Here is a 57,671-nt window from a genome sequence, read left to right as displayed (position 1 = left end):
TACGCACCACAGACCATGGTGGATGAGAAAGACCGGCGCATCATGGTAGGCTGGATGGGTTTGCCTGAGGTCGTTTATCCAACCGACTCGCATGGCTGGGCGCATTGTTTGACGCTTCCGCGTACGCTCTCGTTCCGTGAGGGTAAGCTGATTCAGCAGCCCGTCTCCGAGTTGGAACTTCTTCGTGAGACGACAGCTATGGAAGCAGCGGATACGCTTTACAGCGAAGTGAAGAGTTATGCAGGGGTTGAGGGAACCGTATTCGAGATGATATGCGAGTTCCACTCGATCGAAGCGGACGTTGTTGGCATTGAATTTCGAGCCGGCGAAACGGAGCGGACCGTCATCCGGTATGAAGCCGTCAGGCAAAAGATTACGCTGGATCGCTCATCATCGGGTGCAACGATTGTGAGTGATTACGGAACGACACGTACCTGTATGCTGCATGCCAAAGTAAACTCAATCAAATTCCATCTCTTTGTGGATATTTCTTCGGCAGAAGTGTTCGTCAATGATGGCGAAGAGGTGTTTACGAGTCGGATATTTCCAAAGCAGGACAGCCGCCATATTCGATTTTTCGCAAAAAACGGCAGCGCCGGCTTGAAGGTCACGAAGTGGGATCTTGCCCAAGCCGTAAAAGATATAGAAGGGGATGAATGAACATGGCAGCGGATAATCGGAAAATTGCAAAGCAGGTAGTGGAAGCCATCGGTGGCAGGGAGAACATCGCTTCCTTTGCCCACTGTGCTACGAGACTCCGAATTATGGTTCACGATCAGAAGAAGATTGACCAGAAGAAGGTCGAGAATATCGATAAGGTCAAAGGCGCTTTTTTCAACTCCGGCCAATATCAGATTATTTTTGGGACGGGAACCGTTAATCAGATTTTTGAAGCGGTAGAATCGCTTGGGCTGGAGAGCACAAGCAAGGATGAGTTGAAATCCGAGGCGAAAAAATCAGGAAATCCGTTTCAGCGGGCGATTCGCACGTTCGGTGACGTCTTTGTACCGATTATCCCGATATTAGTCGCCACAGGTTTGTTCATGGGATTACGGGGATTATTGACGCAAGAAACCGTCCTCGCATGGTTTGGAGCGACGCCCGACGATATTTCGCCTAATTTTCTGCTTTTCACCCAGGTACTAACGGATACGGCTTTTGCTTTCTTGCCGGCATTGGTGGCATGGTCCGCATTCCGGGTGTTCGGAGGGAGCCCCGTGCTTGGTATCGTGCTGGGTTTGATGCTGGTTAACCCGGCTCTTCCCAACGCATATAGCGTGGCGAACGGTTCGGCCGAAGCGCTCATGCTCTTCGATTTCATTCCGGTTGTCGGATATCAGGGTTCGGTCCTGCCAGCCTTCTTCATCGGACTGCTGGGCGCGAAATTCGAGAGATTTTTGAGAAAGCGTATTCCTGAAGCGATTGATTTGATCGTTACGCCATTTTTAACCCTGCTCGTTATGATCATCCTTGGTCTGTTCGCAATTGGGCCCGTGTTCCACTCTCTGGAAGAGGTAGTCATGAACGTGACCACCTTCTTGCTGGAGCTGCCGTTTGGCATTGCGGGTCTTGTGATCGGTTTCTTCAACCAGATCATTGTAGTCACCGGCGTGCATCATATTTTCAACTTCCTTGAAATTCAGCTTCTTGAGAAGACGGGAAGCAATCCGTTTAATGCAATCGTGACTAGCGCCATGGCAGCGCAGGGGGCAGCTTGTCTGGCTGTTGGTCTCAAGACAAGAAACAAGAAACTAAAGGCGTTATCCCTGCCATCCGCATTCTCGGCCATGCTGGGAATATCGGAGCCGGCGATCTTCGGGGTCAACCTCCGTTACGTCAGACCGTTCGTTATCGCCCTGATCGGCGGTGGCGTGGGCGGTTTCATGGCTTCCCTCTTCCAGCTTGAGGCTACGGGTATGGCGATTACCGTTATACCCGGTACGCTCCTATACTTGAACAGTCAGCTTCCACTTTACATTTTGTGCAACTTAACAGCGATGGCTATAACGTTTGTACTGACTTGGTTGTTCGGATTCAATGATAAAATGCTCGATGAGGTTCGCTCGGAAGCGAAATAATTATTTTTATTTTTTCGATTTTTGATATCGTGAAAACCGCGCTCCGGCGCGGTTTTTATGCATTGTCGGGAAGCGCCGGATCCGACCTTGCTGAAATTGTGGCTTGCTCTGAAATGCTTTTCATCATTTACAATAGGGTTACTGGCTAGAATATACGGAAGAGAGGCGAGTTTCATTGAATAGGAAAATCATATTTTTTGATATTGACGGGACGCTGCTGGATCATGAAAAAAAGGTTCCGGCTACAACGAAGGAGTCCATACAAGAGTTAAAGGATGCCGGGCACATCGTCGCCATAGCGACAGGGCGCGCTCCTTATCATTTTGAAGAACTGCGGGAGGAGCTCGGTATCAATTCCTATGTTTGTTTGAACGGACAGTATGTGGTTCACGAAGGCCAACCGATCTATGGAAATCCATTGGCGATAGATGCCTTGCAGCAGCTGACGGAGCAGGCCGTGGAGCTTGATCATCCGATCATCTATGCCGGCAGTGAAGCCATGAAGATGAACGTAACCGAGCATGTTCATATCGATTCCAGCTGGGGCGAGCTGAAACTTACGATCCCGGAATATGATCCCGAATATTACTTGGGCAGAGACATTTATCAGGCTATTGTATTCTGCACGGAGGAAGAGGAAGCGGCTTACGTGAACAGATTCGAAGGTCGGTTCGATTTCGTTCGATGGGGTCCTTATGGAATCGATGTGTTACCGTCGGGCGGATCCAAAGCGGAAGGGATCAAACAATTAATTCAGCTGCTGCACATCGATCTCGAGGATACTATCGCTTTTGGTGACTATCTGAATGATCTGGAGATGCTGTCACTTGTAGGCCACGGTGTGGCTATGGGCAATGCGCCGGAGATCGTTAAGCAGGCGGCCAGATATATAACCCGGGATGTTGATCAAGATGGTATACAGTACGGTCTTCGTATGTTGGGTCTACTGGGCAAGGAAGCGCAGGAGATCGTATAGTTTTATTGTGATAAAAAGTTATGCAGCGTGTCAGTCTTCGTTCCTACGGAACGATAAGGACTGGCATGTTTTCGGTTTGAAGCGTATTTTAGTATTTTAGGTAAGGACCAAACCGAAGTAAAGAATGCCTTTGGATCACGCTTAAGAAGGGGAATACCTGTTAAACCAGATGAAAAGGCTTTCAAGGCTTGGTTTGATCAATCATATTTAAGACTAAGGTCTAGCTGGAAAGTAGACCTCAGTCTATTTTCGGGAAAGAAATGTTTCTGTAAAATTATTGAAAACTGAGTTCGAAATGAAAACTGAAGGAGCTGTTCCCAACGATGTCTTCAAATAATCAAAATCAGATTGGAGAAACAATGATTAAGAGGATGGTGCTCAGATTATGAGATTAGTTGATAAAGATCCGACCATACAATCTTATTTTAAAGTTTGGGCTGCACTCGGGGCCTGTGCCATAACTCTGATAATCGTTATATTGAAGCCTTTTTTTCCAGACGGGCCAGAATATACAAAGGGATTTGCTCCCCTGTGGGTTACGGCATTCGCCGCAATAATTGGAGTGATCGCTTTGCTGCTGTCAACGGGTTGGACACGAGTAAGATTTGTACCACGGCTACTCGTACTAACCAGTGCATGGAGTGCTTCTATTCTATTAACTTGGTCATCAGCTGGTATTGTCTTTGACGCACTCCGAACGGCCGCTGTGCTTGGAATACCTGGTTTGCCCCCTGTCGTGGACTGGTTAGGCTTTGCGTCTCGGGCTATAAGCCTCACAGGGGCAATATTACTGGCGATGGTTACCATCTCTTATCAGCGCGTATCCCGCGGTGCATGTGTTTCGTGTGGCCAAGGGCTCTTGATCAAGGGGAAGATTCGCTCGAATGCGTGGCTTGGCTATACCGCCTTCATCCTTTCTTTTCCATACCCTTTACTGAAAATCTACTGGTCAATTGGCGGGGCCTTAGGGGGCGGTCAAAATTTCGGTCATCATACTGCGTTTGGGGAAATTCTGGTTTTCGGCGCTAGTGCATTGCTTTCCCTTGCTCTTGTCCAAAGGTGGGGGCGCATATTCCCACGTTGGGTCCCGTTTTTTGCTGGCAAAAAAGTTCCTCGCTGGATTTTAATCACTGGAGGTTGGATCGCCGCCTGCATGACAGCTCCTATGGGACTACTGGCGATATTTGGGGCTTTAATGCAAGCACTAGGTCTGGCTGATGGTCCAGTGCGTTTTGATGGCAACGGATTGATGGTATCGATGGTGTACGGAGGATGGTTGTTGTTAGGCATCGCACTTGGCGGAGCCACCTGGGGCTATCAGCAGCAAACTAGAGCCAGTTGCGTACAATGTGGCCAATAACTTTATTTATAAGGGGGCCATTTTGAGAATGTTTCACTATATTGCAGAGGGAACTGATTCGTTCGGCAATCGTGAAACGTTAACCCATCCGGCGGTGGCTGTCTAAATGAGATGAGAGTATTTTAAGAAGGTTATCTTATGGTCTGGGACTGTCCCGGTCGTAGGATAACCTTTTTTACATGAAAGGAGAGGCTTTAATGTGGCCTGCTGTCTGGTTCAGTAGCCTTGCAACAAGTATTAATCGAAAAATATTTGTGGATAATAATCATTAGACTATATACATTAGTGTGTGTCATACAGTATAATGACTTCCAGGAGTTGATGATATGTCAGAGGATCAAGATATTCTGCACAGTTTGGTGCAGGAGCTTCGGCGAGGAACCATCATTCTTGGTGTCCTTAGCCAATTGTCGGAACCTCAGTATGGATATTCATTGGTGACCATATTGCAGGAGAAGGGAATCAGCGTGGAAGCGGGTACCCTGTACCCCTTGCTGCGGCGGTTGGAGAAACAAGGCTTGCTGAATAGCGAGTGGGATACGAATGAGGCTCGTCCGAGGAAATATTACATCATAAGTCAGTCAGGCAAGGCTATATATCGGCAGCTGTACCATGAATGGAAGGATATGATGACAAGTCTGGAAGGGCTTGTTGATGACAAGGGGGACTTTTAGTTATGGATCTGATAAACAGGTATATTTATGCGGTGACCCAGAAGCTGCCCGAATCCCAAAGGGCCGATATTGAAAAGGAACTTCATGGACTCGTCGAAGACATGCTGGAAGACCGGGGAGTCGGCGGGGAGACCGCAAGTTTGGAAGAGGTGGAGCAGGTGCTGCTTGAGCTCGGGCCGCCCGGGGAAATGGCAGCCAGATACAGAGGAAGGGAAAGGTATCTCATTGGCCCTGGTTTGATTGACAGTTATTGGTCCGTCCAGAGGATTGTTCTGTATTCGATAGTCGTTGCTCTTGGCATCGTCTACATCGTTGATTTCTTTACAAGCACGGAACCCACTGCCGAGAAGCCTCTGGAATATCTTGTCTCCCTGCTTAGCGTGGGAATCCACGGGTTTGCATGGGTTACCGTTATTTTTGCCTTTATCGAATACCGCGGGGCTCGCCAAGTCTCCAATGATCCATGGAAACCCTCGGAATTGCCTGCAATTCCGGAACCAGGCGTTCGGATTAAACCGATCGAGCCGGTGCTCGGCATCCTGTTTTCCGTGCTGTTCTTCGTCCTGTTCACGTTTTCCATTAACCTGATCGGTGTTCATCGATTCAATGAAAACTCGATCGCCATTCCGGTGTTTGAACAGGCTGCCTTTGCCAAGTATTTGCCGCTCATATGGTTTCTTACCGCCTTCAGCATATTCAATGAAGCCAGGAAATTGATCACAAAAAAGTGGACGCCGCAGATTGCCGTCATGCATGTCATATTTAACGTTGCTTCCGTTATCGTTGCGGTGATGCTGTTCTCCGATATGACGATTTGGAATCCGACATTCATGGATCAGCTCGTTCAATCAGGCCTCGTAACACCGGGAGATGAAGCGTATGATACCGTAAAATCAATTTGGGATCGATCCAGGGACGGCCTCATTTACGTCATTGTGGTCATTGCCCTTGTTGATACCGTATCTGTCGGGATGAAACGGTTTCGAGGAAAGGAAGGAAATACGGCGTTAACCAAGTAAAGACAAAAGTGTTGAAGCAAAGGGTGTCCCAACAGATCTTGGATCTGGCGGGATGCTCTTTTTTGTTGTTAGGAGACACCATAGGCATTACGCACGAATCGCTCCTCCCCCACTTTTGCCGCCATTCACGAGCCAACTTTCCTCCGCGTCACCGTGTATTTAGTTGGTTGGCTAGACCATGAACGACACGCGACCCATCGGATAAGCATAGGATATGGAACGACGCAAATAATTTTTTGACATAAATGTGAATGATATGTGTCAAAATTATGTACAATGGTGTTATAATAGGGTAAGAGTTAAATGAAAACCCTTACAGAATGAACGGAGCTGATTATGATGAAATACGCAATCCATTACTCTACGAGAATGAAAGACATTATTTTGTTTTCCTTTGTTATTAGCATTATTCTGTTTCAAGTAGCTACCTTGACCGAATATTCTTATCCTGTCCTATTCTATATGCAGATGGCGGTGAACGTCGTTGTTGTTGCGGCACTGGCGATTGAAGGGTATGCCCGATTGGTGAAACGGGAAGTGAACATTCAGGAGAATTCAGATACGATTACCATCAATGGCGTAGAGATTCATGCCGACCAGATTCGTGAGATCAAGGTTTCCGGATGCCATAAAGCCGCATTCCAAATTAACCTCAAGGACAAGAACGTGAATCCGATGTATTGCTGCTTTAAATTTGAAGAGAAGAATTGTGAAGGGATTCGGAGTCTTACGCGTTGGGCCGAGCGGAACCAGGTTTCCGTGCGTAAGGTCGGACCGCAAACCCGCTCCGGTTTGGTTCTCTCATCTAACAATTAATCTGCCGAATTTATATCATGAATAGAAGCGCCTGAACCATCGATAAATGGGTTCAGGTGCTTCTTTGTTTTGGTTAGAGATGTATCCAATGACCGTTTGTATTGTTATCCCGGCCTATTCGTCATGGACCTAATGTACCTAGGGGAGCCGAAAGTTTAACCAATGTTAAGTTCCTGTTTCGATGCAGGTTAATTTCGTCAGATATACTATGGATAATATTGGATTGGCATACATGAGGAGGTTTGAATATGGTAGATGTTTCAAGATTCTTGTTAAATGGGGAATATCGCAAGCTGTACGAGCTGTTTGGGGAGGAATTGCGTTCACTCGTAACGGTCGAACAATTTGAAGCGATGGCAGAGGAATACACAGCAGGGGTAAACGCGTTCCATATCACGATGGACGACACGCTCAACAGGATCCGAATGATAAACTGGATGGATGATAGCGGACAAAAAGGCATTCAAGCGATGATCGATGAAAAGGGGACGATTGGAGGGCTTATGTTATCGCCTATTGAGAGATTTCCTGAATCAGATGCCAAGCAAACAGACTCCGTTTTCCGACTTCCTTTTAACGGACAATGGTATGTGTTCTGGGGCGGGGAGAATGTTGTGGATAATTACCATTACGTAGAGGAAAGCCAGCGGTATGCCATAGACGTCATAAAAACTGAAAACGCGATGTCCTATAAAGGAGATCCCTCCAAGAATGAAAGTTACTTCGCGTTTGGAGAAGAGATTCTTGCCGGTGCCCGTGGGAAGGTGGTTGGTATCGAGAATAACATCATGGACAATGAGCCAGTGGGTATGACAAACGAAACTGAACCCGTCGGTAACTATGTCATCATCGATCATGGAAATTCAGAATATAGTCTATATGCACATTTAAAGCAGGGATCGGTATGCGTGAAGGAAGGCGCTGAGGTCGAAGCAGGCGATCTGATAGGTCTATGCGGCAATTCCGGCAATTCAACCGAAGCTCATTTGCATTTTCAAGTGTCGGATCATCCGGATCTGTTTAGGGTCAATACGAAGTCTCTTAACATCAACTGGTTTGGCGATATCAAGGTGAAACGAGGCCAAATGGTATATGGCGGGGTTTGAATATTAGATCAAACAAAAAGCATGGGCCTGCAATCTCAGCCCATGCTTTTTGTTCTATTCATTATAAGTAGGCGCTCATGTTCATGTTAAGTTTGCAACTTAGCTGCTGCAGCCGCCGCCACAGCCACTCCCGCAAGAGGACCCGCTGCTGCAGGATGAACCGCTACTGCAAGAGGATCCAGATCCATCGCCTGATGACCCATCGCCCGAATCCGATCCGCCAGACCCGCATGCCGAAGCGTACGTGCAGGAGGAGCTGCTGCTGTTTTTGTGAAGCTCGCGTTCATCAGGGATCATGTGGTCACCAAATTGTTCCGGTGCGTTCCAGGCAAAATAGACGGCCGCTGCCAGGAGCACATCGCTATTCCGGAAATTGACCAGCTTCTCATGACGCGCCGGCTCCTCTTGGGCGGTTCGAACCCGATCCTGCAGATCCAGGATGATTGCATCGATGGCCGTACGCGCTGCAGGGATCTTCTCGTAGGTCCAGGCATTAAAGCGCTTCTGGCCATGATTCACGGTGAAATGGCGAGAAGTGTAGACCTCCAGCTCTTCGCGCGGCAGCGGGACACGAAAGAAAGCTCCCCATAACTTGGCGCTGTATTCATGCCAACCGAATAATTGTACATATACCGTATCAAACCACGCGCGTTCATTCGGAATAGGCACATGCTCGCTTCCGGTATTTGGAGCGTGGTGAAGCATTTTGCCAAGAAAGCGTTCCGAGAATTGGTGGTACTCGTATGTATACATCAACATTTCATGCCATACTTCATCCACGTCTTTGCTGAACATTGGGACGCGATCCAGCACGGAGCACATGATGAAGAACCGCTTAAGCTCCTGCCATCTCCATTCATACTCCTGTTCAGACAGATTCGGATGCTCACTCATTACTCGTTGCTTCAGCATGCTCTGATAGGTGTAGGGCAGCGCAGCCTCCAGTTTGCCGACAAGCTCACTCGCCGGGCTTCCTGCCTTGACGATTGGCGGCAGTTCAGGTATTTTCCCGCGTCGAAGCTTATTGCCATTAGGGAGTGACTGGCTGCTGTGTTTGCGCAACGAGCGTTTCACGAAAAAAGAAATAATCCATGCATCCACCGCAACGAATAGAATAATCAGTATCCAGGTTGTTGAGTTCATACCGTGTTCCTCCTGTCTTTTTGGTGTTTGGAGGTGGGCCTATTCATTCTCTCCTGAGTAAATTATTGCAAATGTCACGAGGGTTGGCAATTGAAATTGAAAATCGATTATAACTTGAATATAAGGGCTTCTTTATGATACATTCCGTGTGTGTCTAACGTTTTTTGATCATGCAGCTGTGATCTTGATGGGTGGCTATTACGTTTACTTTAGGAGCATACATATGTTAACAGGTTGGAAACTATCCGTAATAGGTATTATTATTGTAGGCATTACCGGCATCGTTGCGTCTATTACCGGTCTGATCGAACCTGGCCGGGCGATTGCACTCTTCGTTGTATTCGTACTATTTATCGGGGCGCTGGAGCTGCTGGAACGAATCAGGAGCCGCAGAAAGAAGAAGGGGGAAGTGCAATCTTCCAAATAAAAATGTAAAGACAGCAAGGAGGGAACTTGTGAATTGGGTAGCCGTACAGCCGTACTACAAAATCAACCGAGTCGTGGATGGCATCGAACAACGAACGGAAGAGCAGGGGCGGGAGATGTTCCTGTACGAGGATCGCATCGTAACGAAATACCGGGAGTTCCCCATCAAGCAGGTCTTTGACCTGTCGTATCGGCCGATGGGGGATGGCGGTGGTTTCTTATACTTGCACACCCAGCAAGGAGTGTATTCGTACACGGTGAAGGATGATCCGGGTTCTTTCATATCGGCATTTAAAAATCTCTAATGGCATGATCCATAATAAAACTGGTCTCAGGTCCAGTTCATATCCTCGCCTGCAGCACGTTTGCGAAAACTACGTTGTCATATAAGCTGATACTATTCTAGGGACGGATTAGGGGGGCAGGGGTGGATACGCTATTCAATTTTATAGAACAGATCGGGCACTACGCATTATTCGTCGTATTGTGCCTTGGATTGGTCGGTCTTCCTGTGCCTAATGAAGTCGTGGCAATGACAGGCGGAGCGTTAGCGGCATCCGAGATTTTAACGCCGTTTCCGTCTTTTATCATGACGTTTCTTGGTGTGTGCTCGGGATCGACGGTAGGTTACATGCTTAGTCGCTTTACCGCGAGCAAGCTGTTAAACCGCGCTCAGGAAAAGTCCAAAATCCGCCAGTTTCTTGATGTATCCGAACGGTTGACCCGCCAATACGGCAATTACGCTATATGTATTAGCGCTTTTTTGCCCATCTTGCGCAACGTGACGCCCTATGCGGTAGGCATGAAAGGGATGCCGTATCGCAGATTTGCGATGTATTCGTATTCTGCGTCCTTGGTATGGACCATCGGTTATTTCTCTTTAGGCATGTTTGTCGGAGATCAGGTCGTCGATCATATCGGAGCCTTGATTAACCGGTACGGTTATTATGCAGCAGGAATCGTCGTGGTGCTGGCCATCATTCTGATCATTTCGTGGGTGATTCGAAGAAATAAACGAAACAAGGAGAATAATGAAATTCAGTTTCACGGATAAATGCCGCATGTCTGTGAATTAGGGCTCATCCGGCAGGGGCTCGGGTGATGTTCGAATGATTTTTATGTATTCTCGGGGTAAAAACCATGGGGTTTCTTGAATTTGATAAACTCTGGTTGACGTGTTTTCTTGTGGATAACTGGGATGAGTACGAGTATTTGTTACGATGGCGGCTGCTAAAATAGCGAGAAAGATGAAAGCGCAAACAACCGCTTTTTTGATCATCATGGGAACCACTCCTTTATATACAGTGATTTCCTGATTGTCCCTTTTTCATTCCAACATACCCTTTGACAAAGTTTTGATCTCAAGATATACTGTTTTTCAGTGTGATTCGAAAAAATACCATATGGTTTTACCTGGAGGAGCCTGCCAACAGCGGGCTCTTTTTGTGTTTTTTTGGACTTATGCCTAAATAATGGGGAAATACTACTAATGAAGGAAAAATCGGACTATAGGAGGAGTAGACTTTGTCTTTGCTGCACATCGCCGTTATGGCACCTTTTATCGTAGCGCTTGTGGTTATGTTGACTTACAAGCTCATCGGCCGTGTTCACACCGGATGGGTGATTTTGCCGGTACCGGTTGTCCTGTTCGCCTATTTTTTGGGACTTATCCCAACCATTCAGGGAGGTGAACAGCTTCAAGCTGTCCTGGAATGGATTCCAAGCATGGGAATAAACTTCACCGTTTATTTGGATGGATTAAGTTTAATTTTTGCACTATTAATATCTGGTATTGGTTCACTCGTTGTACTGTACTCCATCTTCTACATGGACAAGAACAAGGAAGCCGTCCATAGATTTTACATCTATCTGCTTCTGTTCATGGGCGCCATGCTTGGTGTTGTGCTTTCGGATAACCTGATGGTGCTGTACGGCTTCTGGGAACTGACAAGCATCTCGTCATTCCTGCTGATTGCATTCTGGCATCATCGCGACCGCTCCAGATACGGAGCTTTAAAATCCATGCTGATTACCGTATTCGGCGGACTTGCCATGTTTGCAGGGTTTATTCTTCTTTATATCATGACAGGCACCTTTAGCGTGCGGGAGATTGTAGCGAATGTGGGTAGCATTGCGGGAGACGCGCTGTTTATTCCGGCCATGATTCTGATCCTGCTGGGAGCATTCACCAAATCCGCGCAGTTCCCGTTCCATATCTGGCTGCCGGATGCGATGGAAGCACCGACTCCAGTTAGTGCTTATCTGCACTCCGCTACGATGGTCAAGGCCGGAATCTATCTGGTGGCCCGTTTTAGTCCGGTGTTTGCCGGGCAAGCTTCCTGGTTCTGGATCATTGCGATTACGGGCTTGACCACGCTGATATACGCTTCGATCCGTGCGATCAAGCAGACGGACCTGAAAGCACTGCTGGCATTCTCTACCATCAGCCAACTGGGGCTGATCATGAGCTTGCTCGGTCTTGGATCTGCTGCAGCTTATTATGGAGGTGGCGTGGACACGCTGCTCTATACGAAAGCAACGACAGCCGCTATCTTTCATCTGATGAACCATGCGATATTTAAGGGCGCTTTGTTTATGGTTGTCGGTATCGTGGACCATGAAACGGGCACCCGTGATCTGCGGAAACTCGGAGGTCTGATGTCGCTCATGCCAATCACGTTTACCGTGGCTGTCATTGGTGCATTTTCCATGGCCGGTCTGCCTCCGTTTAACGGATTCCTGAGTAAAGAAATGTTCTTTACGGCGGTCCTTCAAGCGTCTCAGATGAATTTCTGGAATGCCGAGACCTGGGGCGTGCTAATACCGGTCGTTGCCTGGATCGCCAGCGTGTTTACGTTCCTGTACAGCATGATCCTGGTCTTCAAAACCTTTACCGGACGCTTTCAGCCTGAAAAACTGGAGAAGAAGCCGCACGAAGCACCGCTGGGGATGCTGATTCCCCCGGTTATTCTGGCATCGCTCGCCATCGTGTTCGGGCTGTTTCCGAACCTGCTGTCTCATGCACTCATTGAACCGGCGATGGCCGCCATTCATCCGGGGCTGCTAGCGGGAGAGGATCGTTTTCACGTCCATATTGAGATGTGGCACGGCTGGACAACAGAAATTTTCATGACCATCGGAATCATTGTTCTCGGCATCGTTCTGTATAAGCTTCACGGCAGAGCGCGTATCTTGAACACAACGCTTACGAAGCGATGGACATTGAACAATCTGTATGATGGGGGATTGCGCGTCCTCGAAAGAGGCGGCAAATCGTTGACCTCAACCTACATGACAGGTTCGTTACGTCACTATGTGATCTATATCTTTGTGTTTTTTATAGTCGTGCTTGGCGGGGGGCTCCTGCTAGTTGATCATATCGGATTCGATATGACGGACTACGCACCGATGTCCTTCTATGAGGCCGTTGCCATACTCGGTCTGGTCATCCCGGTCATTGTGCTTCCGTTCGTACGAACACGATTGATGGCGATTATATTAACCGGGGCTGCCGGCTATATGGTGACCTTGTTCTTCGTTCTGTTCCGGGCTCCGGATCTGGCGCTGACCCAGATGGTCGTCGAGACGGTTTCGGTCATGCTGTTCCTGCTCTGTTTCTATCATCTGCCGAAGCTGAAGCGGGAGAAGGTACCGATGAGCCTGAAGTGGAGAAATTTGCTCATTTCGGTTGGCGTCGGTGCTGTCGTGACCTTGATCGCATTGGCTGCGAGCAGCGGCAGAACCTTTGACTCCATTGCGGATTACTTCATTAAAGAGAGCTACCATTTGGCCGGCGGTAAAAATATCGTCAACGTCATTCTGGTGGACTTCCGCGGATTTGATACCTTGCTTGAAATTACGGTTCTCGGCATAGCATCCCTTGGGATTTATGCCTTGATTAAAATCGATTTGGGTGAAGGCATTTTGGGCGAACGGGATCGTTATGAAGGGGCATATCTCCCTAACAGCAATGATGTCATTCTGCGCACCATATCCAAGGTGGTTATCTTTATCGTTGTAACCTTCTCATGGTTCCTGTTCAACTCGGGACACCATGAGCCGGGCGGAGGATTTATCGGGGGGCTGATGACTTCAGCCGCACTGGTTCTGTTGTCGATGGCTTTCGGCATGGACATGACCCGGAGGATCATACCTTTCGAATTTCGAAAGGTTACGGCTACTGGACTTGCGATTGCACTCCTTACAGGGATCGGCTCCTTTGCTTTTGACGCACCGTTCTTAAGTCATTCCTTCGGTTACTTCAACCTGCCGTTGCTCGGGGAAACCGAGCTGGCTACTGCGGTTCTCTTCGACCTCGGCGTCTATTTAGCCGTCGTTGGCGTAACGATGACCATCATCAATTCGATTGGGAGGGATAACTGACCATGGAACTTTATATGTCACTTGCCATCGGGATTATTTTTGCGGTTGGGATATACCAGATCTTATCCAAAAGCTTGCTGCGGATTATTCTCGGTACGTCACTGTTAACCCATGGTGTCCACCTGCTGCTGCTCACCATGTCGCGATTGAAGACAGGTGCTGCTCCGCTGCTTGGCGAGAAGGCTTCATCCTACGTTGATCCCGTTCCGCAAGCGTTGATTCTGACATCCATTGTCATCAGCTTTGGCGTCACATCGTTCTTCTTCGTACTGGCGTATAAAGCGTATCAACGCTTGGGCACGGACAACATGGAAGAGCTAAGGGGGATGGATGATGAATAATGTAATTGTCCTTCCTCTCCTTATTCCGCTGGTTACAGCTGTTATTCTTATTTTCTGTTCCAAATACGTTCGTGTTCAGCGCTGGATTAGTGCGGTTAGTATCGCAGTAAACCTGCTTGTGGCTTTGTTCATTGTAAGTCAGGTAAACAATGAGGGCATCCAGACGCTTCACATGGGTGGGTGGCAGCCGCCGTATGGAATCGTATTTGTAGCCGACATGCTCGCGGCACTGCTGGTGCTTACGACGTTGATTGTCGCGGCTGCCTGTCTGTTCTATTCTTTTCGGAGCATCGGGGAAGAGAGAGAGAAGCATTACTTCTATGCTTTTTTCCAATTCTTGCTGGCTGGCGTGATCGGATCGTTCCTGACAGGGGATTTGTTTAACCTGTTTGTCTGTTTTGAGGTTATGCTGATCGCTTCCTACGCCTTGATTGTACTGGGCGGCACCAAGCGCCAGCTGAGGGAAACCTTAAAGTACATGCTGATTAATATTATTTCATCCACCTTGTTTGTTGCAGCTGTTGCTTATTTATACGGCACAGTCGGAACGCTGAATATGGCGCATCTGTCTCTGCGCGTGGCCGAAGTTCAGCAGGATGGAATCTTATCGGTCATCGGCCTTCTGTTCCTGATTGTATTTGCCTTGAAGGCGGGTTTGTTCCTGTTCTTCTGGTTGCCCGGTTCCTACAGCGCACCTCCGGCGGCAGTTACGGCTTTGTTCGGCGCGCTGCTTACGAAGGTTGGGTTATATGCGATTATCCGTACCTTTACGTTGATCTTCTATCACGATACCGGCGGCATCCACGCCGTCATCGGCTGGATGGCTGCGGCGACGATGATTCTGGGCAGTTTGGGCGCGGTTGCGTATAAGGATCTTGGACGAATCCTGAACTATAACATTATTATTAGCGTTGGCTTTATCGCCTTCGGCATAGCGACGGCATCCTCTGACTCCTTGAACGGAGCCGTATTCTACTTGATGCATGACATGATAGCAAAGGCGCTGCTCTTTATCCTGGGCGGTATCATCATCGCCAGTGCAGGAGCGAACAAGCTGAGCGATATGGGCGGGCTGATGAAGCGCCATCCTTTGGTGGGATGGATGTTCTTTATCGTTGCACTGGCTCTGGTCGGCATCCCGCCCCTTAGCGGCTTTCTTGGCAAAGTCCTCATCGTTCGCGGCGGATTGAGCGGAGGCCATTATGTGCTAACAGGACTGGCATTGGCATCAAGTTTGGCGGTATTGTATTCCTTGATCAAAGTGTTTATGGGGGCATTCTGGGGCGAATCACCTCGACTTCAAGAATCAAAACCGGTCAGAATCCACAAGACAGCTTATGCGGCAGCTATTGGGCTAACGGTTATGGTGATTGTCCTTGGGGTGGGTTCGGAGTGGATATATTCCTACACCTCTCAAGCAGGCGCCGTATTATCCGATCCATCACTATATATTAACGCTGTATTAAAGGAGTAGTGGATATGGGCCATCAAATACTGTTAAATATCATCATTGCCGTTGTCTGGATGTTCCTGAACAATAATTGGTCCCCCCAGCAATTGATCATCGGCTATCTGATCGGAATCTTGCTGATTTATCTGTTGCGACGCTTCTGGCCGAACGATTTCTATTTGCGCAAGCTGTGGTCCATCATTCTGCTGCTGCTCTTGTTCCTAAGGGAGCTGTTAAAATCGAGCATCACGGTAATTGGACAGATCCTAAGACCGAAGCTGAATGTTCGCCCAGGCATCTTCGCCTACTCAACCGAGCTGAAATCCGACTGGGAGATTACGGTGTTATCGTGCCTGATCTGCTTGACGCCAGGAACGCTTACCCTGGAAGTGTCTCGCGATGGTCAGACGCTATATATTCATGCGATGGATATTGAAGATGTCGAAGAGCTGTCGAATCAGATCCGCGATACCTTCGAACGCGCGATCAAGGAGGTGACCCGCACATGATTCATAGCATCCTGATTGCCTCTCTGGTGATTTTGTCGCTGGCTATACTGGGCTGCTTGTACCGATTAATCAAGGGACCTTCCATGAACGACCGGATCATGTCGCTGGATACGATTGGAATTATACTGTTGTCCATGATCGCTGTTCTGTGCATGCTGTTCCGGACAACCGTCTATTTCGATATCATTCTGCTGATCGGGATACTGACGTTTATCGGAACGACTGCGCTTGCCAGATATATCGAGAGGGGTGATGTCATTGAACGCACAAACGATGAGTCAGATCGGTGAGTTTCTGATCGCGCTTATGGTGCTGCTTGGAGCTTTACTTGGTGCCTTGAGTGCATTTGGCCTTATCCGTCTGCCGGATGTTTATATGAGGTCTCATGCAGCAACGAAAAGTGCTACGCTAGGCGTCCTCTTGATTCTTGCAGGCGCATTTCTGTATTTCACCTTCTACCTGGAGCATGTCAGTGCAAAACTGCTGCTGGGAATTGTATTCGTATTTATTACGGGGCCGGTAGCGGGTCACTTGAATGGGAGGGCGGCGTATCGATCAGGCGTATCCATGTGGGAGAACAGCGTCCACGATGATCTCAAGCCTGAACTCAAGCGCGAACGTGAGCGGATGCGCGCTTCCCAGAAAGGGGAGCGCTCCGAGAAGGGATGACCGAACAGGGAGTCCCAGACTGACATATTGACGAATGTCAATATGGGCTTTCCATGAACTTGGGAGGCCCATTTTTTTGTTAAAGCTTGGTCAGTGGGCATTCCCATATGGTAGAATTGACCAAAACATATTCGAGAGATGCTTGGCAATGAACGTTAGCTGTAACACATCCAGTAAAATATGAACAAGGAGCACTTATTCAGATGATTTTAGAGCAAGCTGATATGAAACTTAGAGAGTTATCTTCCTTTCTTGCAAGATTAAATGGGATTCGTCATCATCATGTCGGATATTGCGGTGAACAGGAAGGCGAGATTTACAGCACGATTCAGGCGGAGTTCACGGAGAATGGCGAACTGAGCAGTCAAAAATTCACCGTCATATATGATCAAGATCAGATTGTGGGGGCATTGGGATTCGATGTTGATGAAGAAGAACGGTCCGCTGAATTATGGGGACCTTTTATCAACGCGGAAGGTGAGCAATGGAATCGATTGGCGGAGCAGCTATGGGATGCAGGGACATCGAAGCTGGAAGGCTGCGTAAATCGTTATTACGGTTTTTATAATGTGGATCATCAATCCGCTGCACGCTTTATGGAAGACAAAGGGGGGAGAAAGTCAGGAGAGCATCATGTTCTACGAATCCGAAAATCGGCCCTTTTAACGGATGGCCTTTCTAGACTCCAGGATTTCACATCCGAGTATGCGGATGAATTTGTGAAGCTGCATGGTACGAATTTCCCTAATACCTATCTCAGCGCTCAGGATATTATGCAGCAGCTGGATGAGGATCACCGACTCTTTATGCTTACGGAACAAGGACAGCTCGTTGGCTATGTTTATGTGGAAGGTGAACCCGAATTCAAGGAAGGCAGCATTGAATACATCGCAGTATCCGAAAATTTCCGGGGGAAGGGCTATGGCCGGGCACTTCTTGACCAAGCGCTTCATTATCTGTTCCATATCGTACAGCTGGAAGACATCTCGTTATGCGTGGACCAGAGAAATGAAGGCGCGATCCAGCTGTATCAACGTGCGGGGTTCGACGCGGTACATAAACTGGCGGCTTACGTATTGGAGTAAGATGGGTTTATCCCGCATCTAAACATGTGTCTACTATAACAAGACCCGCCAGTCCCGGTTGCAACGGATGGGCGGGTCTTGTTATGGATTTAACGCTTTGTCTTTTTGTTGCTTATCACGATACTTCCCGGCTGATCTTCATGATGGTAACGTTTTTCCATCTTTTTGCCGGTTAACCACAGCAGCCATAGGACAAGAACTGCGATTAGAATACGCCAGGGCTGTGTTATAAACGCTTGCCAGTCATGTCCGATAAAAGCGACCATGAAGATCATTACGGATTTACCCGCCATAACGGCTATCGTAAATGTCGTTGCCGATACCGTACTGATGCCGGATGCAATATTGATCAGCGAGGAAGGTGTGAAGGGGAAGCAGTACAGGATGAAGATCGGCGTAAAGCCTTTTTCTTCGATCCAATGGAAAAAACGCTGGGATCCCGGCATTCTTTTTTGAATAAGCAATCCCAGCTTGCCGCCCAGCTTGCGAACGATCCAAAACACGGTAATAGATCCAAGGCAAACGCCGATCCAGGACAGTAAGAATCCCCACCATAAACCGTAGGCAGCGGAGTTCCCCATTACAAGGACGATAAGGGGCAGTATGGGCAGAAACGCCTCTATAAATGGAAGCAAAATACCCGGAATGGGACCTAGCTGTGAATACTGCTCAAGCCATCCCTGTACTTGATCCATGTCAATTTCCTTTATATGGGTCCATAAATTCTGAAGCCATTCCAACATGATGAGTAAGTCCTCTCCCTGCCTAGGGTAAAATTATGTATTTTCTGGTCGATCTCGGATGGAATATATTATAGCATAACGGAAACCAATATTATAAATTGCAGGTATTGGACCGGATGGATGAACACAAATAAAGCTCAAACTCCCCGTAAGCAGCGGTGAGTTTGAGCTTTAACCGTTAACGGTTGTTATCCAGAATGGGTGGGCAACGCAGCTTTCTTGGTTTCTGGATATGAATTCGGAGGAAGATCCGGCTCGACCCCATTCCAATCGATTCGATTCTTGCTCCGCAGTGACCACACGACCAAGAGAATAATTCCGATGATGACCGAACCGATCGTGACCATATAATTGCCCCATATAGAAAGGTATTCAATCTCGATGAGTGCATAATTCGAAGGCACCACGACATACCGGACCATCTCCAGCCAGGCCAGGTGAAAGCCAATATTCATCCATAGATTGTTGGATACGATACGGCACAGCTGCAATACCGTACCAAATGCAATTAAATTGATGATATACTCCACCGTAATCAGATCCCATGTACCTATTCCTATGGCTATCATGAATCCCGTTACGGCGATAGGTGCAAGTACGAATAACACAACCTGAAGGATCAGCGCAAGCCAGCGCGGAAAACGGGTGTTCAGGTTTCGAAACACATAACCGCGGAAGGTTAATTCTTCAGGAAAGGCTTCATAGAAAAAAGCAATGGGAACGTTGATGAGGATAACGAGCATCGTAGCAACAGGGAAGTGGAATGCCACGATTCGGAGCCACCCGGCGGCACTGCCAATCAGCAAGGCTGCTGTTGTGACCAGGGCAAGGAGACCAATGCCGAGAAGGAAATAACGAAAACCGGAAGGAGGAGAGCTAAGACCAAGTCCGCTCCAGGGACGCTGGTCGACATAACGCCTAAGCAGATAAATCAGCGGTACGGATACACTTGTCGTTACGACTGCCAGGAGGATTTGCAGCCCGAGCGTGGGGATCTCGTAGGAACTCGCTGTCGTGGCTATCACAACAGCTAGTCCGAGCCCTGTTACAAAAGCCAGCCACCCAAGGACGACACGCCAGAACAGGTTTAAACGGCCCTCCCGATCACGGAATGCCCGAGAGACACCATGCCTAGCCTTCGATTCAGTTAATGTGCGAATGGCAAACTCGCTCCTCTTCTAAAACACGCTGCGCGTGTTCACTATTCTTTTTGACATTAATATATATAGTATTGGTTCTACCAAGGTGTTCCATAAAGAGAACCTATTTTTACGAGGGTAGGCATCGTAGAAGCAAACCGAGGAAACTGAAATGTTGTTTATCGTACGTTGTATTAAAAAAAACAGGAAGTGTATAATGGGGTTATGCCGAAAATCGTAGATCATGATAAACAAAGACAATGGGTCGCTGAGGCTGCCCTGCGGGTGATTCAGAGGGGTGGACTCGAAAAAGCGACGGTACGTAATATCGCGGAAGAGGCGGGTTTATCCGTAGGTTCGTTGAGGCACTATTTTACCAGCCAGGCTGAGCTGTTAGCTTTCTGTATGAACCTGATTATCGAACGGATTGAAGAACGTTTTTCTTCTCTAGCCTTAAACGGACCCGTCCTTGAGGATGTAAAGAAAGTGTTGATGCAATTTCTGCCGATGGATGAGGATAGGACGATGGAAATGGAGGTGTGGATGTCGTTTGTTGCCAAAGCGCTAGTCTATCCCGAGTTAAGAATAATGACCGATCATATGTACGATGGTTTAACCAAGGCGTGCCATTATGTGGTGGATACCCTGGTTGCCCATAAGCTGGCTAAACCGGAGCTGGATCTTGAATATGAGAAGGAGCGAATATACGCATTGGTGGATGGGTTAGCGATTCATCATATCATGAGGCCGCAGCAGCTCGCCACAGAAAAGATCGAGAGGATTATCGATCAGCATCTGCGTTCCTTATGTCTGGATGACGATACAATGGCCTAAAAGACCCATGTTACTTTGCGTGTCAACATTGACATGTCATTCCTTTTTTTAATACAATGGTTCTTCGACAGGCACTTCGTGTGAAAAAAGATACAAAAGGAGAATGGCATGGTCAAAAAACACAAAAATCTGACAGTCGGCGAAATTCTGAAACGGTTCATCTTTATCACCATCGGTGCAATTCTGATGGCCGTGGCGCTTGAAATATTCCTGGTGCCCAACGAAATTATCGACGGTGGTATTACTGGTATTTCCATCGTATTATCATCGATTACGCCCATCAATCTGGGTGTGTTCCTATTTATTATCAACTTACCGTTTCTGTTCATCGGTTACAAGCAGATCGGTAAAACGTTCGCATTTTCCACATTATACGGGATTGTGGTATTGTCGGTGGCGACAACCTTCCTGCATCATGTAGACCCGTTTACGAACGAGAAAATTTTAGCGGTGCTGTTCGGTGGTTTGGTTCTGGGGCTGGGGGTAGGTCTTGTCATCCGTTATGGCGGAGCGCTCGACGGTACGGAGATCGTTGCTATCCTGCTGTCCAAAAAGCTGCGGATGCCGGTCGGACAAATCATCATGATTATCAACGTGTTTATTTTTATTACGGCAGGGTTTGTATTTGGTGCAGATTCGGCCATGTATTCGATCTTCTCATACTACATAGCGGCAAAAGTGATGGATATAGTGGTAGAGGGCTTGGACGAGTCCAAATCCGTTACGATTATATCCAATGAATACGAAGAAATTTCAAATGCTATCATGCAGCGTCTGGGCCGCAGCACGACCATGATCTATGCCAAGGGCGGGTATTCCAAAGAGGATACGCAGATGATTTATTGCGTCATTACCCGGCTGGAAATTGCGAAGTTGAAGACGGTTGTGCAGGAAATTGATAAGAACGCATTTATTTCGATTCAAAATGTCGCGGATGTGCTGGGCGGGAGCATGGCGAAGTCTGATATTCACTAGGGTACAAGCGTACGCTTTTAGTGTAATAGGTTGATTAACGAACAGCGGTTTTTTGCAGATCGTTCTGCAGAAGGCCGCTGTTTTTTGTGGCCGCTATATGCGATCTATCCCTGAGATAAAGAAGGATTGCCCGAGGCTCTGACAGATCTTCGTAGAAGAGGTCTATCATGAAAGCACTCAGGCAATCCATCTATCATTTCTCATTTTCGTACTTCAAAAAATTCGCATTCATCCCGCTTATGATAGCCGAGCGAACTGACGCTGGATTGTGTAATGACGGTTTCGTCAGTGAAGCGGATGAGGAGACTGCCGGAATCAATCAGATGATTATCCTTGAAGATGCGTATACGGATCTGCTGCTCCATAACTTCCTGAAAGTCCTGGTCGGTTAATAGCGGTCTGACTATCGGCATGGATCATCCTACTCCTTACGTTTGAATGGTGGATTGTTCGTGAAAACGTCCTAAGATAAAGGGGGATTGGTATGACATTTGCGGCAAACAGGGAAGTAGGTATCATTCCCACCAATCAGGATCTGCTCGCCGGCATACACGGGCTTACCGTCAATGACGCGAAGGTTCATGATCGCTTTGCGCTCGCAGAACCAGCAGATCGTCTTCATTTCCTCGATTTTATCAGCGTAAATCAGCATCCAGCGGCTGCCTTCAAACAGCTCGTTCCGGAAATCATTCTTCAACCCGAAGCCCATGACAGGCACATTAAGCTCATCTACAATCCGTACTAGCTGCAGGATGCTGTCCTTGGACAGGAACTGGCATTCATCAACAAGAACGCAGTAAGGCTTAGGCTGATGATCCTTCACAATCCCATAGATGTCGGTCGTATCGGTTACAGGTATCGCTTCTCGGCGAAGGCCGATTCGTGAGGATACATACCCAACGGCATCCCGGTCATCAAGAGCGGACGTAAAGAGAAGCACCGGTTTGTTCTGTTCTTCGTAGTTATGGGCAACTTTCAAAATTTCGATGGATTTACCACTGTTCATGGAGCCGTATTTGAAAAATAATTGAGCCATGCTTTCGTTCCCTTCCTATAAATGCAATGTTGCTTCTTCGCGTTTAGTGGTGCAAAAATCTTACAATATAATATATGACATGCAGATTATATTGTCGCATTATTGGGCATCTTTTGTCCATTGCCTGTAAGGACTATATTCTGACATATATGACTTGGGCGCGGAATGAAAAAAAGGTTTGACAACCTTTACCAGTGGTTGTAATATAACGGCATATCAAATGAATCACGAGATAATCGACCGGATAACTGGAGATATCGCGCATATGAATAAGTACGATGATGGATGGACGTACTTAGACAAGCGCTATATCTCTTTTTTTATGAGATAAGAAAGCATAAACTTCAGAGGTTTATCATCCTTATCTTGCAAGAAAGAACTTCCGCTATATGCGGTCTGTCTTCTGAGAAAGTACGTCGTTAGTGGGTTTTGTTGTCTCTATAACCAAGTAAACAGGTGTGAATAATTATAATATGGGATGGTGAAACGAATGTCAGCAGACACCTTGATTATTCAACAGGTAAATAAAATTTTTCAAGCCCCGACGGGGAATGTTACCGCGCTGAAAGGCATTGATTTGCGGGTTCGAAAGGGAGAATTCATTACGTTAATCGGACCGAGCGGCTGCGGCAAGAGCACCCTGCTGAAAATCGTTGCCGGTCTGGACACATCGTACGAAGGGAATGTCTTGTTGAATGACAAGCCGATATCCGGCCCAAGCATCGAGAAAGGGTTTATCTTTCAAGAGCCGCGGTTGTTTCCATGGCTGACCGTGGAGAAGAATATCGCAGGTAATTTGTCGCTGAAGCAGAAGGACATCCGCAAGAAGGTGGATGAGTTCATCGAGCTGGTACGGCTCAAAGGCTTCGAGAAAGCATATCCCAGGGAGCTGTCAGGGGGGATGGCTCAGCGGGTAGCAATCGCCCGGGCGCTGCTGCGGAATCCGGACGTGCTGCTGCTGGATGAGCCGTTTGGCGCGTTGGATGCATTTACGCGTTCCCATATGCAAGAGGTGCTGCTCGATATTTGGCAAAATAACCGCACGACCATGCTCTTTGTCACCCACGATCTGGATGAAGCCGTGTTCCTCGGCGAGCGTGTTGTTATTATGAACCCGAGACCGGGCCACATCCGTTCCATTCTGCCGATTGATCTGCCGTTCCCTCGCAAACGGACCGGCTCCTCCTTTCAGGAGCTGCGGACCAAAGTACTGCGCGAGTTTGAGAAAGTGGAAGAACCGGAGTTTGATACCGGTGCGGGCATTTAAACACGCAGGATGATGCTGAACGTCTAGCAGGATAGATGAACGATAGAAAACAGGGGAGAGAGTTTGAGCATGAAACTGAAGAAAAAAAGTGTAGTCATTATGGTATTCCTCATCATGTCTGTCTTGGCATCCGGCTGCGCGGGCGCAAACAGCCAGCCCAAGGTTAGCGCTGTAGAGAAAGGAGCGGACGGCAAATACAAAGATCTGACCGTAAGACTCGGGGTACAGGGCAGCGGCGGTTTGTTTGGCAAGGCCCGCGAAGAGAAGTGGTTTGAGGAGGAGTTTGGCAAGTTGGGCGTCAAGGTGGAGTGGTCGGAGTTTCAGAGCGGCCCCCCGATGACCGAAGCGATGGCTTCGAAGCGCCTGGATTTTGCGGGGCTCGGCAATATGCCGATTATCGCTGCCCAGGCAGCAGATATCCAGTTTAAGGTCATTTCCCAGAGCCTGCACGGTCAGAAGAATGTGGCTATCATCGTGCCGCCGGGCAGTACCGCGCAGACCTTGAGTGATTTGAAGGGCAAGAAGGTAGCGGTGACCAAAGGGAGCAACGCCTTTAACTTCCTGTACCGGGGATTGGTGGATCAAGGAGTCAAGGTGTCCGATATTGAAATCATCCAGCTTCAGCCCGACGAAGCCCAGCCCGCATTCGAATCGGGCAGCGTCGATGCATGGGCAACCTGGGATCCGTATATCACCTTGAACACGCTGACAGGCAAAGGCAAAGTGCTGGCGGACGGCGAGCAGCTTGGCGTTCTGTCACCATCGTTCAATATCGTGCGGAAGGATTTTGCCGATCAATATCCGGATTTGGTCACGCTCTATCTTACAGTGCTGAACAAAACGCTCGCTTGGGAGAAAGAGAACGAGGCCGAGGCGCTAAAGCGGTATGCCGATGAGCGCGGCATTCCACAGGAAGTCATTCAAGGCATCTTTGACCGTTCGAGGTCGATCAACATTCCGGTGACGGATGCCATTATTGCCGAACAGCAGAAAACGGCCGATTTCCAATTCGAGCAGAAAACAATCCGCAAAAAAATCCAGGTTAAAGACGTGTTTGATAATCAGTACATTGAGGCTGCGTCTAAATAAGTGCAAATCATCTGAATCGGAAAGGGGGTAATCGTATATGCTCCAAGAAGGGATCAGCAAAGGGGCCGTGGTTGTGCCCGCCGAGTCCATTCGAAGTCAAAATCGGCTAAAACGCAGGTTCCGGCTAAAGCTTACAAACGCACTGATCGGCTGGCTTGTTCCGCTCTCTATTATCATCGCATGGCAGACCGCGGGAGCTCTGGGCTGGCTCAACCCGATTCTGCTTCCGACTCCGCTCAGCATCTGGAATGAGTTCGTTCATCTAACAAGCACAGGCGAGCTGATCAGGCATCTTGGCATATCATCCTGGCGAGCACTGCTCGGATTCCTGCTTGGCGGCAGCCTGGGTTTGGCCGCGGGCATATGGGTAGGATTTTCGTACAAAGCCGAACGGCTTGTCGATCCTTCCTTGCAAATGCTGCGGACGCTTCCCCATCTGGCGATCGCCCCGCTATTCATCCTTTGGTTCGGTTTTGGGGAAACCTCGAAAATACTTCTTATTGCCAAAGGCTCGTTCTTTCCGCTTTACGTGAACACCTTCCTCGGCATCCGGTCCGTGGACAACAGGCTGTTTGACGTAGCACGCGTTCTGCAGTTCAGCCGCTGGGACCAGATTCGCAGGCTGATCGTTCCCGCCGCGCTGCCCCATATTTTCCTTGGCATCCGTCTCTCTATCGGCGTTGCATGGCTTGGACTTGTAGTGGCGGAGCTGATGGGCGCAAGCTCCGGCATCGGGTATATCATCAATGACGCGCGATCCTTCTCGTGGACCACCGTCGTCTTCGTCGGAATTATGGTCTTTGCACTCGTCGGAAAGCTCTCGGATACGCTGGTTAAACGGCTCGAAGGCAGACTGCTGCGTTGGCAGAACAGCTACAAGGGGGATGACAAGTCATGAAAAGTCCAAGTGCCACCCGTGAATTTACGGAGAAGGATTGGTTGAAGGTCATACCAAGGCCGCTTCATGCCTGGCTTGTGCCTATCGCGATTCTGGCTTTATGGCAGGCAGCGGGTGGTTTCGGATGGATTTCAGCAACCCTGCTGCCTACGCCGCTAACGATTGCCAAGCAATTCGCGAGTTTGGGGGCCAGCGGTGAACTGTGGGAGCATTTTCGGATCAGCATCCTTCGAGCGCTCTCGGGCTTTTTACTGGGCGGTTTGACCGGTCTTGCCTTGGGGGTGTCCACGGGTCTAGGCAAAATGGCGGAGCGAACGCTGGATCCCTCATTGCAAATGCTGCGTACCGTACCGCTCTTATCGCTGATTCCGCTGTTTATTCTCTGGTTCGGCATCGGGGAATTCTCAAAAATTCTGATGATTTCCCTGGGGGCTTTCTTCCCGATGTATGTGAACACCTTCCTCGGCATTCGAAACGTGGATACGAAGCTGTATGAAGTATCAAGGATCTTTCAATATTCCAAGCCGCAGCTGCTGATCCGATTGATCGTACCGGCCGCCTTGCCGAACATTTTGCTTGGCATCCGCCTGTCGCTCGGCGTCTCCTGGCTTGTTCTGGTCGTCGCGGAGATGATGGGGACCAGCGCGGGCATTGGCTATATGATTCAAGACGCCAGAGCCTATTCGCAGACGGATATCGTGTTTGTAGGCATTATTATTTTCGCGATCGTGGGCAAGCTGTCCGATTCCGTGGTGCGTCTGCTGGAGTCCAGGCTGCTGAGCTGGAGAGAGACCTATAAGGGCTTCTTCTAGGAGGTTAAGTCGACAATTTATTAAAAGGAGTGTTAACGAAGATGGGAACAACCAACCGCAGAGATCACCAGATGCATCTGGGTGCGTTTATCTATTATGCCGGACATCATCATGCCGGGTGGCGTCATCCAGCATCCGATGTAGAAGGAATGTTTGGAATTGAGCTGTATAAGCAGCTTGCCGCCACAGCGGAGCGGGGGAAGTTCGACATGATGTTTTTTGCCGATTTGCTGTATGTGACCCAGGTCGAGAATTCCGCCTCCGGCATGCTGGACCCGTTGACGCTCTTATCCGCTCTCTCTACCGTTACGGACAAGCTGGGACTGACCGCCACGGTCTCCACAACGTACAACGAGCCCTACAACGTGGCAAGGAAGTTCGCTTCTCTCGATTGGATCAGCGGAGGTAGAGCGGGCTGGAATATCGTAACGTCCCAGCTGGATATCGAAGCCCACAATTACGGGAAGAACAAGCATCCGGAGCATGGCCTGCGTTATGAAATGGCACGTGAGTTTGTTGAAGTGGTTACCCGTTTATGGGACAGCTGGGAAGACGATGCGCTTGTGCTTGACCGGAAGTCTGGTAGATTTGCGGATGGAGCGAAGGTACGGCCTGTGGATTTTACCGGACAATGGTACTCCACGAAAGGCCCGCTGAACGTACCGAGGCCGCCGCAAGGCTACCCCGTGCTGATACAGGCTGGTTCTTCCGGTCGGGGACAGGACTTTGCCGCGCAATATGGCGAGGTTATCTTCACGGCACAGCAGTCCAAACAGGCAGCGCAGGAGTTTTATGCAAGCGTCCATTCGAAGCTGTCTCATTATGGGAGAGGAAGAGGAAGCCTTAAAATCATGCCGGGCTTGTCGCCTGTCATCGGGTCTACTGAAGAGGAGGCACGGCGCAAGGCGCAGGAGCTGCTGGAATTGATTCCGCCAGCGTCGGCAATCACCGTTCTATCCGGGTTCCTGAATTACGACCTGAGCGGTTATCCGCTGGACCAGCCGCTACCAAGAAACATCCCGGACCCCGTGGCAGCTTCTAACGGCATGAAGAGTCGGGTCCAGTTATACATGGATATGGCTTACCAAGGAAATCTGTCGATCCTGGAGTTAGGCAGAAAGATACTGACCTCAAGGGGACATATGCAGTTTGTTGGGACGCCCGAGCAATTAGCGGACATGATGCAGGATTGGTTTGAAGGTTATGCCTGCGACGGATTTAATATCATGCCGCCGGTTCTGCCCGGTGATCTGGACGATTTCGTGAATACGGTTATACCGGTGCTGCAAGAACGAGGCTTGTTCCGTACTGAATACAGCGGAACGACGCTGCGGGAGCACCTGGGCCTAACACGTCCTGAACCCGGGCATTTTCGCCGGGAGGCTCACCAAGCAGCCGCGGATGTAATCTAAGCGAGCCATGTTGTTAAAAAAACGTTTCGAGTGACCGAGGTTTAGGGGTCATCTTGGAATGTTTTTTATGTACTATAAAATTCAAGTGGCGGCTGGTTGGATTTGATTTCGCTTGCGTTCTTAGCATAATGCACCAGGGTTAAACAAAAAAAGGTATAATATTTCTCAATCACTTTGTCAGAAATAACGAACTTCTCTGGTCATATAAGTAGTCAACGATACGAAAGAGGGTTTGAGCAATTGGAAACGACAGCAGACAGCAGGGTCCAGTGGGATGAGATGGAAGATCAGGAGTTGGTGAAATATGCGCAGGCAGGGGAGCGGGAAGCATTCGGGGAGCTTGTTCGGCGTCATCGGTCCAAGGTTTATGGCTATGCCAGAGCTATAACCCGGGAGTCCTACCTGGCAGAGGACGTTGTACAGGATGCGCTAATCCGTGCGTTCATGCATCTGGGGAAACTAGTCGATGCCCGGCGGTTCTTGCCGTGGGTGCAGCGGATCGTCCGGAATCAGGCCTATACCCGCCTTAAGGGAAGCCCTGCGATGAAAGAGCAGACATTCACCGAGCTTGAAGGCAGGGGAAGAGCTGATGGTGCCGGGAGTTCAGATCAGTGGAACAATCTGGACAGTATTCTGGGCAGGCTCCGTCATTCTGCAACCGAAGCTGCCGCTGGATTCCACGTTCCGGAGGAACGGATCGTCCAGCGAGAGACGCTGCGCTTTTTAACGGACATCATTCAATGTCTAAAGCCACGCGAACGGCTTATTTTCGAATCCCATTTTTTCGATCAGCTGTCTCCGCAAGAAATTGCCAACTTGTTTCAGCTCTCCTCGGCCAATGTGTATCAGATTATTTCGAGATCACGGAAGAAAGTGATCCAAGAAAAAATCCGCGTCACCGTTGACTCTTATATTAAGATGAGAAGGGACTTGGGAATTATGAAAAAGAAAATTCTGCCTTATGAAGGACCGTTGAAAGAAATCAAAACTTGGACAACCGCTGCGGATGCCACGTATAAAATGCTTCAATTTACAGATCGGAAGTTATCCCTGCCGATGGTCATGGGGCTTACAGGTCATGCATTCCGGATCAACATCATCCCGGATGAAGTTCACATTGCAGGTCCAACGTCGTACTTTTTTGGTGAAGTATTATCTCGGGGCCTTCATAATATCGGGTTCCATTCCAAGTTTGTAGATGGCATGTCGGACGGCGTCGGCACCAATGCCAATCTGCTGGATCCAACCGCTTTGGAGAAGAGTGCCATGAGCAAGCGCAGCATTCATCAGGAGCTGCCAAGGGCCCTTGATCTGATTCATGCTTCACTAGACCGGGGATACCCTGTGCTGGCTTGGGATATATTCTTCCCGGAATTTGGTACACTGTATGGTTACGACGATGAAACGAGAACTCTCTATGGGGAAGTATGCGGCAGAGTGGATACGCTGCCCTACGAAAATCTCGGCAGAAGCGTGATGGAAGATCTATTTGTTCTGGCTATTGAGGGCTCCGTTGATTTAACGCTTCAGCAGCAGCTTCGACTTGCGCTTGAAACCGCCATCGAGCAATATGAGGGGAAAGAAAGCGTGGTGCCGACGGCAGTGAAGGGGATTGCGGCATATGATGCTTGGGTTAAATCGCTGCAGGGGCGGAAGATAGAACCGAACGGTCATGCTTACAACATCGAGGTATTAAGAGATGCCCGGTATTATGCTGCTGAGTTCTTCAAGGAACTGATTGCAGCTTGGCCGGATGCGAATAAGGAAGGACCGGAGCTCACGCAGCAGTTTAAAGAAGCCAGCGTGTTATATACAGGAATGTGTGAGAAGTTCAGTGTCCTGCATCAGATGTTCCCATTCCCGGTAGGTGGAGAGCCTAATTCGGAGGAGCAAGCAACGAAGGCGATATCGCTGGTAGAGGATATTAAAGCTCTGGAGATCGAAGCTGTTGCTAAATTGAGAGAGATTTTTGCAAAGTTGTCCTCCTAAGTTTGGTTAGTCATCAATGTGAATCGTATAGGGACCACGGTTAGATGTACGATTGATCAATTTGGTATTTACAATGTCGAGATTTTGTCTTAAGATAAGTCATAATTCAATATCAAACAGTGTTAACCCCACTTTTTACTGTTTTCTGGTCTCCAAAACAGTGAAAAGCGGGGTTTTTTTTGTTGCGGAGGGAGAGTATTACGTTGTTGCATTTGTTGAAAAATTCATTCTACGTATTTTTGGGAGCTTGCTGTTTCGGTATTCTGTCAACGGTTGTAAAGCTTGCTTACCAGGAAGGGTTCCAATTTCAGGAGGTTATGATCAGCCAATTCGGGACAGGCTGGCTCATCCTGCTGTTGCTGATGCTGTTTTTTGGACGTCAAAAGGTTACGGGCAAGCAATTCCTAAGGCTAGCTGGGGTTGGGTTATGTACATGTCTTACAGGCGTCACGTATTACCTTGCCCTTCAGAGCATTCCGGCATCGATTGCCGTCGTTCTTCTATTTCAATTCACCTGGATCGGCGTCATTATCGAAGCCATTGTGAAACGGCAATGGCCGGATAAATCCACCATTATCTCCGTTATCATCCTGTTCGTCGGGACGATTATGGCTGGGGGGATTTTGGGTGCAGGCGAGCTTCAATTGAATTGGAAAGGGACTTTATTGGGGCTGGCTGCGGCCTTGATGATGGCTTTGTTTGTCTTCTTCAGCGGCCGGGTCGAGACGCAGATGTCACCGATTACCCGGAGCTTCTATACCTCAACGGGTGGTCTGATTCTGCTGACGATCCTATTCACGCCGAAAGTGTACACGGAGATATCCCTGTTTGACAACGGGTTATGGCTGTTCGGCTTAATCTTAGGCGTATTCGGCGTTGTTTTGCCCGTACTGCTATTCGCACTGGGCGCACCCAAAATCAGCACAGGACTGGCAACCATCCTTGGGGCTGGAGAGCTGCCCGTCGCTGTTATCGCTTCGGTGCTGGTGCTGAGCGAGCAGGTGACTGCTCTGCAATGGATCGGAGTTATCGTGATCCTGCTGGGCATTGCGTATCCGCAGATGGCGGCGCAGAAGCGGGGCAGGGTGCCAGCGGTACAAAGATGAGATTCAGAAGAAGATAATAGCCTGGAAAAAGTGTTTTTATAGCATGACATTCCTGACGGTCTTTCTTCTCATGTTCTTTCCTTCTAGGAACTGCGTTGGTTAGCAAGTGGTGAGCGAATCTGCTTCAAGCTATTCTTACATAGTTTACAAAAAAGTATCCATATACTAATATATGGGTAATAAATGGCTAGGGAGGAATCATGATAAATTACGAAGTGTTTGCCCTGCGAACGGTTTCGCAACCCTATATTAATTATAGTTATATTGTATTTGATAAGGGCAGCCACGCCGCCATCCTAATCGATCCTTCATGGGAACTCGATACCATCCTAGCCAAGCTAAACGATTTAAACGCAGATGTGAGAGGGATTATGTTAACCCATTCCCATTACGATCATATAAACCTGACGTCAGTGTTAACTGAGATTTATGAATGCGGTGTATTCATGTCGAGTGTGGAAATAGAAGAGTATGGATTCAATTGCCCCAATTTGATAGGTTTATCCGATGAAGAGACCATCCAGTTTGAGGAGACGATCGTGACGTGCATGTTGACACCCGGGCATACTTCGGGAAGTATGTGTTTTTTGCTTGAGGACTGTATGTTTACGGGAGATACACTATTTATTGAAGGCTGCGGAGGATGCAATTTCAAGGGCGGATCCGCTGAGGCGATGTTTGATAGCATTCAAAAAATCAAATCATTTGCGGCACCTGAAATGCGCGTATTTCCTGGGCATTCCTATGGAACCCCACCCGGCCAAACAATAAGAAAGTTATACGATCAGAACATCTACTTTCAATTGGATTCGCTCAAGCATTTTGTCGATTTCAGAATGAGGCCAAATCAAGAGGGAATATTTAATTTTCGATAAAATGGGAGTGAATGAAAGTGGGGAAATCCATTGTGAATGGATGTCGAAACCATGAGTATTTTGCGATTGCCCGAGAAATAATACCACGTTCATGAACTGTATAGGATAATAAAATACGAGCATAAACGCCTTGCAAGATATGGTTTATACAACGATATCAAGCGCTACGAAGCTGGCATATGATAAAAGACGTTGTAACCTTCTGGTTGCAGCGTCTTTTTGACGTCATTGCACTAAAGTTGCAGTCGCACCTCAAAATCAACTACTATTTAAAGAGGGAACAGAACTTCTAGAATGTTAGCAGCGTGTTTTGTTTTTATTTACTACTCGAGTCATCACGGCTCTGAATCACACAATCGAAAGGAAGTATCCCATGAATTCTATGCAAATCGAACAGCTCAAAATCATTCGGAACGAAATTACCCGATTTATGATGAAATACAAATTCGCCTTAGATGAGATCGAAACCAAAATGGAAATATTAAAAGAGGAGTTCCAGGCTCTTCATGATTATAGCCCGATCGAACATACGAAGTCCCGCCTGAAATCGCCGGAGAGCATCATGAAGAAGCTGCTCCGAAAAGGCGGAAACATATCTCTCAGTTCCATCGAAGATAACATTAAAGACATCGCGGGTCTAAGAATCACCTGCTCCTTCATTACCGACATTTACAAAATCAGCGACATGCTGCAGAAGCAGAGCGACTTAACGGTCCTGAACGTCAAAGATTATATCAAGAATCCGAAGCCAAACGGATACCAAAGCCTGCATCTGTTAGTCGAAGTGCCTGTCTTTTTCTCCGACCGGGTGGAGAAGGTATGCGTTGAAGTCCAAATTCGGACCATTGCCATGGATTTCTGGGCGAGTCTGGAGCATAAAATTTTCTATAAATATAATAAGTCGGTTCCCCAGCATCTGCTGGAAGAGCTCAAGAAGGCGGCGGATACGGCTAACGCGCTGGACCGTCAGATGGAGCAATTGCACCACGAAGTGCAGGCCATTAAGGATTCGGAAAGCAATGATTCGCTGCTGGAGGAACTGAAGAGCATTCAGATCAACAACCGCAAGTATGAGCTTCCGGCCGGATTGCTTGAAGTGTTGACCGAGGATAATTAAAGTTCTGGCAGTGGCGTGAAAAAGAAAAGCTTCATCTGTTTCATCCACCGTACACCGGGTATATATATCCTAAGTGGGAAGTGGAAACACATCAACACCAGACGGATAATAAGACGTTAAGTCGGAATTACCGAAAGGATTTGATACCCATGTACAGCATAACGAGGAATAAGGACGACACTACCTGAATTATTCCAAAGTACACCTTAAGCAATGGAACGATTGCGTTAGAATAGAAATAACCGCTTCCCACGAAAAAACTCTGCGAGTGATCTCGCGGAGTTTTTTTTGCTGTCGATAACCATCCTGGCATGCCCCTGGATCTGCACGTGCACAAAGGGAGTAGTATGCATGATGTACTAATTGTGTTCCTGTTCCTGGTGGAAAGCCGATGACTGTGTGAACGATTCTGTTCACAATATTGAGGGATTGGCGGCCCTCGAAAGAACGGACTCTATGATATACTTAGAAATTGGATACAATGGTAACAAACATGATGAAGATGTTATGAACCTACATAATAGAGGTGTATGTAAAGTGACAACTACCGTAGTCATCGGCGGCGGCATTACCGGACTTTCGACCTTATACTATTTGCAAAAAGAATTAAATCGCCATCAACAGGATATGGAATTTGTGCTTATCGAGGCAAGTGAAACGCTGGGAGGCAAAATCCGAACCGTTCAGAACGGTGAATTTATTATGGAAACCGGAGCGGATTCGATCGTATCCCGGAAAACGAATGTGGCACCACTTCTGGAGGAGCTTCAGTTAACAGACCAGGTTGTGTATAATGCCACGGGGACTTCGTTCATATATACGGCTGCAGGTTTGAAAAGAATCCCGGATGAGAGCGTATTCGGCATACCGCTTAGCCTGAAATCCTTGGCGGAAAGCGAGCTCGTGTCCGCCGAGGGGAAGGTGGAGGCGCTCAAGGACTACTACACGCCGAATGAAACGTTTACCAAGGATGATTCTTTGGGCGAGTTCCTTGAAGCCTTCCTTGGCAAGGAAATCGTTCAGAATCAGATCGCTCCGGTCATATCGGGCGTATATTCCGGAGAGCTTCATGATCTCACCATTGCGTCTACGTTTCCTTATTTACTAGAATACAAAAATGAACACGGTAGTATCATGGGTGGTCTAGCCGAGCATAAACAGAAGTTCCTGGGCTCAGGAAATAAGAAGTTTGTTTCCTTCCAAGACGGAGTCTCCGTATTGATTGATGCACTGGAACGGACCGTGATACAAGCAGGCGCGAAGATATATAAGGGCGTTTCCGCAGAGAAGCTGGAGAAAATGGCTAGCGGCTACGGGATAACGTTGGCAAATGGCGAAAAGCTTGAAGCTGATTTTGTTGTATTAAGCACAATGGGATCCGCCGCGAAGGAGCTGCTGCAAGATCCGCTGCTTAACGAGGACTTTGACCAGCTGTATACCAAATCGCTTATCAGCGTGTATCTTGCCTATGATATTCAAGACGAAGAGCTTCCCTACGATGGAACGGGATTCATTACGGCCAAGGGAACCCAGTTGAAGTGTGATGCTTGTACCTGGACGAGCCGGAAATGGGAGCATACTTCCGAGAACAAGCGGTTATTAATGCGATTGTTCTACAAGAGCTCCAATCCGCATTATGAGGAGTTCATCCGATTATCCGATGAAGAATTGAAACAGGTCGGGATGGAGGATATCAGCCAAAGCCTCGGTATTAAGGCAGAGCCCATCTCTTGTGAAGTCACTAAATGGCATGATAATATGCCGAATTATCATTTGAAGCACCGGCAAATCGTGGAGTCATTAGAGCATAAAATGGGTGACCTGTACCCTAACGTTATGCTTGCGGGATGCTCCTATTATGGAGTGGGTATACCGGATTGCATTGCGAACGGGGAGAAGACGGCAGGTCTGATCGTGGAAAGGATGCTTGGATGACAATTTATATCGCGTTGCTCAGAGGGATCAATGTCGGCGGACATAACAAAATCAAAATGGCCGATCTAAGGAAGATGCTTGAACGCATGGGACTAACTCGCGTGCAGACTTACATCCAGAGCGGAAACGTGCTCTTCGAATCTGCGGAATCCAAGGAAACGCTGCGCGTCCAAATGGAACAAGGCATACTTGAAACGTTCGGATTCTCGATATCGGTGATCCTTAGAACTTCCGAGGAAATCGAGGGGATCGTTCGGAACTGTCCATTTTCGGAAGAAACGATACGTCAAGCGGAGGAAGCATCGGAGTTTGAGAGCCTTTATGCTGCCATGCTGCCGGAAGCGCCTGCTGCTGAAGATGTGGAGAAATTAAGGCTTTATGTAAACGAAAAGGAAACCTTCGAGGTTATTGGTGAAGATGTTTACTTACTGTTTAAGGAAAGCGTTCGGAATTCCAAGCTGGCGGTTCAGTTGACGAAGCTCGGCGTACCGATGACGATGCGGAATTGGAAAACCATGAACAAGCTGGTGCAACTGTCCCAGACAATGAAGAGTGAGTAGTCGCCATCATTTATACAAATGAAGGGGTACATAGGCTAATCTCAAAATTCGAGAGGAAGTTCGGGTTAAAGTGTTTCACTCCCCGAGGAACGGGTAAATATAGAACAAGTGGGAAGTGGTATTGTCAATCGACGGACGGAAGAACATGATGTCATTCCGAAAGGCAGTTGATTCACCATGAACACTCGCAAAAGGAGAAGGAGAGCGAAGTTTCTTCGATTCTTTTCAGGTAAGGCACCCTAGCAATTGGAAAATGGCTGCATAATGAATTTTAAATCGCTTCCCACTGATAAGGATCCTGCGAAATCATTCGCGGGGTCTTTTTTTGTGCGGGAGACCGGAGTAATTGATAGTATCTGAATAAGCTGAAGCAGCATTCCATGAAAGAGGATCCTGACGGATGCTTGCCTAAAGATGAACCGGATAAGACGTGAATAGTCTGGAAGTAATGGGCTTTATACGCTATGCTGCCCCCGCTTGTGGACCTTGAGATAGGGGTAACTACTTAATATATAGTAATGAATATCTGTTAACAAATTGTCCTATTTTACTAGACGTTTAACTGATCCCGGGACTTGTGAATCATTTATCAGATTTTACATAAATCGGTTTAAAAATCAAAGGGAATATGCAATTATTGATCTTAGGAGGTGAGGTGTTAAATGGATCTCTTATAGGGGATAGCCTAAATCTAAATCGTGAGGGATTTAATATTGAAAGCGCTTTAATTAAAATTTGGAGATCCCATGGAGACCTGGAGAATTGGGAAACTGAATTGATTGTTCAAAAAATCATTTCTAGGAGGTTTTCCATTGTCTAAGATCGTCCTGAATCGATGTATATCCTGTTTTTTGATTCTCTGTATCGTGTTGTCGGCCTCGTTTGCCGGTTTCCCAGGACAGGCTTCAGCCCAGTCATCCAACGCACTGAACAACGTACCTGAACTGCTGATCACCGAGCTTGTCCCTGATTCTACGAATGTAGGAACCGCCGACGGTTATGAATTTATTGAAGTATATAACAATACCGACCAAGACATCGATTTCAGCCATTACAAAATTCGTTACCGTTACTTGGAGAGTGATACCCTCTGGGCTCATGTACCCGATGAGGTGATGATTCCATCCAGAGGCACGCTGGTGTTCTGGATTATTAACGCACAGAACAGCAAATCAACGATTGCTGATTTTAATAAAAATTACGGCACCAACCTGATTGAAAACACCGATGTCGTCAAAATATTCTCAGGCGGCATGTCCAATTCACGCATGCGGGAGCTCGTGGTTGTGACGAACACCGGCCGTCCGATCGTATCCGCATTTTTCAATGACGGAGACGTTCATAACGCCGCCGATCAGGGGATCTTCTATAAGTACCCGGAGGATGGCAGCCTGAAGATGCAGCGGATTTCCCAGCTGGAGCATAAGGCTACGCCGGGTTCGCTGCAGCATTCCGAGGTACCTGCGGAGCCGGTACATATTGATGTGACCAAGGAACCAACGGTCACCAACCGGACGACAACGACGAATGTGACGCCGGGCGAAAATCTGGAAATTATCGCAGAAGCGCACGATGATCGTATGATTACTTCGCTCGCGTTATCTTATCGTGTCGATGGACAGAACGATTACAAGGTCGTACAGCTTCAGGAAGGAAAGCAAGGCCTCGGTCATACGATTTCTTACCTGGAGCTGCTGGGACACACCAAGCTGGAGTATTTTTTCACGGTGTCCAACACCTTTAAGGAAGTAGAGAGTCCCAAATACGAAGTCGATCTCACGGGGAATGGTGGCAGCGCCAGCCTGAATGTTGACGATCAACAGACCGTCACCGGGATAACGTATATTCGGGGTGCAGCAGGTGGGGTAGAACCTGCCGATCTTGAGCTTCAAATCGACGGGCAGCCGGTTCAAGGTACACCCGTTATGGAGCATTCCGCTTATTTTGTTTTTGAAGGCGATGGTATTGACGATGGGATCAACACGGTAACCATCGGCAAGAATGTTCTGTTCAAGACCGAGGCGAACATTGACGGCTATCAAACCATCGTTGTCCCCATCGAACCGCAATGGTTGATAAGCGGCACAAACGAAATTACCCTTCGGGCCGGTGATAATGAGAAAACCTATTTCGAGGATGACAAGCCGACCGGAAATATGGATGACTTTAATGCCCGCAATGTACGGCTGTTGTTAGGAGATGGGACAGAAATCCGGGATCCGCAATTTAGCGATCCTGCGCTTATCCATGACCTTGGTGACGATGGACGGTTTCTGCCTTTTGTTGCATTTCAATTCGATATTCCAGCCGATAAAGTAAAGGCCCTGTCTTACGCATGGGATACTACGACGGTTACAGACGGGCAGCACAAGGTTGAATTGAATGTAAAGGGGAAGTCTGAAGCATCTGCCAATGTTCAGGTAGATAACAATGGACCGGTAATTAGCGTGACCGTTGAAGAGGGGAAGAGCTATAAGGGAAGCATTCCGATCAATGTGACTGCAGAAGATAGCGTATCCGACGTGGAACAGGTGAAGGTCCTGCTGGATGGTCGAGCCATCCAGGTGCCATACGATACTTCGTCGTCCGAGCTTGATCCAGGTGATCATAAGCTGGAAATCCGGGCAGTAGACAAGATCGGCAACATCTCGGAACGTACGGTAACGTTTAACACGGCACCGGAGCATCCGAATGCACCTGTATTGGTCTCACCAGCAGATATGGAGAGCGGAACCGGGTTGTCGCCGGAACTGAAGGTTCAAGTCAGCGATCCGTCGGATGACGAGCTTGAGGTCTCCTTTCATCAGGCGTATCCGTATCATGCATTAAGTGGCGATCGAGTAAAATTATCCAAGAACGCCTCGGATGAAGAGCCACCTAAGGACAGGTTCCCAGTGAGCGAAACTGCGCTAACTACAGAGGAATTGAAGTTGGTAGCAGAGTCCAACGATCAATATGTCACGGTGGATTCCACGTCTAAGTTCCCTTATATCCGGTTTGAGGTAGAGCTGGAGCATCCCGTGGAGCCGCGTGACAGCGTTGAAGTTATTTGGGAAGGACACACGGTGCTCGGACGCAAGGTCACGATGTATGCGTGGAACCACAACCTGAACAAGTGGACGGAAATTACCAAACATATTGCCCAGTCTGAAGATGATTTTACGCTACGAGGCGAACTGATGGCAGCAGACTACGTCCAGAACAGCAAAGTGGATGTCATCGTACAGGATGAAATTCCATCCCGTGGGGATTATGATTACACTTTTGTATGGGTATCGGATACCCAGTTCTTAACGGAGCTGTACCCGCATATTCAGCAGAAGCAATTCGACTGGATTGTCGATTCCATCGATGATATGAACATCAAATATTTGTTCCATACCGGTGATATCGTGAATGATCCGACAGCTGAGTATCAATGGAAACGTGCCGATGATTACATGAAGATGCTGGAGGATGCTAATCTGCCGCATGGCGTGCTCGCCGGAAATCATGATGTGGGAAGTTATGATTGGGATTACACGACCTACAGTCAATATTTCGGGGAGGACCGTTACAAGAATCAGCCATATTACGGAGGTTCCTACAAGGACAATCGCGGACATTATGACCTTGTCTCCGTTGAAGGCAACGACTTCATCATGATGTATATGGGATGGGGCGTTGAAGACGAGGATATCAAGTGGATGAACGAGGTTCTCGCAGCGTATCCAGACCGTACCGCATTCCTGAATTTCCATGATTATATGCTCGCGAACGGAACTCGTTCCGGTATAGGTAACAAATTGTACAAGGAAGTTGTCGTTCCGAATCCGAATGTGGTTGCCGTTCTGAGCGGCCATTACACGGGAGCCAGTCTGCTTAAGAATGAATTGGATGATAATGGTGACGGTACTGCGGACAGAACCGTGTATCAGATGCTGGCAGACTACCAAGGACATGCCGATGGCGGCAGTGGTTACTTGAGACTGCTGCATTTTGATAAGGATAGCAATCAGATTTACGTAAATACGTACTCTCCTTATCTGGATAAGTACAATTATTATACAAATGGCTCGGATGAGTTCAAGATGAATCTGGATCTTGAACCGAAATTAAAGCGGGTAGCAACGGATTCGATCCATGTAAATCATCTGAGAGGAGAGTCTATCGGTACACCGCAGAACGTGGATAGCGGCACTGAGGTTACTCAGCCGTGGACAGGACTGCAATCCGATGGAATCTATTCGTGGTATGTCGTCGCACAAGACAAATTCGGGGGAAAAACCCTTTCGGATGTGTGGACATTCACGACAGATGGCGGGAATCTCAACGCTCCGACCAACCTGAAAGCACTGAATGTGACATCGTCAACGGTTCAAATCGGTTGGGATCCCGTAAACAGTCCAGACCAACAAGTCGTGAACTTTAATGTGTATCAGGACGGGGAGCGCGTGGCAACGGTCACGGATAGCGTATATGAAGCGACAGGGCTAACCCCGGACACGCTGTATGAATTCAAAGTAACCGCCGTGGACAAGCAAGGCACGGAATCGGCTCCAAGTGAGATTTTAACGGTCATCACTCAAACCGTAGAAATTCCGGGTGCACCTGTATGGACAGCCGGGGAGCTTGAATTTTCGGACATCACGTCAAACGGCGTATCCATGAGCTGGCCGGAGGCGACCGCAGTTGATGGCGTGGATGGATATCGTGTATATCTGAAAGGGCGGAGTGAACCGGTTGTTACCGTGACAAATGATGTGTATTCACATACCGCTTCCGGTTTGGAGCCGGACACCCGATATCATTTTACTGTAAAAGCCTATAACGCTGCAGGAGAGAGCGTCGGACTTCATAACTCAGTCACAACACCGGCAGCAGCAGTAGACAAGAGCGAGTTAATCGGATTAATCGCATCGGCACAGCAAAGGCTCGACGAAACTCGGGAAGGCACATTGCCGGGGCAGTATCCGGTCGCAGCAAGGTCTGCACTCCGTGCTGCCATTGAAAGAGCCAGCGCCATAGCGCAACAGGATCATGCAACTGCCAAGGCAGTAGAGAATGCGATCATGGCTCTGCAAGCCGCGATCCGTACCTATAACGCTTCGGTAGTACCTTCAACGGAGAATCCTCCATCATCGGGATCAGAATCAGAATCAGGATCGGGGTCCTCTGGAGGACACGTATTATCTGGAGATAACCGTTTAAAAGAACTTGAAGTGATCATCGGCGACAAAGCAGCTGAACTTACCCCTGCATTCAATGAGAACGGAACTGAGTACCGACTTGAGACGGAAGCCGAATCTGTGCAGCTCCGTGTTCATGCGTCGCATAGCAAGGCAACAGTCCTTCTGGGAGAAGAACCCCTGAAGAAGGATCAGGTTATCGAGCTAAAGGAAGGGGATAACCTGTTGAAGCTGGTGATTCGGGCGGAGAACGGGACGACCCGAACCTACCAGTTAACCATTCACCGTAAGGCGAAGCCGGGGACCGAAGAACCGAAGCCGGAGCCAAAGCCGGTTATGTTAACAGACATCGCGGGACATTGGGCTTCGTCGGCGATAGAGGAAGCGGCTCAGCTCGGTATCGTTGGGGGTTATCCGGATCATACCTTTAAACCGGACCGACAAGTAACACGCGCCGAATTTATGGTCATGATGGCCAAAGCACTCGATGGACAAAGGGATGCTGGGAAGCTGGATTTCAAAGACAGTTCCCAGATCGGATCCTGGGCGCTTGAAGCGATTCAATGGGCCGTATCCGAAGGTATTGTGAAGGGATATGAAGACGGCACATTCAGACCGAATCAATCTGTCAACCGTTCTGAAATGGCGGTCATGATCACTCGTTATCTGGGCCTTGCCTTACCAGAAGCAGAAACGGAATTCCGCGATCAGCAAGCCATTCCAGCTTGGGCACAGAAGGAAATCGCTGCCGCCACTGCGGCTGGCATCGTGAATGGCCGCTCGGGTAACCGGTTTGCACCACGGGACTCCGCGACCCGGGCGGAAGCCGTCATGATGATTCTTCGTATGCTGGAGAACGTGGAGAAGCAGTAAGAAATAAGAACAAATAAGAGGCTGACACTAGAGCTGGAGCTTTAGTGTCAGCCTCTTTTTAGGTTGAAGGCTAATGGAGATTCATGTTAAGGGTATGGAGCAATGAATTAAACCCACCGTCCACCGCGAAATACAGGTTCAATCGTGCCGTCAGCCAGCACACCGTCAATGTCCAGTTCAGCCGAGCCGATCATGAAATCAACATGGGTCAGACTGACATTGACTCCGCAAGCTAGAAGTTCTTCCTTGCTCATCTTGGTGCCACCCTCGATATTGACAGGATAGGCGCTTCCCAGCGCAAAGTGGCACGATGCATTCTCATCGATACCGGTGTTATAGAAGACACGGTTCAGCTGGGATATTGGCGAATCATGCGGAACGAGTGCCATTTCTCCTAGATAGGACGCGCCTTCGTCCGTTTCCAGCAGTGTTGTAAGATGCTCCCGCCCGGATTCGGCTTCATATTCGACAACCTTGCCGTCCTTGAACGTGAGCTTTATGCCTTCTACCAAGCGGCCGTTCAGATTAAGCGGAAGTGTACTGGTTACGGTCCCGTTCACGCCTGTACGGTGCGGCATTGTGTAGATTTCTTCGGTTGGCATGTTTGCCACGAAATATACGCCGGCTTCATTCTCGTCACCGCCGCCAAGCCAGAGATACCCTTCCGGCATGTCCACGCGCAGATCCGTTCCCGGCGCACGATAGTGGAAACTTTTATAGCGTTTGGCATTCATGTGATTCTGGCGCAGCTTCAGCTGAGCAATATGATCCCGCCAAGCGGCAACCGGATCTTCGCTATCCACTCGATTCATCTGGAATACCGCATCCCACATCGCTTGAATACGATCCTCTTCGGGAAGATCCGCGAATACCTTATCGGCCCAGGCACGGGTAGGTGCCTTAATGAGCGACCAGCTGATTTTATTGTTGCGCACATAAACCTGGTATTTCTCGTTAGCTACGGCAGCGGCCTTCACGGCTGTAGATACTTTGGCTGAATCAATGCCGCGGAACAGTTCCGGATCCGGAACTTTAATGCGCAGAATGGCCCCTCCACCTTCTGCAAGCTGCTGCATGGCGTCGGCCTGCCACTGCGGATAATAACCGAAAGAGCCAGCAGGTGCTTTCTCGTAGCGAATGCGGGTGATTCTCTCATCATCCCAGTCGACTTGCACATATTTGGCGCCTGCATCGTATGCTTTGGCCACGATGTGGCGTGTCAACTCTACGGATTCGATTGGAGCATTGACAATCAGTACTTGGCCCGGTTGAACGTTTACGCCTACCTTAACGACCAGCTCCGCGTATTTTTCCAGATTTTTCTCGAAATTGTCCATATGTAGATTTCCTCCATTTCAGATGTACACTTTATTTTAACATGTTAAGGAGGCTTTCAGATAACGGATCTAATCATGAAAATGAACAGCCCAGAGCATCATGACGCTCTGAGCGTTTATTTCGTCAGACAGGGACCTGATTCTTTTTATTCATCGTAAGGGAGATTTGTCTTTCAAGCAGTCTTTTCAACTCATGGAGAGCTGCGATCTGACCATCCACATGACTTAACTTCTCTTGGTAAATGGACAGCATTTCCTCGCAATACTCGTAATCATCTGGAGAAGAGATTTCACCTTTGAATAAAGCTCTGATTTGATCCGTCGTTAATCCCAGCTTCAAATACAATTGAATCATCTTGACCCGTTCGATGGCAGATGTGTCGAAATGACGGTAATCATTATCAAGCCTGTCAGCTTCAAGCAGTCCCTTTTGTTCATAATGCCGGATGGAGCGTGCGCTGACTTGGCTGATTTGTGATAATTCACTGATCTTCATTCCACATGAACCTCCTTGCATGAGTTGGATACCCAGATTATACGCTACCAAGTATGTGTGCATAAAGTGTCTGGGCTTTATTTATACGTATTCGAAAAAAAGAGGAATCGGGGACAAAAGTGTGACAGTCACCTGTCATACTTTCTGAATTACAATGACGACAGTAAAGAAAGAAACCTAATTAGAAGGAGTGTATGAGAACGTGAAGACACAATCGACCAACAAATTGCCCATCGTGCTCGCAGGCCTGCTGCTCGGCATCTTAATGGCCTCCATGGACAATACAATCGTAGCTACCGCAATGGGGAATATCGTCGGGGAGCTCGGAGGACTTGATCATTTCGTATGGGTGACCTCCGCTTATATGGTCGCTGAGCTAGCGGGAATGCCGATCTTTGGCAAGCTGTCCGACATGTACGGTCGAAAAAAGTTCTTTGTATTCGGGATGATTGTATTTATGCTGGGTTCCGTACTGTGCGGTACGGCGAACTCCATTACAGAACTGGCGCTATATCGAGCAGTGCAAGGTATCGGCGGCGGTGCGCTGATCCCGATTGCATTCGCAATTATGTTCGATACGGTTCCCCTCGAAAAGCGGGGTAAGCTCACCGGGTTATTCGGAGCCGTGTTCGGATTATCCAGCATATTCGGACCGCTTGCAGGTGCGTATATTACGGATCATATTACATGGCAGTGGATATTCTATATTAACTTGCCAATCGGCATCGTGGCTTTCATGATGGTTACGCTGTTTTATAAGGAATCGCATGAACGTTCCAAGCAGCCGATTGATTGGATGGGAGCCACTACACTCCTGACGGGCGTCATCTGTTTCATGTTTGCTTTAGAGCTTGGCGGCAAGCAGTTGGCGTGGAATTCCTGGATTATCCTGGCGTTGTTTGCAATGGCGTTTGTCATGCTGGTTCTCTTCGTGCTTGCTGAGAGAAGGGCGCAGGAACCGATTATTTCCTTTCGTTTATTCAAGAATAAACTCTATACATCCAGTGTGCTGTGCGGTTTATTCAGCGGAGGATCGTTCATCGTGGCTTCCGTATATATTCCGATCTTCATTCAAGGGGTACTCGGTGGAAGCGCAACGAACTCGGGGCTCGTCCTGCTGCCAATGATGGTGGGTTCGGTCATCACGGCTACAGTCAGCGGTTTTCTGATGAGTAAAATATCGTATCGCAACATCATGATCCCGACGCTTGTCCTGTTCACGGGAGGGATGGTGCTCGCTTCGACGCTAACTGCGGAATCCAGCAGGTTCATCGTAACCCTATACATGGTACTGATCGGGCTTGGCATCGGCGGATCGTTCTCCGTGCTGAGTACAGCCGTCATGCATGGCTTATCCTATAAACAGCGCGGGATGGCGAGTTCGACCTTTAACTTCACGCGATCGCTTGGGATGACGATTGGAATAACGGTGTTCGGGTTGATACAGAGCCGATCCTTCACCGGATCCCTGTCATCGGGAGGAGTGAACAACGGCGGACTTCCTGAAGGATTCGATCTGAAGGATCCCCACATCTTATTGGCGCCGGAGACAAGGTCGCTGATTCCGTCAGAGCTGCTCAAACCGATCTCGGACAACCTCGCTTCCTCCATTGCCGTTACATTTGCCTGGGCTATCGTTCCTGCAGCATTAGCGCTTGCGGCAGCAACGTTAATGGGGCGCAAAAAGTTGGATGAAACAGCGGAGTTAAAGAGGGAGGCGGTGGTTGGTTCAGAAGAGGAGGGAGAAACTCCGGATAATGAAAAGCTGGTGATGGTGCCGTAGCGTTTACGGTATGTCGGTATGATCTGGGTTGAATTAATGAAAGAGTTGTCCAATAAACGGATTTGCTCATTGGACTGATGGTTCGTCAGGTTGAAAACCATGTCCTATGAAATAATGGCGGTGCTCAGGATGTTATCCTTTGCACCGCCATTTCTTGCTTTCCGGCCGGTTGCCCTTAACTGAATAAGAGGGCATCCCGCCAGAACCAAGACCTTTTGGGACCCCCCTCTTACCGTTAACTCTTAATGGCACCCGCTGCAATATCGGAAATGAATTGCTTGCTGATGAACAGGAACATAACGATCAGCGGAATGACGGCGAGCAGCGTACCGGCAATGACCATCGAATAGTCGGTCGTATATATTCCGTTCAATGAGGAGAGCGCAACCTGCAAGGTGAATTTGTTCTCATCATTTAGAATAATAAGCGGCCATAGGTAGTCATTCCATACGCCGATGAACGTGAAGGCGGCCAGGAACGATAGGGCGGGACGCAGAATCGGCAGCGATATATTCCAGTAGAGGCGGAAGAATCCGCAGCCGTCGATTTTTCCTGCATCTAGCAGCTCCGAGGGCACCGACTCCTGTGCATATTGCCTGATCCAGAAGATCCCGAAGGCGTTTACCATTCCGGGAATGATCAACGCTTTATAAGTTCCTACCCATCCGAACTCTGCCATAATGACAAACGAAGGTACCAGGGACAACTGGGCAGGCGCCATCATGGTGGCAAGCAGCAGCACAAACAGCCATCTTTTGCCTGGGAATTGGAATTTAGCGAACGTGAATCCGGCCAAGGAATCAAAGAATAAGACTAACAGCGTACAAGCGGAAGCAACGAACAGGGTATTCCAGAAGGCGCCGAAGAAATCAATGCTGCTCAGCACTCTCGACACGTTATCAAGCAAGTGAGGACCGAACCATAGTTTCGGGGGAAAACTGTAAATGTCCGAAGTGGTTCGCGTTGCCATGACAAGCAGCCAGTAGAAGGGGAAAATCGACAGCAGCAGTCCGGCGATTAACCCGATGTGAAGGAATATGGATTTCCATTTGAACATACGATTCACCCCCATTTCAGTCATTGGACGGACTGCCCTGCACCATTTTCCAGTTCACAATGGAGAAGAGTGCAATGAGCAGGAACATTCCCCAGCCGACGGCAGCGCCATATCCGAAATAGTTATTCACGAAAGCTTCTCGGTATAGGTAGAGGACGATGGTCATACCGCCGCCGCTGACGCCGCCATCATTGCCGACAAGCACCTGCGGTTCGGTAAAGATCTGCATGCCGCCGATGGTCGAGGTGATGACCGTGAAGAGAATGATGGGCCTTAGATTGGGAATGGTGATCTTGAAAAAGGATTGAATGCCGGAGGCCCCGTCGATTTTGGCAGCTTCGTACAGGACGGTCGGGATGCTCTGCAGCCCGGCAAGATAGATAATGGCGTTATACCCTGCCCATCTCCATATGACCATGACCGAAATGGCGAGCTGTATGCCCCATGTCTTATTCAGCCACTCGATAGAGTTCAGGCCGAGCAAGGACAGAATATAGTTGAGAAGGCCGTAATTGTTCGAGAATACGGTGCCGAACACGATGGCAACCGCCACGAGTGAGGTGACGTTCGGCAGGAAATAGCCGATCCGGAAGAAGGTGCGGAACCGGACAAACGATGCATTCAGCAGGAAGGCAACGACCAGCGCAATAAACAGCATCGGTATCGTGGAGTAGATCCAGATGAGCAGCGTGTTGCCGACGGCTCTCCAGAATTCTGGATCGGTGAGCATGAATTGGTAGTTGCCCAGCCCGTTATAGGTCATCTCGCCGATGCCGTCCCATTTCTGAAAGGACAGGAACATCGAGAAGGCAATCGGGAACAGCCCGAATATGGCAAATAGAATGTAGAAAGGGGAAATCGCCAAATATTCTTTGCGGTGTTTCCATATCTGTGCAGACAGGCGGTCTTGAGATTTCGGATGCTTAGGAACAGGCTTCTGTTCCACAGGCGTATGATTCAGCATTGGATTATCCATCGTACTGTAACCTCCTCAAGCGGTTGGTATTTAAGTACTTATAGAGGTAGTTCAAAAAGTCCGCTTTTGATAAGAAAACCTCTATCGAGGCCACTTCAAGGATGAGCGACCGCGATGCATAGGTAGGTTTTCTTGCGATATAGAATTTCATCAGTTCCACTGATAACTCATAAATTCTATATCTAACACGAAGCGAATCAGGAAGCAGCTCGGCATCGAATCATGAATTCAGCCGGGCCTAAGCGGATGCTTACGAAGTCATGTTTCCTGCGGAAACATCTTAGGTGCTCACGTACCCAAAACGTACGCTCCGCTCCTGACGTCCCTAGCTTCATCTAACTAAAGCGTTTTGAAAAAACACACATCGGAAGCATAAGCTTGGTGCTGAAAATCGACCTTTTTGAACACGCACTTATAGCAATCGAGAAACATACAGGTAAGAACCGGATCCGGGTCAGCGCAGCAGTTCTTTTTTGACCCTGGCCAGCGCGTCTTCCCAGGCTTTATCAGGATTTTTGCCTTGGAGCGCAACGGATGACAGCTCTCGATTGACAATGCCGTTTACATTAGCGAATTTACCGCCGAAATAAGCAGGTTTGACGTTACGCGCAGATTCCGAGAACACCTCGCCAGTTGCCTGATTCCCGAAAAATTCCTCGGGCTCCTTCATCACGGGGGCATCCAGCGCGTCTTTGGCGGAAGGGAAAAGGTTGATCTTCTTGAAGGATTGAACCTGATTTTCCGGATTCTGAATATATTTCATTACTTCAAATGCTTCCTGCGGATATTTACTCGTCTTCATGATGGCTAGGAAGGAGCCGCCATTGTTGCCGTCCCCGCCAGGGGCGCGTGCGACTCTCCATTTACCGCTGGTATCCGGCGCCGCCTGCATCAATATTTCCTTCATCCACACCGCACCGACAAAGGAAGCGACCCGTCCATTGTTCATGGCAGCATTCCATTCGGAGGAGGAAGTATTAGCGTTGGCGCTTAGCTTCATCTGTGAAGCCTTCACCGCCGTATCCCAGGCCGTCTTCATGGAGGATTCAGGGGTTTCGCCGATAAACGTATTGTCCTCGGCAAAATATATGCGTTCAGACTGAGCATTCATTTGCGTGTAAATGTTAGTGATGTTGTCGAGCATTTTTACTTTTTGATTAAAATGCTCCTGCAGCTTCTGCCCGGCTTCCAAATATTGATCCCAGGTGCCGAGCTGCGCGTGGACCTCTTCCGGTTCGGTTGGCAGCCCTGCTTCCCCGAACAAATCTGCCCTGTAGTATAGGGCGGTTGGCCCCGTATCGATCGGAAGGGCAATCATGGCACCTTCCGGGGTAACGCCAAGCTTCCATTTCCAATCCAGGAAATCCGGCTCAATCTCCTTGGCGCCCAGCTCATACAGATCGTAGAAACGATCCGAACTCGTAAACAGCTCTGCCACCCAGTCGTTAAAAGCAACGATGTCCGGACCTCCGGAACCAGCCGCCAGCGTTGTTTTTAGCTTCGATTTGAAGTCGCCACCGATTTTTTGCGCATCGATTCGGATCCCTGGAAACTCCTTTTCAACGGACTTAATCAGCTCATCGTCCAGGCTTCGGTTCCAATACCAAAGTGTAAGCGTTTTCGTTTTTTCGGTGGAAACATTTCCAGCGCAACCGCTGATGATCATAACAAGAATCAGTAACCCCAAGCTAATCATCCTACGTGTATTCACTATCGTCAGCCTCCTAACGTGGTGAAGTCGGTGATGCTTAAATCTTATTCAGTTACCAAGCTTGCGTGAGTATAAATATATGATTACGTTTATAAACATTAGACTAAAAATCGAAACAATCCATAAAAAGGAATAATAAATGGACAACCCGGGGGGCGATATCACGGATCGATCAAGTCTTTCTGATATATCATTGCCTCCTCCTTCCATAGGTTCGTTAGTTATGTCATGCTCGTCGTTAATATTCCGCATCACCTGCACGAATGGGTTCGGTCGATGAGGCTTAGAATCGGATGACCTCCTTTCTTTGACTTTCTTGTATAATAGCTTCAAACTATTCTCAGTATAAGTTAATATTGTATGGAAAATGAAGTGCTAGATTGGTAAATTCAAGGGGATTAGGTGAGGTGAAAAGAGTGAATGACCCGCATAACCGTCGCTTGATCATCAGCTCCTACCGTGAGCTTGGGGAACACGAGCTCACGGGGAATCTTAGGAATGACGTGGCCTCCTTTCTGCAGAAACACCAATGTCCCAAGACAGCAGAGCATGTGCTGAAAGTGGGGGAGGAAGCCCGCAGAATTGCTGTTCTCTATGGCGCCGATCCGACCGCTGCTGAATATGCCGGGTATCTGCATGATATTAGCGCCGTTTTTCCGAATCATGTCCGCATTCAAGTAGCACGCGAGATCGGGGTAGAAGTATTGCCTGAAGAAGAGCAATTTCCCATGATCATCCATCAGAAAATATCGGCATATATGGCCGAGGATTTGTTCAAAATTACAGAATCTGAAACCTTGAACGCTGTTGGTTGCCATACGACGTTAAGATCCAAGGCTACATTATTAGACAAGGTACTGTTCGTCGCGGATAAGATGGAATGGGATCAAACGGGAATCCCCCCGTATTTAAAGGAGATTACGGAGCAGCTGCAAATCTCGCTGGATCATGCCGCATTTGAATATATTCAATACTTATGGAATCGGCGTGAATTGCTGAAGGTAATCCATCCTTGGCTTCGAGACGCATATGATGAATTACGGGATTCACTAAACCATAACCTCGGCAATCCGAAATAAACGAAGTTTGGAGGCGGGTTCATTGACGCAAATTGCATTGATCTCCGACATACATGGAAACATTCCTGCCTTGGAGGCCGTTCTGAAGGATATCAAACAGCGCGGAATAGAAACCATCTATTGCCTGGGTGACTTGATTGGGAAAGGCCCGCACGGAGATATCGCGGTTGATATGGTGAGAACCCATTGCCAGCAAGTCATCAAGGGGAATTGGGACGACTTTATAGGTAAGGAAACCGATGATCCGGTCCTCCAATGGCATCAGCATAGACTCGGAAGCGTGAGGCTTCAATATCTTGCCGAACTTCCGTATATCCTTGAGTTCATGATGAGCGGTAAATGGATCCGGTTGTTTCATGCATCGCCCCGCAGCGTGTACGAGCGAATACAACCATGGGATGACCAGGAGAAGCTGGAAACCTTGTTTCACAGTTCCCCGCTGTGCGGAGACCCGAGAATCGCGGACGTCGCGGGTTACGCGGATATTCATAATGCATATCACCAGCATCTGGATGGGAGAACGCTGTTTAATACCGGAAGCGTCGGCAATCCCCTTGAAATGCCTGAAGCCTCGTATGTCATTTTGGACGGAATCTATGACAGCGAAGATCCGGCTCCTTTCAACATTCAATTTATTCGCGTGCCATACCCTATTGAACAAGCCGTACAGGATGCCTTGGAATCCGGCATGCCTTCACCTAAGGAATATATTCTCGAGGTTAGAACGGGGCGGTATCAAGTAAGGAAAGACTAAGGATAATATCGATTTCTGAAGAGCCGGTTATGCCGGCTCTTTTTTAAGAGATAAGAAAGTATAAACTTCCAAGGCTTAGCATCCTTATCTCGCAAGAAAAACTTCCGCTAAATGCGGTCTGTCTACTGAGAAAGTACGTCGATAGACGTTTTTCTTATGGTAGCAATCACATGAATTCCGTTTAACATTATTACCCATTAAAGGATGAATATTATTAAATAAATAGGAATGAGTGTTCTTAAATAGGTCTTAAGAAGGGTAGGGAGTCAGGCGCAGATTCGATATGATTAAGAGTAATGGATAATTTTGCGTTGCATGACCAGCAGCGACTTGATTTAGGAGGGTATGAGTTTGGTTGAGATTACAGAGTCATGGATCGATTCGCAGGCACCGAATAGTGCGGCCATAAAGAATGGGCAGGGTCTTGTCAAAAAAGGACGGTTTCTGCAGCTCCATTATTCGGAGGATCATGCCGTACTTTTTGGCACATGTGCAGGCAGCGGAAGTTCCGATTACCAGCCGTCCGCCGATTTTGCGGTACCAGAGAAGCCGGTTATGCGGTGTACTTGCCCGAGTCGGCAGTTTCCGTGCAAGCATGTGCTTGGACTGCTCTATGCGTATGCAGAGGGAGCTTCGTTTACACCCGCCGAGGTGCCGGAGGATTTGGCCGCCAAGCGGGAGAAAGCGGAGAAGCGGGAAGAGCGTAAGCTCAAAGAATCTGCCGAAGGGGCAGCACCCAAACCGAAGAAGGTCAACAAATCGGCATTAAAAAAGAAAATCAATGCACAGCTGGAAGGTCTGGACGTATTGGAGAAGCTGATCCACTCGTTGATCCGGAACGGATTAGGAACATTGGATAAAAAGGAACAAAAGCTGATCCAGGAACATGTAAAGCAGATGGGCAATTATTATTTATCGGGTGCTCAGTCGGAGCTACGCCGCCTGGCGCTGGTGCTGTCGGACAAAGACCAGGAGAAAGCTTATACATATGCGGTGGAGCAGCTTGCTGTTATGAACGCAATCATTAAAAAAGGCAGACAATACCTGACTTCAAAGCTTGAGGATCCGGATATGGCACTGGACCATGAGTCGACGATTGAGGAATGGCTAGGGCATGCCTGGCAGCTGACGGAGTTGCAAAGCTTCGGACTCGTAAGTGAACAGGCAGAGTTGATACAGCTTTCCTTTCTGAGTTATGCCGACGATGCACGGCTGGAGCATGTGGATATCGGATACTGGATTCAGAAGGACAGCGGCGAAATTCACCGAACGATCCAGTACCGTCCCTATAAGGCCGCCAAGCTGATGCGTGAGGAAGACAGCTTTTTCGAAAAAGCCCGAGTCCCAGTACTTTACCGTTATCCGGGGGATATGAACCGACGGGTCCGCTTTGAAGAGATGACTTCAACTCCGATGACAGCAGAGGATTTGGTTTGGATTCACGAATATGCCGCGGGTTCTTATGCTGACAAGGTTAAAAAGGTGAAGAACCAGCTGAAAAATCCGCTCGCTGACAGCCATCCCGTGATGCTGCTTCATGTTTCCCGGATCAGCCGGAACGCCGAAGGTCAGTATGCCATCACGGATGAAGTCGGACAGTCAATTGCGCTTGGTGACGTATTCTTACAGCCGACGATACCGATGCTGCGGTATCTGCCGGAGGAGAAGCTGAGCGGCGTCTCCATGCTGGTTATGTTTGAGCACAGCCTGACGACGGGCCGCCTCTTGGCGCAGCCGCTGACCATTATTACGAATAACGAAATCATCCGGCTGTTGTACTGAGCAGGGTTAACGAAGGAGGAACGACCATGAGTACGGCATTACTGCAGGAGCTTAACCAGGAGGTTAGACGTTTATATATTGCCGGCAGCGAACTCGCAGCCGGCGACTTTCGCCTCAAGAGGCTGTTGCCGCAGTTTCAGCAGCTGGGAGAGCGTGCTCCCGTGTTCAAGAGATTGGGTGAAGGGATCAGTGCTCTAATCGAACCGGAATCCGGGAAGGAGACCCATTCGGCACAGTTGCTTCAGGATTTGAACCAGCTGCTGAGCTCGGTGCTGCATACGCAAGGAACGACAGCCACTGAAGGAGAGCTGCACCCGGTAGACCATCATCCGGTTTCACTGTCATCCCACTTGTCCTTCCGCAAGCTTTCCGCTGTACAGACAGCGCTGACAACAACGGGCGGCGGCCGTTACGAGATCATAGAAGAAGCATGGAAGGAAGGCTTGTTCCGGGATTTCCGGCTGGTATACCTTGCAATTGAAGCCTTGAATGACCCTTATGTGGAGATTGGAGAGCTTGCGGCGAATGATATATTGCCGTCGTATGGTCCGGAAATCATACCACTTCTGATAGAAAGTTTTAATCCAGAGGGCGGTAAGCCGGAGTCGCGCAAGCTGAAGGTGATGGCCCAAACTGGCGGCAAGGAAGTAGCAGAGCTGATTCGACAGGCGGCCGAGAACGGTAGCGATGAGGTGCGGTGCATGGCGATCAAACTGCTTGCACGCTACGAAGAGTACGAAGCTGATCTCATGGAATGGAGCAAGAGCAAGAAGAAAGTCATCCGTGAAGCGGCTTATGGCGCACTGGCCGAGAACGGTTCGAATCAAGCCGTGGAGCGATTATATGAAGCCGCTCAAGGAAAAGACAAAGAGGTGGTTAACCCTGCCCTGGGCAAATGTCGTTCCGCATTGTTGACGGATTGGCTTGTACGAGACATGTCCGCCGAGCTTCAAGCGATTTCCGAATTTCTGGATGACAAGCAAAAGCTGGAAGAGAGCTGGAGCAAGGTGAAGCGCTGCTTGTGGGCACTGCACGATAAGCAAAGTCCGGCGCTCGAAGAGTTGTACCGGAACGTGCTTCAGCAATATTCCGTATATATCAAGTCTTTGGGCTGGACATACCTTATGAATGAAGCGGTTATCTACATGAATCGCGTGGATTCCGAGGAAGCCAGGGAACTGCTTCGCCAAAACGCGGAGAACGATTTGGAGCAATACAGACATAGCAGCTCATATGTCCGCGAGGTATTCCAAAAAGCCGCGCGCGTGCTCCCGCCGGAACGCGTATATGAACAATACAAGGACGTTCTGTTACAAGGCTTCGCCTCCTCGTCGCTTGGTAACGCGGCCAAAGAACGAAAAAGTCTTGTGGACACCCTTTCAGATATGGTTATTCATAGGCAGTATAAACCGTATGAGGAAGTTATGCCGTTTACGGGGAAGGAGAGTTACACGTATTACGTGGAAATGCTTCCGCAGGAGCAGCTGCAAGCAAGCTGGGATGACAGATGGATTGAGCTGTTTATCGAGCAGGATGAGCTTGCGCTGGTAAGTGCGTTCGCCCGCCGGGGACATCACGGAGCCGAGTCGTATTTACTGGCAAAGCTGAAGAATTCTCCGGAATTCCGCAACCGTTTTGCCAATTTGATCATTATGGGGCTTGTTCGTTCCGGCATGAAGGATGAAGCTTTATTTGAAGCTATCGTGGTCGCACTGGAGGATAAGCGCAATCACGACTGTTACATGATTGAACCATTTATATTCAAGCAGCTTTGCCGATTGCCTGCAGGGTATTATGACCGCGTTCATGCGGTGCTGGGCAACTATCGGGACAACGCTGAGGATCAGCTTCGTTACATCCTTCGGATGATGAAGGAACAAGACATTTAAAGGAGTGAAACGCCCATGGCAGCAGGACAAGAGCAATTGCAAGATATCATGCGGCAGCCCGCGGAAATACTGTTCCGTCACGAGCTGGAAGCGCTGCGTAAGGAGGATTCCGGGAAAATTCCTGCCGGATGGCAGATGTCGCCTCAATCCGTACTCAAATTCATCGTTGGCGGCAAGGCAGGCAAAACGGACATCACGCCTAAATATATTGGGAACAAGCGGCTGATCGAGATGGCGGTCGCTACCTTGGTAACTGACCGTGCTCTATTATTGATCGGGGAACCCGGTACGGCCAAATCCTGGTTGTCCGAAAATCTGGCGGCAGCGATCTACGGGAATTCCGGGCTGGTCGTTCAGGGAACGGCAGGAACGAGTGAAGAGCACGTCCGGTATTCGTGGAACTATGCCATGCTGCTCGCTCAAGGCCCGACTCCCGAAGCGTTGGTGCAGAGTCCGATCATGCGGGCGATGGAAGCGGGAGGGATAGCCCGCTTTGAGGAGATCTCCCGCTGCGCATCCGAGGTACAGGATGCACTGATCTCCATTTTGTCCGAAAAGACGATATCGGTGCCTGAGCTCGGTAAAGAAATGAACGCCCGGAAAGGTTTCTCTATTATCGCTACCGCGAATACAAGAGACCGTGGGGTCAATGAGATGTCAACGGCGCTCAAGCGCCGTTTCAATATTATCGTTCTTCCCGCTCCAGCGGATCTGAATACCGAAATCGAAATCGTAAAGAAACGGGTGTCCGAGATTGCCTCCTCTTATGATCTGCAGGCTGCTGCTCCCGCAGATGAAGCACTGCTCAAGGTCGTGACGATCTTTCGTGAGCTGCGTAGCGGCATGACTCTAGATAAAAAGGAAAAGGTGAAGTCCCCGGCAGGAGTGATCTCGACGGCTGAAGCGATATCGCTCCTGACGAACAGCATGGCGCTGGCAGCGAGCTTTGGCAGCGGTGAGCTGACGGACGAGGACTTGGCAGCGGGACTCCAAGGGGCGATTGTTAAGGATGATGATAAAGACCGGCTCGTATGGAAGGAATACCTTGATAATATTATGAAGAAACGCGGAGCCGAGTGGCGGGGCTTATATAACGCATGCAAGGAGATCAACCAGTGAATGCTGCCGGCATACATGTTTTTGGAGTTCGGCATTTGTCGCCCGCCGGTGCGAAGCATGTACTGGACTTTCTGAATAAGATCAATCCTACGGCGGTGCTCATCGAAGGGCCGTCGGATGCAAGCGGGGAAATACGGCATCTGACCCAGGCAACAACGAAGCCGCCGGTAGCCATATTGGCGTTTACCGAAGAACTGCCCGTACGAACGGTTCTGTGGCCTTTTGCGGTTTATTCCCCGGAATATCAGGCCATGAGATGGGCGCAGAAGCACGGAGCCTATGCCGCATTTATCGATCTGCCCTCATCCACAGCCGTCTGCCTGCAGGAGCTGCGCCGAAGCTCGGACGGCGAAACGGGCGGGGAAGAGCTTGAAGGTGAGGATCATGGATCCAGCTCGGGGGCAGCTGAGCCGATGGACGAGAGCCAGCCGGACGAAAAATCCGTATATGAGCGGATTGCCGAGCTCGCCGGCGAATACGATTACGATATGTATTGGGAGCAGAGTTATGAACATAATCTGAGCGAAGGGTCTTACCGGCAATCCATATCGGCTTTTTCTGTTCAGATGCGAGAGCTGTCGGAGGAGAAGGAACGACGGGAGGATACTGTGGAGTACGCCTACAATGCCGTCCGGGAGTCGTATATGCGCCGTCAGATTGTTGAAGCGATTGCGGCGGGGCATGACCCCCAGCGCATTGTGGTCGTGTGCGGGGCTTACCATGCCTCAGCCCTTAGCGATTTGTCCAGCCCGATGAGCGATGAGGAATTGAATCAGCTTCCTTCCCGGATAACCAAGCTGACGCTAATGCCATATTCCTATTATAAGCTGTCGTCCATTTCCGGTTATGGTGCCGGAAATATCGCTCCCCATTATTTTGAGATGATGTGGGAACGAATGAAGGAGGGCTCTTTAGCGGAATTGCCGCATCATTATTTATCCATGGTGGCGGGCTCGATGAGAAAGAACGGTACCCACCGCTCCACGGCGGAGGTGATCGAAGCCGTCCGGCTGGCGGAGTCGCTGGCAGCGCTCCACGGGGGCGGTCTCCCGACACTGCGGGATTTGCGGGATGCGGCCCAGACGCTGCTTGGGCGCGGCGAACTTGCCGTCGTGGCAGAGGAGCTTGCACGTGTGGAGATCGGCACGGCGATCGGCGAACTGGCGGAAGGCGTCAGCCAGACCCCGATCCAGGACGACCTGAACCGTCAGCTGAAGAGGCTGAAACTGGAGAAGTATAAATCGGTTGTTGCCAACGATTTAATCTTGGATTTGCGCGAGAACCGGAGAGTAACCTCGAAAGAGTCCGCGTATCTCGATTTGAACCGGTCCTTTTTGTTTCATCGCTTGAAGCTCTTGGGAATTGATTTTGTTAAAGCCAGGCCCAGCGGGCAGGAGCAAGGTGCGTGGGCCGAGCACTGGGTTGTGCAATGGGCACCGGAGGTTGAAATTCAGGTCGTTGAATCGACGCTGCTGGGGGAGACGGTAGAGGTGGCTGCCGCTTATATGCTCCAGCAAAAGCTGGCGGGCTGCAGCTCGATTGCCGAAGCCTCTACGCTTATCCGGATCGCCTATGAATGCGGGATGATTCATCAGATGGAAGCGGGTCGGCAGACCCTGCAAAAGCTTGCTGTGGACAGCCGCGATGTCGTTCAGATTGCGGCAGCTTCCCGGGAGTTATCCGTGCTGATCCGTTTCGGCGGGATCAGGCGGATGGATACGGTGCCGCTAGTACCACTGCTGCAGCAGCTCTTTATGCGCGCTTGTTTGTTTTTGATCGATGGCAGCCAGTGCAGCGACGAGGTATCAGGCTCAATGATAACCGC

The 57,671-nt window shown here is 48.9% G+C and carries 50 protein-coding genes (2 of these 50 running past the window's edge); 39 read left to right on the top strand and 11 right to left on the bottom strand.

What is annotated here, in order from left to right:
* The 8 genes from CRG97_RS19590 to CRG97_RS19555 all read left to right on the top strand — a co-directional run.
* On the top strand, positions 1 to 660 hold the end of the coding sequence (locus tag CRG97_RS19590; RefSeq protein WP_098746429.1) for a glycoside hydrolase family 32 protein. It extends 846 nt beyond the left edge of the window; the window shows 660 of its 1,506 coding nt (coding positions 847–1,506); its start codon lies beyond the left edge, outside the window; the stop codon is at positions 658 to 660.
* Positions 657 to 2,078: a sucrose-specific PTS transporter subunit IIBC gene (locus tag CRG97_RS19585; protein WP_098746427.1), complete on the top strand. Its 1,422-nt coding sequence runs from the start codon at positions 657 to 659 to the stop codon at positions 2,076 to 2,078. The genes CRG97_RS19590 and CRG97_RS19585 overlap by 4 nt, the downstream gene beginning before the upstream one ends.
* Before the next feature lie 175 nt (positions 2,079 to 2,253).
* On the top strand, positions 2,254 to 3,054 hold the full coding sequence (locus CRG97_RS19580; RefSeq protein ID WP_098746425.1) for a Cof-type HAD-IIB family hydrolase: 801 nt from the start codon (positions 2,254 to 2,256) through the stop codon (positions 3,052 to 3,054).
* A gap of 385 nt (positions 3,055 to 3,439) precedes the next feature.
* A complete protein-coding gene (locus tag CRG97_RS33790; protein ID WP_237566495.1) occupies positions 3,440 to 4,414 on the top strand; it encodes a hypothetical protein in 975 nt (324 codons plus the stop codon).
* Positions 4,415 to 4,740: 326 nt separating this feature from the next.
* Complete coding sequence (locus tag CRG97_RS19570; protein WP_098746423.1) at positions 4,741 to 5,088, top strand: PadR family transcriptional regulator; 348 nt, start codon at positions 4,741 to 4,743, stop codon at positions 5,086 to 5,088.
* 2 nt (positions 5,089 to 5,090) lie between these two features.
* Positions 5,091 to 6,107 (top strand): hypothetical protein, encoded by a 1,017-nt coding sequence (locus CRG97_RS19565; protein WP_098746421.1) that lies wholly within the window; start codon positions 5,091 to 5,093, stop codon positions 6,105 to 6,107.
* Between the two features lie 336 nt (positions 6,108 to 6,443).
* Complete coding sequence (locus CRG97_RS19560) at positions 6,444 to 6,923, top strand: hypothetical protein (RefSeq protein ID WP_237566494.1); 480 nt, start codon at positions 6,444 to 6,446, stop codon at positions 6,921 to 6,923.
* Positions 6,924 to 7,171: 248 nt separating this feature from the next.
* Positions 7,172 to 8,029, top strand: coding sequence for a M23 family metallopeptidase (locus tag CRG97_RS19555; RefSeq protein WP_098746418.1), 858 nt, complete (start codon positions 7,172 to 7,174; stop codon positions 8,027 to 8,029).
* A gap of 99 nt (positions 8,030 to 8,128) precedes the next feature.
* Here CRG97_RS19555 and CRG97_RS19550 read toward each other — a convergent pair whose 3' ends face one another.
* Complete coding sequence (locus CRG97_RS19550; RefSeq protein WP_098746416.1) at positions 8,129 to 9,172, bottom strand: glycine-rich domain-containing protein; 1,044 nt, start codon at positions 9,170 to 9,172, stop codon at positions 8,129 to 8,131.
* Between the two features lie 223 nt (positions 9,173 to 9,395).
* Here CRG97_RS19550 and CRG97_RS19545 point away from each other — a divergent pair, with 223 nt between their 5' ends.
* From CRG97_RS19545 to CRG97_RS19535, 3 genes are all read left to right on the top strand, one after another.
* Positions 9,396 to 9,599, top strand: a complete 204-nt coding sequence (locus CRG97_RS19545) for a hypothetical protein (RefSeq protein WP_098746414.1) — start codon at positions 9,396 to 9,398, stop codon at positions 9,597 to 9,599.
* A gap of 28 nt (positions 9,600 to 9,627) precedes the next feature.
* Positions 9,628 to 9,903, top strand: a complete 276-nt coding sequence (locus tag CRG97_RS19540; RefSeq protein ID WP_071220365.1) for a hypothetical protein — start codon at positions 9,628 to 9,630, stop codon at positions 9,901 to 9,903.
* A 122-nt stretch (positions 9,904 to 10,025) separates the two neighbouring features.
* The gene (locus CRG97_RS19535) at positions 10,026 to 10,652 is read left to right on the top strand and encodes a DedA family protein (protein WP_098746412.1); all 627 of its coding nucleotides are present in this window, start codon (positions 10,026 to 10,028) and stop codon (positions 10,650 to 10,652) included.
* Between the two features lie 18 nt (positions 10,653 to 10,670).
* On the opposite strand, the gene CRG97_RS19530 is transcribed toward CRG97_RS19535, so the two are convergent.
* A complete protein-coding gene (locus tag CRG97_RS19530) occupies positions 10,671 to 10,880 on the bottom strand; it encodes a hypothetical protein (protein ID WP_098746410.1) in 210 nt (69 codons plus the stop codon).
* A gap of 242 nt (positions 10,881 to 11,122) precedes the next feature.
* Here CRG97_RS19530 and CRG97_RS19525 point away from each other — a divergent pair, with 242 nt between their 5' ends.
* From CRG97_RS19525 to CRG97_RS19495, 7 genes are all read left to right on the top strand, one after another.
* Positions 11,123 to 13,981, top strand: a complete 2,859-nt coding sequence (locus CRG97_RS19525; protein ID WP_098746409.1) for a Na+/H+ antiporter subunit A — start codon at positions 11,123 to 11,125, stop codon at positions 13,979 to 13,981.
* Positions 13,982 to 13,983: 2 nt separating this feature from the next.
* Positions 13,984 to 14,322, top strand: a complete 339-nt coding sequence (locus CRG97_RS19520) for a Na(+)/H(+) antiporter subunit C (protein ID WP_071220369.1) — start codon at positions 13,984 to 13,986, stop codon at positions 14,320 to 14,322.
* Positions 14,315 to 15,796, top strand: a complete 1,482-nt coding sequence (locus tag CRG97_RS19515) for a Na+/H+ antiporter subunit D (protein WP_076321949.1) — start codon at positions 14,315 to 14,317, stop codon at positions 15,794 to 15,796. The genes CRG97_RS19520 and CRG97_RS19515 overlap by 8 nt, the downstream gene beginning before the upstream one ends.
* Before the next feature lie 5 nt (positions 15,797 to 15,801).
* A complete protein-coding gene (locus tag CRG97_RS19510) occupies positions 15,802 to 16,281 on the top strand; it encodes a Na+/H+ antiporter subunit E (RefSeq protein WP_098746407.1) in 480 nt (159 codons plus the stop codon).
* A complete protein-coding gene (locus tag CRG97_RS19505; RefSeq protein WP_076321947.1) occupies positions 16,278 to 16,571 on the top strand; it encodes a Na(+)/H(+) antiporter subunit F1 in 294 nt (97 codons plus the stop codon). Before CRG97_RS19510 ends, CRG97_RS19505 begins: the two co-directional genes overlap by 4 nt.
* A complete protein-coding gene (mnhG, locus tag CRG97_RS19500) occupies positions 16,555 to 16,950 on the top strand; it encodes a monovalent cation/H(+) antiporter subunit G (RefSeq protein WP_098746405.1) in 396 nt (131 codons plus the stop codon). Before CRG97_RS19505 ends, mnhG begins: the two co-directional genes overlap by 17 nt.
* Positions 16,951 to 17,153: 203 nt before the next feature.
* Complete coding sequence (locus CRG97_RS19495; protein ID WP_098746403.1) at positions 17,154 to 18,035, top strand: GNAT family N-acetyltransferase; 882 nt, start codon at positions 17,154 to 17,156, stop codon at positions 18,033 to 18,035.
* An 89-nt stretch (positions 18,036 to 18,124) separates the two neighbouring features.
* Here the strand turns inward: CRG97_RS19495 and CRG97_RS19490 are convergent, their stop codons facing one another.
* Both CRG97_RS19490 and CRG97_RS19485 read right to left on the bottom strand, forming a co-directional pair.
* Complete coding sequence (locus CRG97_RS19490; protein ID WP_098746401.1) at positions 18,125 to 18,778, bottom strand: TVP38/TMEM64 family protein; 654 nt, start codon at positions 18,776 to 18,778, stop codon at positions 18,125 to 18,127.
* A 188-nt stretch (positions 18,779 to 18,966) separates the two neighbouring features.
* Positions 18,967 to 19,803: a CPBP family intramembrane glutamic endopeptidase gene (locus tag CRG97_RS19485; protein WP_343225201.1), complete on the bottom strand. Its 837-nt coding sequence runs from the start codon at positions 19,801 to 19,803 to the stop codon at positions 18,967 to 18,969.
* A 339-nt stretch (positions 19,804 to 20,142) separates the two neighbouring features.
* Between CRG97_RS19485 and CRG97_RS19480 the strand changes: the two genes are divergently transcribed.
* Both CRG97_RS19480 and CRG97_RS19475 read left to right on the top strand, forming a co-directional pair.
* A complete protein-coding gene (locus tag CRG97_RS19480; protein ID WP_098746397.1) occupies positions 20,143 to 20,751 on the top strand; it encodes a TetR/AcrR family transcriptional regulator in 609 nt (202 codons plus the stop codon).
* A gap of 108 nt (positions 20,752 to 20,859) precedes the next feature.
* A complete protein-coding gene (locus CRG97_RS19475; protein WP_076321941.1) occupies positions 20,860 to 21,726 on the top strand; it encodes a YitT family protein in 867 nt (288 codons plus the stop codon).
* A gap of 200 nt (positions 21,727 to 21,926) precedes the next feature.
* On the opposite strand, the gene CRG97_RS19470 is transcribed toward CRG97_RS19475, so the two are convergent.
* Positions 21,927 to 22,139 (bottom strand): hypothetical protein, encoded by a 213-nt coding sequence (locus CRG97_RS19470; protein ID WP_098746396.1) that lies wholly within the window; start codon positions 22,137 to 22,139, stop codon positions 21,927 to 21,929.
* Positions 22,140 to 22,189: 50 nt separating this feature from the next.
* Positions 22,190 to 22,762 carry a thymidine kinase gene (locus CRG97_RS19465; protein WP_076321940.1) on the bottom strand — a complete coding sequence of 191 codons (573 nt, stop codon included), beginning with the start codon at positions 22,760 to 22,762 and terminating at the stop codon, positions 22,190 to 22,192.
* A gap of 490 nt (positions 22,763 to 23,252) precedes the next feature.
* Here CRG97_RS19465 and CRG97_RS19460 point away from each other — a divergent pair, with 490 nt between their 5' ends.
* The 12 genes from CRG97_RS19460 (at position 23,253) to CRG97_RS19405 (ending at position 41,863) form a co-directional block, all read left to right on the top strand.
* Positions 23,253 to 24,029 carry an ABC transporter ATP-binding protein gene (locus CRG97_RS19460; protein ID WP_098746394.1) on the top strand — a complete coding sequence of 259 codons (777 nt, stop codon included), beginning with the start codon at positions 23,253 to 23,255 and terminating at the stop codon, positions 24,027 to 24,029.
* Between the two features lie 69 nt (positions 24,030 to 24,098).
* The gene (locus CRG97_RS19455) at positions 24,099 to 25,118 is read left to right on the top strand and encodes an aliphatic sulfonate ABC transporter substrate-binding protein (RefSeq protein WP_098746392.1); all 1,020 of its coding nucleotides are present in this window, start codon (positions 24,099 to 24,101) and stop codon (positions 25,116 to 25,118) included.
* A gap of 37 nt (positions 25,119 to 25,155) precedes the next feature.
* Positions 25,156 to 26,016, top strand: coding sequence for an ABC transporter permease (locus CRG97_RS19450; RefSeq protein WP_098746391.1), 861 nt, complete (start codon positions 25,156 to 25,158; stop codon positions 26,014 to 26,016).
* Entirely contained in the window at positions 26,013 to 26,828 is an 816-nt protein-coding gene (locus CRG97_RS19445; protein WP_098746389.1) for an ABC transporter permease, read from the top strand. The genes CRG97_RS19450 and CRG97_RS19445 overlap by 4 nt, the downstream gene beginning before the upstream one ends.
* 41 nt (positions 26,829 to 26,869) lie before the next feature.
* On the top strand, positions 26,870 to 28,240 hold the full coding sequence (locus CRG97_RS19440) for an LLM class flavin-dependent oxidoreductase (RefSeq protein ID WP_098746387.1): 1,371 nt from the start codon (positions 26,870 to 26,872) through the stop codon (positions 28,238 to 28,240).
* Between the two features lie 240 nt (positions 28,241 to 28,480).
* Positions 28,481 to 30,229 (top strand): RNA polymerase sigma factor, encoded by a 1,749-nt coding sequence (locus CRG97_RS19435; RefSeq protein WP_098746385.1) that lies wholly within the window; start codon positions 28,481 to 28,483, stop codon positions 30,227 to 30,229.
* Between the two features lie 203 nt (positions 30,230 to 30,432).
* Positions 30,433 to 31,335, top strand: coding sequence for an EamA family transporter (locus CRG97_RS19430; protein WP_098746383.1), 903 nt, complete (start codon positions 30,433 to 30,435; stop codon positions 31,333 to 31,335).
* Positions 31,336 to 31,532: 197 nt separating this feature from the next.
* Positions 31,533 to 32,210: an MBL fold metallo-hydrolase gene (locus CRG97_RS19425; protein WP_237566516.1), complete on the top strand. Its 678-nt coding sequence runs from the start codon at positions 31,533 to 31,535 to the stop codon at positions 32,208 to 32,210.
* Positions 32,211 to 32,583: 373 nt separating this feature from the next.
* A complete protein-coding gene (locus CRG97_RS19420; protein ID WP_379404241.1) occupies positions 32,584 to 33,327 on the top strand; it encodes a GTP pyrophosphokinase in 744 nt (247 codons plus the stop codon).
* Positions 33,328 to 33,864: 537 nt separating this feature from the next.
* A complete protein-coding gene (locus CRG97_RS19415; RefSeq protein ID WP_098746380.1) occupies positions 33,865 to 35,262 on the top strand; it encodes a protoporphyrinogen oxidase in 1,398 nt (465 codons plus the stop codon).
* The gene (locus CRG97_RS19410; protein WP_098746378.1) at positions 35,259 to 35,822 is read left to right on the top strand and encodes a DUF1697 domain-containing protein; all 564 of its coding nucleotides are present in this window, start codon (positions 35,259 to 35,261) and stop codon (positions 35,820 to 35,822) included. The genes CRG97_RS19415 and CRG97_RS19410 overlap by 4 nt, the downstream gene beginning before the upstream one ends.
* An 812-nt stretch (positions 35,823 to 36,634) precedes the next feature.
* Positions 36,635 to 41,863, top strand: coding sequence for an S-layer homology domain-containing protein (locus tag CRG97_RS19405; protein ID WP_098746376.1), 5,229 nt, complete (start codon positions 36,635 to 36,637; stop codon positions 41,861 to 41,863).
* A gap of 107 nt (positions 41,864 to 41,970) precedes the next feature.
* On the opposite strand, the gene CRG97_RS19400 is transcribed toward CRG97_RS19405, so the two are convergent.
* Complete coding sequence (locus CRG97_RS19400; RefSeq protein WP_098746374.1) at positions 41,971 to 43,200, bottom strand: aminopeptidase; 1,230 nt, start codon at positions 43,198 to 43,200, stop codon at positions 41,971 to 41,973.
* A 124-nt stretch (positions 43,201 to 43,324) separates the two neighbouring features.
* On the bottom strand, positions 43,325 to 43,696 hold the full coding sequence (locus tag CRG97_RS19395; protein ID WP_098746373.1) for a MerR family transcriptional regulator: 372 nt from the start codon (positions 43,694 to 43,696) through the stop codon (positions 43,325 to 43,327).
* 202 nt (positions 43,697 to 43,898) lie between these two features.
* Here CRG97_RS19395 and CRG97_RS19390 point away from each other — a divergent pair, with 202 nt between their 5' ends.
* Positions 43,899 to 45,479 (top strand): MDR family MFS transporter, encoded by a 1,581-nt coding sequence (locus tag CRG97_RS19390; RefSeq protein WP_098746371.1) that lies wholly within the window; start codon positions 43,899 to 43,901, stop codon positions 45,477 to 45,479.
* A 235-nt stretch (positions 45,480 to 45,714) separates the two neighbouring features.
* Here the strand turns inward: CRG97_RS19390 and CRG97_RS19385 are convergent, their stop codons facing one another.
* From CRG97_RS19385 to CRG97_RS19375, 3 genes are all read right to left on the bottom strand, one after another.
* A complete protein-coding gene (locus tag CRG97_RS19385) occupies positions 45,715 to 46,536 on the bottom strand; it encodes a carbohydrate ABC transporter permease (protein WP_098746369.1) in 822 nt (273 codons plus the stop codon).
* Positions 46,537 to 46,552: 16 nt separating this feature from the next.
* Positions 46,553 to 47,512, bottom strand: coding sequence for a carbohydrate ABC transporter permease (locus CRG97_RS19380; protein WP_098746367.1), 960 nt, complete (start codon positions 47,510 to 47,512; stop codon positions 46,553 to 46,555).
* Positions 47,513 to 47,966: 454 nt separating this feature from the next.
* The gene (locus CRG97_RS19375; RefSeq protein WP_098746366.1) at positions 47,967 to 49,223 is read right to left on the bottom strand and encodes an ABC transporter substrate-binding protein; all 1,257 of its coding nucleotides are present in this window, start codon (positions 49,221 to 49,223) and stop codon (positions 47,967 to 47,969) included.
* A 443-nt stretch (positions 49,224 to 49,666) separates the two neighbouring features.
* Between CRG97_RS19375 and yqeK the strand changes: the two genes are divergently transcribed.
* The 6 genes from yqeK to CRG97_RS19345 form a co-directional block, all read left to right on the top strand.
* Positions 49,667 to 50,302 carry a bis(5'-nucleosyl)-tetraphosphatase (symmetrical) YqeK gene (yqeK, locus tag CRG97_RS19370; protein ID WP_202618972.1) on the top strand — a complete coding sequence of 212 codons (636 nt, stop codon included), beginning with the start codon at positions 49,667 to 49,669 and terminating at the stop codon, positions 50,300 to 50,302.
* Between the two features lie 22 nt (positions 50,303 to 50,324).
* Entirely contained in the window at positions 50,325 to 51,056 is a 732-nt protein-coding gene (locus tag CRG97_RS19365) for a metallophosphoesterase family protein (protein ID WP_098746364.1), read from the top strand.
* Positions 51,057 to 51,407: 351 nt separating this feature from the next.
* Positions 51,408 to 52,838: an SWIM zinc finger family protein gene (locus tag CRG97_RS19360; protein ID WP_098746362.1), complete on the top strand. Its 1,431-nt coding sequence runs from the start codon at positions 51,408 to 51,410 to the stop codon at positions 52,836 to 52,838.
* Positions 52,839 to 52,864: 26 nt separating this feature from the next.
* Positions 52,865 to 54,727, top strand: a complete 1,863-nt coding sequence (locus tag CRG97_RS19355; RefSeq protein ID WP_098746360.1) for a HEAT repeat domain-containing protein — start codon at positions 52,865 to 52,867, stop codon at positions 54,725 to 54,727.
* A 15-nt stretch (positions 54,728 to 54,742) separates the two neighbouring features.
* The gene (locus CRG97_RS19350) at positions 54,743 to 55,846 is read left to right on the top strand and encodes an ATP-binding protein (protein ID WP_098746359.1); all 1,104 of its coding nucleotides are present in this window, start codon (positions 54,743 to 54,745) and stop codon (positions 55,844 to 55,846) included.
* Positions 55,825 to 57,671 carry the 5' portion of a DUF5682 family protein gene (locus tag CRG97_RS19345; RefSeq protein ID WP_202618969.1) on the top strand. The gene runs 526 nt beyond the window's last position, so 1,847 of the gene's 2,373 nt are visible here — the first part of the coding sequence; the start codon lies at positions 55,825 to 55,827; the stop codon falls past the right edge of the window. The genes CRG97_RS19350 and CRG97_RS19345 overlap by 22 nt, the downstream gene beginning before the upstream one ends.

Source organism: Paenibacillus sp. EZ-K15, assembly GCF_002573715.1.
GTDB lineage: Bacteria > Bacillota > Bacilli > Paenibacillales > Paenibacillaceae > Paenibacillus_AQ.
This window is presented reverse-complemented; position numbering and strand designations above follow the sequence as displayed.

What these genes read in the sequence shown, in the direction of transcription:
- CRG97_RS19585 (WP_098746427.1), top strand. Translation starts at nt 657, where the DNA reads ATGAACATGGCAGCGGATAATCGGAAAATTGCAAAGCAGGTAGTGGAA.
- CRG97_RS33790 (WP_237566495.1), top strand. Translation starts at nt 3,440, where the DNA reads ATGAGATTAGTTGATAAAGATCCGACCATACAATCTTATTTTAAAGTT.
- CRG97_RS19570 (WP_098746423.1), top strand. Translation starts at nt 4,741, where the DNA reads ATGTCAGAGGATCAAGATATTCTGCACAGTTTGGTGCAGGAGCTTCGG.
- CRG97_RS19565 (WP_098746421.1), top strand. Translation starts at nt 5,091, where the DNA reads ATGGATCTGATAAACAGGTATATTTATGCGGTGACCCAGAAGCTGCCC.
- CRG97_RS19560 (WP_237566494.1), top strand. Translation starts at nt 6,444, where the DNA reads ATGATGAAATACGCAATCCATTACTCTACGAGAATGAAAGACATTATT.
- CRG97_RS19555 (WP_098746418.1), top strand. Translation starts at nt 7,172, where the DNA reads ATGGTAGATGTTTCAAGATTCTTGTTAAATGGGGAATATCGCAAGCTG.
- CRG97_RS19550 (WP_098746416.1), bottom strand. Translation starts at nt 9,172, where the DNA reads ATGAACTCAACAACCTGGATACTGATTATTCTATTCGTTGCGGTGGAT.
- CRG97_RS19545 (WP_098746414.1), top strand. Translation starts at nt 9,396, where the DNA reads ATGTTAACAGGTTGGAAACTATCCGTAATAGGTATTATTATTGTAGGC.
- CRG97_RS19530 (WP_098746410.1), bottom strand. Translation starts at nt 10,880, where the DNA reads ATGATGATCAAAAAAGCGGTTGTTTGCGCTTTCATCTTTCTCGCTATT.
- CRG97_RS19520 (WP_071220369.1), top strand. Translation starts at nt 13,984, where the DNA reads ATGGAACTTTATATGTCACTTGCCATCGGGATTATTTTTGCGGTTGGG.
- CRG97_RS19515 (WP_076321949.1), top strand. Translation starts at nt 14,315, where the DNA reads ATGAATAATGTAATTGTCCTTCCTCTCCTTATTCCGCTGGTTACAGCT.
- CRG97_RS19510 (WP_098746407.1), top strand. Translation starts at nt 15,802, where the DNA reads ATGGGCCATCAAATACTGTTAAATATCATCATTGCCGTTGTCTGGATG.
- CRG97_RS19505 (WP_076321947.1), top strand. Translation starts at nt 16,278, where the DNA reads ATGATTCATAGCATCCTGATTGCCTCTCTGGTGATTTTGTCGCTGGCT.
- mnhG (WP_098746405.1), top strand. Translation starts at nt 16,555, where the DNA reads ATGAGTCAGATCGGTGAGTTTCTGATCGCGCTTATGGTGCTGCTTGGA.
- CRG97_RS19495 (WP_098746403.1), top strand. Translation starts at nt 17,154, where the DNA reads ATGATTTTAGAGCAAGCTGATATGAAACTTAGAGAGTTATCTTCCTTT.
- CRG97_RS19490 (WP_098746401.1), bottom strand. Translation starts at nt 18,778, where the DNA reads ATGTTGGAATGGCTTCAGAATTTATGGACCCATATAAAGGAAATTGAC.
- CRG97_RS19480 (WP_098746397.1), top strand. Translation starts at nt 20,143, where the DNA reads ATGCCGAAAATCGTAGATCATGATAAACAAAGACAATGGGTCGCTGAG.
- CRG97_RS19475 (WP_076321941.1), top strand. Translation starts at nt 20,860, where the DNA reads ATGGTCAAAAAACACAAAAATCTGACAGTCGGCGAAATTCTGAAACGG.
- CRG97_RS19470 (WP_098746396.1), bottom strand. Translation starts at nt 22,139, where the DNA reads ATGCCGATAGTCAGACCGCTATTAACCGACCAGGACTTTCAGGAAGTT.
- CRG97_RS19465 (WP_076321940.1), bottom strand. Translation starts at nt 22,762, where the DNA reads ATGGCTCAATTATTTTTCAAATACGGCTCCATGAACAGTGGTAAATCC.
- CRG97_RS19460 (WP_098746394.1), top strand. Translation starts at nt 23,253, where the DNA reads ATGTCAGCAGACACCTTGATTATTCAACAGGTAAATAAAATTTTTCAA.
- CRG97_RS19455 (WP_098746392.1), top strand. Translation starts at nt 24,099, where the DNA reads ATGAAACTGAAGAAAAAAAGTGTAGTCATTATGGTATTCCTCATCATG.
- CRG97_RS19450 (WP_098746391.1), top strand. Translation starts at nt 25,156, where the DNA reads ATGCTCCAAGAAGGGATCAGCAAAGGGGCCGTGGTTGTGCCCGCCGAG.
- CRG97_RS19445 (WP_098746389.1), top strand. Translation starts at nt 26,013, where the DNA reads ATGAAAAGTCCAAGTGCCACCCGTGAATTTACGGAGAAGGATTGGTTG.
- CRG97_RS19440 (WP_098746387.1), top strand. Translation starts at nt 26,870, where the DNA reads ATGGGAACAACCAACCGCAGAGATCACCAGATGCATCTGGGTGCGTTT.
- CRG97_RS19420 (WP_379404241.1), top strand. Translation starts at nt 32,584, where the DNA reads ATGAATTCTATGCAAATCGAACAGCTCAAAATCATTCGGAACGAAATT.
- CRG97_RS19410 (WP_098746378.1), top strand. Translation starts at nt 35,259, where the DNA reads ATGACAATTTATATCGCGTTGCTCAGAGGGATCAATGTCGGCGGACAT.
- CRG97_RS19400 (WP_098746374.1), bottom strand. Translation starts at nt 43,200, where the DNA reads ATGGACAATTTCGAGAAAAATCTGGAAAAATACGCGGAGCTGGTCGTT.
- CRG97_RS19395 (WP_098746373.1), bottom strand. Translation starts at nt 43,696, where the DNA reads ATGAAGATCAGTGAATTATCACAAATCAGCCAAGTCAGCGCACGCTCC.
- CRG97_RS19385 (WP_098746369.1), bottom strand. Translation starts at nt 46,536, where the DNA reads ATGTTCAAATGGAAATCCATATTCCTTCACATCGGGTTAATCGCCGGA.
- CRG97_RS19380 (WP_098746367.1), bottom strand. Translation starts at nt 47,512, where the DNA reads ATGGATAATCCAATGCTGAATCATACGCCTGTGGAACAGAAGCCTGTT.
- CRG97_RS19355 (WP_098746360.1), top strand. Translation starts at nt 52,865, where the DNA reads ATGAGTACGGCATTACTGCAGGAGCTTAACCAGGAGGTTAGACGTTTA.
- CRG97_RS19350 (WP_098746359.1), top strand. Translation starts at nt 54,743, where the DNA reads ATGGCAGCAGGACAAGAGCAATTGCAAGATATCATGCGGCAGCCCGCG.